Source organism: Streptosporangium sp. NPDC051022 (genome assembly GCF_040683035.1).
In the GTDB taxonomy this organism is placed as follows: domain Bacteria; phylum Actinomycetota; class Actinomycetes; order Streptosporangiales; family Streptosporangiaceae; genus Streptosporangium.
Genome location: NZ_JBFBCF010000040.1, coordinates 1 through 57,671, shown reverse-complemented (window position 1 = coordinate 57,671; position 57,671 = coordinate 1). Strand labels below are relative to the sequence as shown.

The window sequence follows — 57,671 nt, the reverse complement described above, 5'->3', positions numbered from 1 at the left end:
GCCCGGTCCGAGGTGGCCAGTGTGACCGGCTGGGAGGCCAGCCAGTCCGTGGCCGCGTCCGGTCCGAGGAAGGCCTCGGCGATGTGCACCATGTTCAGCGCGGCCAGCGCACCCGGGTGGATCACGGCCGGCGGCAGGTTCCGCAGCTGGGTGATGACCAGGCGGGAGTCTGCGGCGAAGACTGCTTCGGCCGCCTCCAGCGCTCGGCCGGTCCCGTAGCGGCCGCTCTCCGGGGTGTAGGCGTCGAGAATCAGGCCGCCTGCCAGGCCGCCGTCCCGTAGCTGCTGGGCCCACTGCCCGACTGCTGCCGCCGTTTCACCGTGCCCGCCGTCCGGGGCGTGCAGTCGGAGGCGAAGGTGGTCGGTCTCGTTTGGGCCGCGGTAGCGGACAAACCAGCACGGCGGCTGGTCGAGACAGGCGAGCAGCCGGGGCACGTGGTCGGTGATGATCTCGGTGAACAGTTCCGGGTGGGAGGGGATCTTCACGTTCAGCCAGCGGCCGGCCGCGACACCGGGCAGGGTGCCGTGGGAGCGGGTGTCGATCCTCGGCAGCGGCCCTGTCAGCGGCGACAGGGCACCCACCCCCAAGCGTGCGAGCGGGACGGCGATCTCGTGTGCGTGCCCGTCCAGCCAGCCGAAGTCCTCGGAGGCGCCGGTCTCGGCGAGGAACGCCTGCCCGGCGCGCTGGAGGTGGGCGGTGAGGATGGCCGCGTGAGTCGGCTCGTCCAAGGCGAGCCGCAAGGTACGGTCGTCGTCGCGTAGTTCCACCATGTCGGGGCACTGCCAGCGGCGCCGCCACCCCTGCAAGTCCGGTAGATCGGCGAGAGTGAGGAGCCAGCGGGCCGGGGCCAGAATGGTACGGCCGTAGCGGACTCGGGGCAGGTAGGGCAGAGCGCGGGCGTGCGGGCCCCAGTCGAAGCCGGTCCAGGACGCAGAGAAGGCTCGGGTGAGGTGAGCCAGGAATCGGGCGATCGGCGGGGTCTGCTTGTCCAAGGCCAGCGCGTGAAACACCTGCGGCTCAACGACGCGGCGCCGCGACATGCTGACCAGATACAGGCGCTCGCGGGTCGCGGTGACCGCGAGGTCGTCCACCGAGATGATCTGCGCCTCCTCACTCGCGGGTCGATGCTCGCCGAGCGCAATGACATGCGGCAGGTAGGCGGGGACGCGGGTGACGTTCTCGGAGTGCGCAAACAGCGGAGGGAAGGACAACTGCGCGGGCAAGGCCCCCTCGATGAGGGAGGGCATCTCCCGGTAGATCTCGGCGAGGTCGGCACCCGTGGCGGCGACGGAGAACCGCGAGGTCAAGGTCCCTGCCGCGCGGGCTGGGGCCACCATGAGGGTGTAGCCGCCCGACCGCAGCGCGTCGAGGCCGGCGGCGTGAACGCGGGCGGAGACCTCGACGTGCGGCGCGATGTACCGGGTGTCGAAGCGCTGATCCGCGGCCAAGGCGTCGATCGCCTCATCGGTCAGGACGATCTCCCGGCTGCCGTCGGCCAGCGCCCGCCAGGCCAGCGCGAGCAGCCGCTCGTCGCGCTGGTTCGGTCCTCGGGAGGGCGGGGGCATCATGCTGCCGGGGTACTCGGCCGGGTAGCCGAGCCCCGTGGCCGGGTCGAGGAGTTCGGTCAGCGCAACCAGCGAGCCGGTGCTGTAGCGCTCCCAGAACGCCGCGTGGTAGTTCCGCCAGACGGCGTCCCCGGTCGGCTGGCGGGTCAGCCGTAGCAGGGCGCCGACGGCTCGTTCCAGGTCCTCAAAGAGGCAGGCGGGCAGCCGGGCGTCACAGTCGAGGACCAGGTCCAGGGCCAGCGGCGTACGTCCGGCCGTCGCAAGGTGCCGCATCCGGCCCCGGATCGCCTCGCGATCACCCGCCAGGTCGGTACCTGGGTCGGCGTGGTTGTGCCGATGCAGATCGGTCCGGATCGCGTCGAGGCTTCGGATGACCGGTGCGATGGCCGGAACGGTATCGGCGTCGACGGCGTGGAGCCGGTCGAGGAGGTGCGTGAGCGGGTCGGTGACAGTCAGCGGTGCACGGAGACCCGTGATCAGGAAGCCCTGCCGGATGAGTTCGGTCAGCAGGCCGACAACCTTGGCCCGGTCGGCGTTGGCGGTCGCGGCGAGCTTGTCGGCCAAGCCGGCAAAGCGCACCGGGGCGGCTGCGGCGACCTGGACGAAGCGGATCACACCGGTGAGCCGGATACTCACCCTGTTCGGGCCGCCCTGGGGGATCTGGAGGCGACCGCCGCGCTGGGCTGCGAGGTTGTTGAACACCACATCGAGGCGGTTCAGCAGGTCGGGATCGGCCTCTAAGTCGTCAATGACGGAGGACAGCCACTCGGTGTCGACACGGGCGATGGGCCGATGCCCGGTGCCCCACCGCACGTGCGGGGCAGGGCCGATGGAGACGGGGGCGACCCCGGCGAACAGACCGAACGGGGTGGGCCGTCCGGTGGCTCGCAGAAGATAGCGGGCGGCGGAGACAGCGACCCGGCGGAGCTGCTTGGGCTTCACAGTCTGATCAGCCGCGATGGCGTCGATACGCTCGGCCAGGCCGGTACTGGCCTCCCGGATCGCGTCGGCGAACCCCGCATCGGCCCAGACCTCCTTCAGCCAGGCACGGCACGAGGCCACATCGGCCAGATCCGGCCACCGGTCGGGAAGGGCGGTCAGCGGCGCGACAGTGGCCCGCAGGAGGGCCGTACCGGAGTGCCGGTAGAGCGAGCCGGCGTTCATCCATTCCTCCACTGTTGAGAATCGGAAGGCGGATGCCGGGGCTGGGAACGCGAAGTCCCCGGCCCCGACACGGCGTTGAGGATCAGACGGCGCTGGCGCAGGACGAGGCGCAGGTTGGGGCGCATCCATCCGAGGTGCCGCACGCCTTCGGCATGCGATCGCCGCCGACCTCGGTGGTGACCGTCACGTCCAGCTCGAACGGGTCGGTGTCCAGCACGTCCGTCGTGAGCATGAAAGTGTCCGCCATGTCAGTACTCCTTCCATCGGTACAGGTTCGGTGCCACCTCCCCGACCTCGGGGAGGAGTTGAAGGGCGCGGCCGATTTCCGGCTCGGCCAGCGCGGAGCGAGGGACAGGCCGACGGCTCGGTATCCAGCGGGTCGGTCCAGATGGTCAGATCCCTTCAGCCGCGTACAGATGGGGTCCTCCGCCGAGGCTGAGCGTCGTGCGGACCTCGTGCGCCGACAGGGCCGACTGCACCGCCAGCCGCGGCTGGGCGTGGCGGCCAGCTGGAGGGGCGGACCACCAGATGCGCTCTCCGCCTGTCAACGCGACCAGGCCAGGTCCGACCGGCACCGCGATGCGTCCTGAGTCCAGCAGCAGCGGAGTCGTCTGCACATCGTGGACGCGGAGTGCGACTTAAGGCGTAGGGCAAGGCCGAAAGCTCGGTCGATCTTGGATGCGTCGATCATCGCCGGAAGACCTCGGACGGTCGGAGACGGGGACTGCACTGATCATCAGAAGCAGCGCCGTGTCATGTCTATGTCACGGAGGGTGTCATCTGCCGGGAGTTTGATGTCCGCACCGGACACGCTCCGGTCGCCGATGTGACATGTCGCCACGCATAGGTGACATCTGCCGCGAAGCCCTTTCACGCCTTGACACAAGCGGCTTACGCTGCGAGCGACCGCACCCGCGCGAGGAGGGCTCAACCCCGTGCATTACGAGGAAACCCTTCTGAAGCAGCTCGTACGCGCACGTGGCCTCCTGCTTCCCCGCGCGTTCCTCAACGCTTACGGCAAGTGCGCCGCCGGGCTCGGCCTGCACGGAATGACCTTGGACGTACGCCAATACCGTCGCTGGCTGAAAGGCGACATCAAGGGGTATCCGATGCCGGACGCCTGCCGCGTCTTGGAGGAGATGTTCGATCGGCCCGTGCACGAGCTATTCACGATGGTCCCCGCCATAGCGGCCGACCCCCTGCAAGGCGAGGTGATCCACCTGTCACCCGCCCCCAGCGTCATGTGGACGACGCCTGACCTAACCGCCACCGGCACAGGTCCGGGGCCTGCGCTTTCCCTGCACGAGTTGATGATGGCTGCTGCCGAAGATTCCAGACACTCCGCCCAAGCGGCGGACGCCGTAATCGGACGGTCAACCCTCGAAGCGCTGCAAGACGACGTCGTCCGTGCCGCCCGCACGTTCCACAACCGGCCGCCCACCGTGATGTTTCCGGAGAGCAAGAACTTGCGTGATCAGGTGGAACACCGGCTTGGACAGACCCGGCAGCCTGGGCAGATCACCGAGTTGACCTACCTCAATGCTTTGCTGTGCCTGCTGCTGGCGGAGATATGCATGGACCTGGGAGAGCACGACTTCGCCCGGGACCACGCCCGCGCCGCCTGGTCACACGCCAACAACATCGGCCACATCGGCCTGGCCGTGTGGGCACGCGGTGTCCAAGCGACCGCCTCCTATTGGAACGACTCTCCACGGGAAGCACTCATCGCGGTCAACCGCGGCCGCGAGCACAACCCCACCGGCCTGGTCGCTGCCAGGCTGCACAGCATCACCGCCCGAGCCTGGTCGCATCTGGGCAACACCGAAGAAACCCTTCGAGCGGTGCACGCCGCTCAAGACGCGCGAGCGGCCGGCTCAGCTTCCCACGACGACCTGGCTGTCGTCGGCGGCCTGTTCGACTGGGGGCCGGCCCGGGAGGAGCGTTGTGCCTCCACCGCCCTCCTGGAGGTGGCGCAGCGCCGCCATGAAGACCTGGACGCTGCGACGCTGCGACGCTTTGTGGACCTGGCAGTGAAGCATGCCGAGCGGGCGCTGCAACTGGAACTCGCCGCCCCGGCCGACAATCGGTCACCGATCCTGCGGACGACCATTCTGCTGGACATGGCCGCAGCCCGAGTACTGCTCGGCGATGTGAGCGGAGCCCACGAAACAGTTCAGCCGGTGCTGGAGCTGGCGCCGGAGCTACGCACGTTCTCCGTGCGTTACCGGCTGCGCACGCTACGGGCGCCACTTGGCCGGCTCGGCACCCAGGCGGCCCAGGACCTCATCGAAGCGGTCACCGTATTCGGCGAGGCCTCGACCGCCAAGCGCCTGCCTCCCATCTCCTAGTGGTCGGCGGCAGCCTGTTTCTCCCAGGCGGCGAGGATCTTTGCTTCCCGTTCCGGAGAGATGCCCAATTCCGCAGAACGGGAGGAGGCCACCGTGGCGCCGGCCTGAAGCCACTGCCAGGTGTCGGCGACGGTCTCCTTGAGCGGGCGGCAGGTCAGACCGGCGGCGTGAGCGCGGGAGGCGTCCACTTGCCAGGTGCCTTCGTAGTCGCGCCAGATCGGCAGCTCCGTCCACTCGCGGACGCCGTACCGGCGAAGGAAGGTGTGGTCCACCCACACCAGGTCGGCGGTGCTGCCGGTCACCGTTCGGCATGCGGTAAGGAGCTCGCCGAACGTCGCGTGGCCGATCGGCGCGGCCACGTTGTAGGAGCCGATCAGATGCTGCGCAGCGCAAGTCAACGCGAAGGAAGCGACATCACGCACATCGATCGGCTGGATTTTCCAGGTGGCCGCGCCCGGGGCCAGCACTCGGCCTCCGGTGCGAAGGCGCGACAGCCACCATGGCAGACGGCCCACGTACTCGTGCGGGCCAAGGATGACGCTCGGCCGCAGGATGGTGGCGCGCTCGCCGAAGACTGCGGTGACGGCCCGTTCACAGCCGACTTTCAGCCGGCCGTACTCGTCCGGGCCGCTTTCGCCTGGCGGCCCTTCGGAGGTGTACTCCCGCAGAGGGGAGGCGTCCGTCAGTGGGGTGGTGGGCCACCCCTTGTAGACGTTCACCGTGCTGATGAACACGTACCAGCCGGCGTTAGCCAGGGCTCGGGTGCTGTTCTCCACCATGGCGATGGTCATGCCGCTGGGATCGATCACCGCATCCCACGGGCCCGCATCGGTGAGCGCCATCAGGTCCCGGCTGTTGGTGCGGTCTCCGCGGATCGTGGTGGCGCCCTGTATGTCGTTGCCGGACTGGCCGCGGTTGAACGTCGTCACGTCGTGGCCGTGTGTCAGAGCCTGCTCGGTGATGATGCGGCCCAGGAACTTCGTCCCGCCGAGGATGAGAAGTCGCATGGCCCTGATCCTGGCTCACATGCGGACCGGAGACGAGTCCCGGTAGGTGTCAAGACAAGTGCGACAGGGGCATCGCTGGTCTGATCGCTGGGTGGCCTCCTCCGCGGGTTGGTTGATGTATGCGCCCTCGGGGATCTTGAGGAGCCAGGGTGCGCGGGTGAACCGCCGGGGGTTGGCGGCGCGGAACCGCTCGATCGTTTCGGCCCGTTTGTCTTGGATCGCGGCGGCCGTGCCCATGTGGACGGTGAACGGAGTGTGCAGCCCGATCCCGGCGTGGTAGTGCTCGTGGTTGTAGTGGGTGAAGAAGCAGTGGCAGAACGTCTCGGCCTCGGGCAGAGAGTCGAACCGTTACCGGCGTGCCGCGCCGGAGCTCGAACGGGTGATTCCCGGACTGGCGGAGCTGCTCACCCCCGACGACGAGACGGTACTGGGCTGCCGTTTCAACGAGGCCCTCTGTCACGCGGCCCTCGGCCGTTACGATCGGGCGCTTGATCTGATGACCGCCCTGCGCGGAGACATGGACCGGGTGCTGGGGGCGACGGCGGTGCTCACGATGGAGCTGCGACGGCAGATCGGCGAGGTTCACATCGCAAGAGGCGACGTCGACACCGCCGAACGTGTCCTGGCGGATCTTCTGCCGGACATGCGTGCCGAGTTCGGCTCCGACCACCCCGAGGTTCAGGAGCTTGGTGCGCTGCTTGTCAACCTCAGGCAGTAATCGGTTCGTTCGGCCTCGCGCGTGCGGGACGGAGGCGCGCTGGATCAGTGGGGCGGGAGGCCGTAGCATCCACGTGTGCAGAACGATGTTCTACGGGCCGGGCCGCTCTCCCGCAATCTTCTGGCCGTCTTCTGGATCTGTTCCGTGGTTCATCTGGCGCTGGTGGCCGCCGACACCGGCCTGACGGCTTCCGTGACCAAGGCGCTGCTCATGCCGCTGCTCGCGGCCTGGGTGCTGGCGCAGGGGGGACCGCGCCTCGTGGCGGCGGCGCTCCTGCTCTCCTGCGGCGGTGACGTGGCCCTGGAGATCGACGGGTTCTTCATCGCCGGCATGGCACTGTTCGCCGGGGCACACGTCTGTTACGTGACCTATTTCCTCCGGGAGGGGGCGCTCGGCGGGTTGCGGCGCCGTCCGGTGGTCCCGGCGGTCTACGCCGTCGTCTGGGCGGGCCTGGTGTTCCTGCTCTGGCCCGGTCTCGGTGACCTGCGCCTTCCGGTGGCGGGCTACTCGCTGCTGCTGACCGCCACCGCGGTGACCGCCGCCGGCCTCGGCCCGCGCATCGGGGCCGGGGGTGCCCTGTTCCTGCTGTCCGACACACTGATCGCGTTCGACCTGGCGGGCCTTCCCCTGCCCCCGATGAACGGCCTCGTGGTCATGGCCACCTACATCGCGGCCCAGTACCTCCTGGCCTCGGGCATCGTCGATCGTCTCCGCGCCTCCGGGTAGGAGCTCAGTCGTCCTCGGAGTCCTCGGACCGCTCGGTCTGTTCGGCCGGCAGCGCCACCTGCTCGGCCCGCTGGCGGGCGACGCCGATCATCTCCAGGGCGCGCTGCATCGGGAGATACTCCAGAAGCGCGCCCGCGTCGCCGCTGATCATCTCCGGCACCTTCATCTCCTTGAGCTCGTTCAGGAACATCCGCATGGCGACGGTGTCGCGGCCGAGGAGCTCGATCTGCCGCTCCAGCACCGCGACGTCCAGCAGCCGGATCTCCTTGTCCGTGGCGTTCTGGATCTTCTGGATCCTCGCCTCGATCAGCTTGTTCTTCGCCTGCTCGCTCAACTCCTTGCCGCGCATCTGCTCGGCGAAGATCCGCTGGCGCGCCAGGTCGAGCTCGGGGTTCTCGGACTCGAACTCGCCCAGCGTTGTGCTCGCCGCCTCGACCCCCCACTCGTCCAGGGCCTGGCAGACCTGTGAGGCGAGCTCCATGCGGGTGCTGTCGTACATGGTGAGGAACTCGTCGATGGTCGAGGCGGCGGCGATCGCGTTGAAGTACGTCTCGACCGCGCCGCCCAGCACCCGCTCGACGAATCGCTGCACCGGGCCCGGGTTGATGACCAGCCCGCCCAGCCCGGACCCGGACGTCGCGGTGTCGCCGAACCGGCTGACCAGTTTCGGGGCCGCCCTGTCCGGGATCTGCAGGGTCTGCGACATCTCCACCTGCAGCCGGTGCCCCTGGATGTTGACGACGATCTGCCCGAGGGCCGCGTCGAAGTTGCCGGACTGCGAGACGTCCTTCTTCGTCCACTCCAGGATCAGCAGGCGCGTCGGAATGAGCACGACCCGCACGAACCAGGGGTTGAGCGCATAGACGGAGCCCTCGCCGAGGGTCTCCTCCTGCACCCCCCTGCGCCCGCCGTTGGCCAGGAACACCCAGGGCAGCCGGAAGCTCCGGTGGTCGGGCACCAGCGGCCCGACACCCTCCTCCCCCCGGCCGGGCTCCCTGCCGTCCAGGGTGATCACCACGCCGGTGTGGCCGACCGGGATGGCGATCTCCTTGAGATGGTCCGCGGTGAGGCCGTCGGGCGAGCCGCCGACCGTGTCGACGGTGGTCACCTCGAAGAGCAGGGGGTTGATGTCGTACGACGTCCCGCCCGCGAGGATCGCCATCTGCTTGCCCTGCTCGCCGCCGTTGAGCAGGAAGGCGTCGCCGTCCTGGAAGTTGTCGCACTCCACGTGGCGGCTGAAGGGCTGGTCCGGCGGGCGGACCCCTCCGGACCTGGCGACGACCAGTCCGATCGTGCCGGTCGGCACGTGGGTGCGGGGGGCGAACTCGACCGTGAAGAGCGAGGTGTTGATGTAATAGGAGTTGTCGCCTCGCAGGATCGCCAGCTGCCTGCCCTGCTCGCCGCCGTTGAGCAGGAAGGCGCCGCCGTCCTGGAAGCTGTCGCACTCCACGTACTTGCCGAGCGTGCGGCTCGGGCTCCGCTTGGCGCCCTCCTGCGCGGTGACGAGCCCGATCATTCCGGCGGGCACGTCGACCCTCGGTACCACCTCCACCCGGTAGAGCCAGGGGGGAAGCCAGTAGTTCTGGCCGGGCATGAGGCTGCGCGCCTGCAGGCCCCGCGTGTCGTACGGCGTGATCCTCCGGAAACGCCCGTCCTGGTTGACGCGTCCGTAACGCCGCTCGACGATGCCCACGTGGTCCGGCGGCACCATCTGGTATCCCAGCCACCGCCCTCCCATCCCCAGCCGGCCTACGGCGATCGCACCGCCGACCGCGCCGGCGAGCAGCAGAACCACCACCGTGAACACGATCATCGCTTTCCCTTCCAGTTCCGAAGTCGCAGGTGGACGGCCAGCACGGTCTCCGTCCACTGGTCGTACCAGTTCAGGTGCCGTTCGCTCTGGGGGTTGCGTAGCGTCGGGAAGAAGCCGGGACCGCCCTCCGACCGCCCGGCGAACTCGTCGTATCTCGGGACGGCTCCGCCGCGTCCCGTGACGGCCCCGCTCCGGGCGGTCCGCCAGCCGTACTTCGCCGACAGGGCGAGGAAGTCCGCGTACCGGCCGTTTCCCGCGTCCGCCAGCTTCAGCTGCGCGCGGAAGCCGTACCGGCCGTCCGAGAAGTCCGCCCAGGCGACGTCTATCTCGGTGAGCAGCGCGCCGCGCAGATGTCTGCCGTCGGTCCGGCGCATCCACCCCTTCTCCTGCCGGTTCGCCGCGTCGAGCAGCAGCGACGTGGTCAGCAGGTCGGCGTGCTGGATCTCGCCCTCGGCGAGGAGGGCCCTGAGCGTGCCCAGCGACGCGACGGCCCGGGGCCGTACGGCGGGCACCGCGGGCCGGACGGCCGGGGCCGGCAGCACCGGCCGCCCGCCGCCTCCCGCACCGGTCAGGGAGGTCTCGTACAGGCGCCGCAGCAGGGCGAGTTCGGCTGGGCCCGGCAGGACGCCGCTCCGCGCGTCGAAGTACCAGCTGCCCGCCAGCAGGTAGTGCCGTTCCCCGCGCAGCAGGATCGGGAAGAACTCACGGTTGTGCCGGTGACCTTCGAGGATCTCCCGCGTCACGTCGTCGGAGTCCTGGGCGTCCGGGGACATCAGCACGATGACCGCCAGTGCCTCCCTGAGCTGCTGGCGGATCTTCCATATGTAGTCGTCGCCCCACACCAGGTTCCCGATGGACCAGGCGGGCAGTCCCTCGCGGGAGAGCAGGCCGACCAGCCACTCCCCGTAGCCGGTGTCGGCGCGGGCGTAACAGACGACGAGAGAGGGCCGCTCCACCTGGAGGAGCGGTCTGGGCGGAGCCGGGCGGGCTCCGGCCAGGATCTCCTCGGGAACCACGCGGACGTCTTCCGGGGGCGCCGCCGCCGGGGGTTCGCCCCGCAGGACGCGGGCCAGCTCCGCCACCCTGTCGTCGTAGGCCTGCCCGTCCAGCCCGCGGAAGTCCATCCACACCCGGGTCGCGGCGAAGGGCGGGATCTCCGTCTCGCCGTACAGGACGGGGACGAGTCGCAGCCCGCGTTCGGCGGAGGCCCGCAGGAGCGCGGCGTACTCCTGGAGTATCCGGGGTTCGCCCATCGCGGCGGGGCTGAGGAGCAGGACGCCGTTGGCGGAGTCGCGGATCGCCTGCTCGATCCTGAGCAGGACGAGGTCACCCGGCAGCAGGCTCAATTCGAGGAGGAAGAACCGGACCCCGTTGTCCCTGAGCCGTCCGGCCAGCCGTCTGGCCCGCTCGCCGTCCTCGTGCGCGTAGGAGATGAACACGTCGTTCAACCGTGACCTCCTCGCCGGAAAGCACGCGATCTCACCGCCGGTCATCAGGGTAGGACTGGAGTGTCACAACTAAATGTAGTATTCGGGAAATTTCTCTCAGTAACTTCGAATGTCAGGCGGGTGTCGTTCCCGCAGCGTGTGCGCCGTCCGGGAAAGCCGGTCGCCGCGGCGCTGCCGGGCGGAACCGATCACTGGAAACCGGATGAAAAGCCCTTTTGTGGGGATCTCTATCGAACGCTGCCGTTCGCCGGGGCGTTTCGGCGGGCCGACGTTCTCTCTCCGCCTTTCGGTTCCGATTTCGACGGTTTCTACGGCGGTGCGGTCGTCGTCGTGTCAGTTGGTGTGGGTGTTGGGCAGGTGGTCTCCCACGTGGCCGACCCAGATCTTGCCGGTGCCGCCGCCGGAGTCGTCGTGGAAGTGGATCCTGGGGGCGGGACAGCCGCCCTTGCGGATCTTGATGTGCGCCTCCATCATCACCTTCCCCGAAGGATGCACCTCCTCGGGAACGGCGAAGGTCCGCCTCGTGCTGTACTTGCCGTTGGTGTTCACCGTCCTCGACTCGCTCATGGCGACCATGCCCGCGGGGATCGTGAGCGCGGCGGGACTCCGGCACCACTCGAAGAAGCCGCCCGCGAACTCGCCGGACGACCTGGCCTGTGCGAACGCGTCCAGCGCCCGCAGGGCGTCCCAGGCCTTCGAGGCCCACACCCTGGCGAGCGTGGGATAGGTGAGGTCGAGCTTCGACGCCTCGGCGTCGGTGTCGCCGATCTCCACCCGGGAGAGCGTCTCCCTGGCCATGTTGAGGGCGTCCATCAGGCTGGTGGGCTCGAAGACGGGCTCCTGCGGCGACAGCCCGAACGCGGGCTGGCCCGCCCTGGCCAGCCTGCCCTCCAGCCAGCGGACCCGTTCCTGGAGCTTGCGGGCGCACCCGGCGGCCTCGGCGTACTCCTGCTGGAGGATCTCGTACTCGGTGTGGAGCCGGTCCATCTCACCGGCCAGCCGGTCGCTCTCGTCCTCCGCCTCCGCCAGCAGCTGGTCGCCGCCCTGCCGGACGACGAGGTCGCGCAGCCCGTCGACGTGCGCGCCGAGAGTGCGCAGCTGACGCAGGATCTCCCCGCTCCCCTTCCCCGGACCGGGACCGCTCTCCGCCGACGACACCGCCAGGCCGAAGGCCGCGTCGAGCTCCCCCCGCAGCTCGTCGACCACGACGGCGGCGACCAGGCGGGCGAGATCGTCGACGTCCAGGCCCGTGCTCAGGCCTGTGTCCGGGACGGCCCGTTCGCCGTCGGCGGGCCGGGGCTCGGCGGACGCGACGGCCGCCTCCGGCCCGCCGGGCGCCGCGATCTCGGCGGGGCCGCCGTCGGGCCGCCCGGCGGGGGCGGCGACCGCGTCGGGGCGGGCGGTCATCGCCATCATCCAGCGGCGCAACCCCTCCCGCCCCGAACCGGCAGGGATCGGCGCGGGCACCGGTGCCATGGCCTTGACGAGGTCGCCCGAACGGGCCTTGCCCACCAGGATCCTGGAGACGACCCGGTAGGCGCGCTGCACGTCCTCGGGGAGGGTGCGCCGGGCGGTCTCCCCGACGATGCCGTCCGCCGCCAGATCGAGGGCCCGCATGCCCTGTTTGCGGATCATCGCCCCGCCCATCGGGCGATGCCGGTAGGGATAACTCTCGTTGCCCGGATCGAACGGCGCCACGTACGTGCGGATCCCCCCGCCGAACACGCTGAGATCGGAGCCCATCGTCTCGTTGAAACGCCGCTGGGCGTGCAGGTCGGCGAAGCGCACGACCACCCCGGCCCCGGCGGTCATGCCCGCCAGGTAGTCGGCCCTGCTCCTGGCCGCCTGCGGATCCTGCGGGTCGACCGCGACCACGGCCACCGGGACGTGACGCCTGCGTTCGGAGAGCGTGGAGACCAGCCGGTGCACGTCGTCCTCGTCGATCTCGTCGGCGCCGTCGGTGAGGTGCACGGCCCCGTCGGTGATCCGCGCCGTGCGCAGGTACGCCTGCACGAACCCGGGGGCGTGTCCCGCGCGGGTGTCGCCGTCCTCCTCGACCGTGACGACCACCCAGCCGCTCAGCCCGCCGACCCGCTCGGCGTAGGTCACCCGGGTGCGGAGCAGACCGTTCCCGCGCTCCTCCTCCACGACGTACCGCCCGCAGTCGCTCGCGCGCTCCACGCGGACCCGGACCCCGCCCGCCTCGAACTCCTGCGCCGCCCGGCCGGCCTCGGGGACGGGAAGCCCCTTGGTGACGAGCCACTCCCCGAAGGTACGGCGCAGCCGAGGGGAGATCGGCGCGGTCTTGTCCCGGAGGACCGCCTGGTACAGGCGACTTACGTTCGAGGGCATGCGTACGTCATCCAGACTTTGTGAGGGCGCCGCTCGCCGCTGGGACGAGCGGTGCCGGAAACGACCGGGCTGAGCGTCCGGCGAGCGCGCACGACTCGGGGGGAGGCGCGGTTCGCCGATGGTGGTGCCGAGAGCGGGAAAGGTCATCAGATCACGAACGCGCGGGTGTCGGCAGGTAATCATGCGATTGCCTGCCGGAGGCAAAGACCTACCGCCCTACGGCCGTCGTACCGCGTGCCACGGGGCGCCACGGTGGCCGGTGGTACGGAAGAACCCGCCGTACCGCCGGCAAGGGCCGTCATGCCCCGGCCGTTTTCGCCGAGGTGGAGATCCGCATCCACACCGCCACCCGGCCCTTCTCCACCTGGCGGACGCCCCAGCTCTCGGTGACCTCGTCGACCAGCCACAGCCCGCGCCCGCCCGTCTCCAACGCCGTCTCCTCCTCCTGGTGGCGGCGCATCACCGGAACGCCCGGCGGCACACGGGACGCGGACGGGCCGTCGTCGATCACCTCGACGCACACCAGGCACGGCCCCAGATGGGTGACCTCCACGGTCACCACACCACCCTCTCCGCCCGAGGCGGTGTGCACCACGGCGTTGGTGACGACCTCGCTCACCGCCAGCACCACGTCGTCGACATCGACGTGCCCCGATGCCGTGAGCAAATCCGCCACGTACCGCCGAGCCGCCGCCACCGAGCACTCCCGGCCCGGCAGGTCGACGACGCCCAGCGTCACAGCCATCACCGCGCCACCTGCCGAATGCGGTGCGGGACCTCCGCGTCCAGCGCGGGCGCCTGCTGCTCCCGGCCACGTCCCCAGGAGAACACCCACCCCCGATCGCGCTTCGCCGCCGTGACCCGCAGCGGTCCGGACGCACACCGCACCACCACGTACGGCTCCGCCCCGCACGGAAGCTCCACCGAGACCTCCAGCCCCAGCTCCCGCAGATCCCAGGCCAGACGCACCAGATGAATGAACCGATGCTCTTGATCGCCTCCTGTTCCTCGCTCACACGCGGCAGTTCTGAAGTTGCCCATGGGGCGCACCTCCACCGTGCGGTCATGAACCCACCGGACGAGTCACATCGTTCCGGCGGATTCGTGTTATAGGTTTATTTCGAGTCGTTTTGTGGATTTCGCGCTCAACGCCGACGTTTCCCCGGCGAGATGGCGCCGTATCGCTGTCACCCCCGCGACCTGGTCATTAGCATCAAGGTCGGTGGTCCCAAAGGCGCCGTTGCGGGTTGTCGCAACGTAGGTGCGGCAACGATTCGGGGGGATGCGCGGACATGACAACCGGCCAGGATCTACGTTCCCTGCGAGAGAGCCAAGGCGTCAGCCTTGTCACGCTTTCCCGTGAAATACGTATTTCAAAGGGTCATCTCAGCCGTGTGGAACGTGGTGAACGCCCTGTCACCCCTGCTCTGGTGCTGGCCTACCGGCGAATTCTTGGTGTGTCCGTTGCCGCAACTTCCGGAAACGAGAATGCGCCCTTCTCGGCGGGTACCGTTGACAGTGTGAAGCGAAGAGAGTTGCTTAGCTCAATCGCGGCGGCATCCGTGGGCGCCGCGGCTTTGGAGCCGCTTGCTCGCTTGCTCGATGGTTTGCCGGGCTCATCACCGAGCAGCGTCGGGCTGTCCGAGGTCAAGGCCGTCGAGAGCGCCACTCAGCTCTACATGGACATGGATCTCGCGGGCCACAGCGCCACGGCCACCGCGATGGCGCGCGGGGTGCTCTCGTGGTCGGTGAGTTTGCTTGATCGCAAGATGTCGTCCACCACACGTGAGCGGCTCTTTCCCGCGGTCGGTTTACTCGCGGATCGCCTGGGATGGGCGACATACGATTCAGGCGCATCGGAACGGGCGATTCAGTTACTGACGTTCGCGCTGGACAGTTCGGCCCAGGGCGCCGATCGTGACCTACGGGCGCACGTCATGCTTGATCTGTCCACGGTGGTCACCGACATGGGCCGGCCATCCGACGGGGTCGAAATCCTGCGGATGGCGTTGGGTGACGAACGAATCAGTTCCGCCGAGCAGGCCAACCTGCATGCCGTCGCGGCCAGGCACTGTGCCACAGCGGGCCAACATGAGGCAGGATTACGGCACATTGTCCGGGCAGAGGAAGCTTTGTCGCGAAACAGTAAGGCCATAGCTCCAGACTGGGCACGCCGTATTACCGTTTCCGCCGGCCATCATGACAGCGCACTGGGAATCGCGCTCTTCGCGCTCGGTGAGGATGAACGGGCGAGAGAACGACTGACGGCCGCGGTACGGAAACTGGATACCGGACGTACGCGCACGGGATTACGGTGTCTGACTCGGCTCGCCGTTCTCGACATCCGTGCCGGGGCGTACGACCAAGGAGAGGTGAAAGCGCTCCAAGCAGCCGCGAAAGCCACCGACATTCAGTCGACACGTGTCTCCGCCGACCTGCGCATGGTGATCGACACTGCTCGTCGACATGGGATGCCCGATCTCGCAGCCGAGTTGACGACCGTCCTCAGGAAGGACCAGGGCACCGATCCGGAAGCGGTGACGTCTCCGGCGGGAGAATCGCTTCCCGACGACCGCCGGACCCAGGCGCCAAGGTTGTGAAGCGGCCAAGGTAGGAGTCGGCGATCCGCCTCGCCATTGCACGTACGAGAAGGCGACCCGGCCATTGCCGAAGATCCTCCGGCATGGAGTGGTTCGGGTCGACTGCTTGGCGGGAGGGAAGATCGCGTTCACAATCAGGCCATGAGCGATCGGGGCATGAGCGATGGTCGGCCGTACGTCGGTGCCAGGACGCCGCGCCGGGAGGACTCCCGGCTGCTGGCGGGACGAGGGAGGTTCGTCGGGGACGTCAGCCTGCCGGGCATGGTCCACGCGGTGGTCGTGCGCAGCCCCGTCGCGCACGCGAGGGTGAAGCGGTGCGAGACCGTGGCGGTGCGGGCGGCTCCCGGGGTGCTGGACGTCGTCACCGCCGACGAGGCGGCCGGGGTCAGGCTGCCCTGCGTGGCGCTGGCGCCGGGGCAGCCGTCGCCCTCCTATCCGGTGCTGGAGGAGACGGTCCGTTACGCGGGCCAGCCGCTCGCCGTCGTCGTCGCGCTGACCGCCGAGGCGGCGGTGGACGCGGCCGGTCTCCTCGACGTCGCCTTCGACGAGCTCCCCGCCGTGGTCGGAGCGGACAACGCCCTGCTGGACGGCGCCCCGCTGCTGTACCCGGAGTGGGGCACCAACCTGGTCACGGACTTCGTGCTCGGCGACGCCGACTGCGAGGAGACGATCGCCGGGGCGGAGCACGTCGTGGAGATGACCTTCCGGATCGGCCGGGCGGCGCCGAACCCCATGGAGCCCAGGGGGATCGTGGCGTCCTGGGACGGCGGGCTGCTGACGATCTGGGCCTCGACCCAGGCCCCGCACCACGTGCGCGACCACGCGGCGCAGGCCCTCGGGCTCGCCCAGCACCGGATACGCGTCATCGGGTGCGACGTCGGGGGAGGGTTCGGCGCCAAGGAGCACCTCTACCCCGACGAGACGCTGGTCTGCCTGGCCGCGATCCGCTCCGGCAGGCCGGTGCGGTGGATCGAGCCGCGCGCCGACCACCTCGCCGCCACCCTGTCCGCCCGCGACGCCGTCCACCGGGGACGGCTGGCGTTCGACGCGGACGGCCGCTTCCTGGCCCTGCACTGCGACATCCTCGGCGACCTGGGCGCGCACCCGTCCAACGTCGGCATCTCCCCGATCGCGGTGACGGCGACCACGCTGCCGGGGCCGTACCGCTTCGAACGGGCCGGGGCGCGGGTGCGCGCCGCAGTCACCACGACCACCCCGACCGGCTCCTACCGGGGGTTCGGCCAGCCCGAGGCGACCTGGACCCGCGAGCGGCTGGTCGACGAGGCGGCGCGCCGCCTCGGGCTGGACCCGGTCGAGATACGGCTGCGCAACATGATCCGCCCGGAGGAGCTGCCCTGCGCCACACGCACCTGGCAGTCCTACGACTCGGGCGACTACCCCGGAGCCCTGCGCGCGCTGCGCGACCTGGTACGGCTCCGCCCCTCCCACGACGGGCGCAGGCGGGGCGTCGGCTTCTCCTGCCACGTGGAGAGCACCGGCATGGGGCCGTCGGAGCAGATGAAGGCCGCGGGCATCCAGGCCGGCGGGTTCGAGAGCTCGGTCGTGCGCATGGAGCCCGACGCCTCTGTCGTCGTCCACGCCGGTGTCGCGGGAATCGGGCAGGGCATCGAGACGGCGCTCGCCCAGCTCGCCGCCGACCGGGTCGGGGTGCCGATCGACCGGGTCCAGGTGGTGCTCGGCGACACCGCGGCCACGCCGTACTCACCGGTCGGCTCCATCGCGAGCCGCTCGCTCACGGTCGGCGGCGCGGCGCTGATCCAGGCCGCGGCCAGGCTCCGCGACAGGATCGTCGCCATCGCCGCCCACCAGCTGGAGGTGGCGCCCGAGGACCTGGAGGCCGACGGCGACTCGGTACGGGTGAAGGGCGACCCGGCCGCGCGGCGGACCCTGGAGGAGATCGCCGCCTCCGCCTGGCGCGGCTGGGACCTGCCCGAGGGGATGACGCCGGGCCTGGAGGAACGGGCCACCCACGACCCCGCCGCCTACACCTACGCCTACGGCGCCCACGCGGCGGCGGTGGCCGTCGACGTCGAGACCGGCGCCGTGGAGGTCGAGGGCTACTGGGTGGTCGGCGACTCCGGGGTCCTGGTGAACCCGGCGATCGTGGAGGGCCAGATCAGGGGCGCGGTGGCCCAGGGAATCGGCATGGCGCTGACCGAGGAGGTCGTCCACTCCCCGGACGGGCAGCCCCTGGCCGAGTATCTCCCGCCGACCACCCGGGAGGTCCCGCCCATCGAGGTCGTCATGCTCCAGACCCCCTCACCGGTCACCCCCGGAGGCATGAAGGGAGCCGGCGAGGCGGGTGCCATCGGACCGCCCGCGGCCATCGGCAACGCGATCGCCGCGGCCCTGCCCGAGATCGCCGCCCGGCTCACCGCCACCCCCATGACCCCCGAGACCGTGTGGTCCCTGCTCGACGGGACCCGCGACCTTCGGTGAGCACGGCCCTCGCGGCCGGTCGTGCGCCCGCGCCGCGGGACCGTCGCTGACAGGGGGAGGAGACGGCACGCCGGGCCGTTCCGGCCGGTCGCGTCGGGGAGCGGTGCGGGGCCCGGCGCGGGTCAGCGGAAGGCGGAGTGGCCGGTGAGGGCGCGGCCGAGGGTCAGGGCGTGGATCTCGGCGGTGCCCTCGTAGGTGGCCACGGTCTCCAGGTTCACCATGTGCCGCATCACCGGGTACTCCAGGGTGATGCCGTTGGCGCCGTGCACGCCGCGCGCGGTGGCCGCCACCCGCTGGGCCGCGCGCACGTTGGCGAGCTTGCCGAAGCTGACCTGGGTGTGGTGGAGCGCCCCCTCGTCCTTCAGCCGCCCGATCCGCATGGCGGTCAGGTTCGCCTGGTTGACGTCGATCAGCATGTCGGCGAGCTTGCCCTGGGTGAGCTGGAAGGCCCCGATCGGCCTGCCGAACTGCGTCCGGGTCCGCGAGTAGTCCAGCGCGGCCTCGAAGCAGCTCCTGGCCGCCCCCACCACACCCCAGACGATGCCGAACCGGGCCTCCGACAGGCAGGTCAGCGGCCCCTTGATGCCCTCGGCGAGGGGGAGCACGGCGTCGTGCGGGAGCCGTACGCCGTCGAGGACGAGCTCGGAGGTGATCGAGGCGCGCAGCGAGACCTTGCCGTGGATCACGTTGGCGGAGAAGCCCGGGGTGCCGGTGGGCACGAGGAAACCGCGGATGCCGTCCTCGGTCCCGGCCCACACCACGGCCACGTCGGCGACGGAGCCGTTGGTGATCCACATCTTGGTGCCGTCAAGGACCCAGTCGCCCCCGTCCCGGCGGGCGCGGGTGCGCATCGAGCCCGGGTCGCTGCCCGAGTCGGGCTCGGTCAGGCCGAAGCAGCCGATCGCCTCACCGGCCGCCATGCGCGGCAGCCACTCCCGCTTCTGCTCCTCGGAACCGAAGTGGTGGATCGCGGTCATCGCCAGCGAGCCCTGGACGGACACCAGGCTGCGCAGCCCGCTGTCCACGGCCTCCAGCTCCCGGCAGGCCAGGCCGTAGCTCACCGCGCTCGTGCCCGCGCAGCTGTGGCCGTCCAGGTGCATGCCCAGCACGCCCAGCGCGCCCAGCCCCTTGGCCACGGCGCGCGGGTCGGGGATGGTGCCCGCCTCGAACCAGCCCGCGACGTGCGGCAGGAGCTCGGTGCGGGCGTAGTCGCGCACGGTGTCGCGGATCGCGCGCTCCTCGTCGCCGAGGTCGCGGTCGACGTCGAGGAAGTCGTGGGGGTTGGGGGTCAAGGATGCCTCACTTGTTCTCTTCCAGCATGGATGCCCCGTCCTTCAGGGCGGGGAGGACGTCAACGGGGGACGTGGTGGACCGCTTGGCGGACGACGCCCTTCTGCTCCAGACCGGCGGCGTGGTCGTCGGGGACGCCCAGCTCGGCCAGGAGCTCGAAGGTGTGCTGGCCGAGCAGCGGCGGGGGCGCGATGTCGCGGCCGGCGGGGACGCTCTCCAGGGTGAACCCGGTGCGGACGAGTTCGAGGGGGCCCGCGGTCGGATGCGCGACCTGGAGAGTCGCGCCCTCGGTCGCCCTGAGCGCCTCCAGGACGCCCCGGATCTTCCCGGACGGCACCCCCGCGGCGCCCAGTACCGCGAGCCACTCCTCGACGGGACGGGCGGCGAAGACCGTCTCCAACTCGGCGAGCAGAGCCTCGCGGTGGCGGACCCGGTCGGCGTTGGTCAGGAAACGGGCGTCGGCGGCCAGTTCCCGGCGGCCGATCGCCTCGCACAGCGCGCGGAACAGCCGGTCGTTGCCCGCGGCGACCACGAACCGGCCGTCGGCCGCCCGGAAGGTCTGGTACGGCACGACCGTCGGGTGCGCGTTGCCGTAGCTCACCGCCTCCTCACCGGAGACCAGCGCGCTCTGCGCGATGTTGACCAGGCCGGACAGGGCGGAGCCCATGAGCGAGACCTCGACCCGCTCACCCCGCCCCGCGTCCGGACCGTTCGCCCGGCGGTGCAGCGCGCCCAGGATCGCGACGGCCGCGTTCAGCCCGGCCAGTACGTCGGTGATCGCGACGCCCACCTTGCTCGGGGTCTCGCCGGTGATGTGCATGTAGCCGCTCTCGGCCTGGATCGTCGCGTCGAAGCCGGGACGGTCCTCGCCGGGGAACCCGATGATCGAGCAGTGGACGACCTTCGGGTTGCGGCGCCGTACGGCCTCGTGGCCGAGCCCCAGGCGTTCGGCGACCCCGGGACGGAAGTTCTCGATCACCACGTCCGCGTCCGCGCACAGCCGCTGGGCGATCTCCCTCCCCGCGGGGTGCTTGACGTCGAGCGCGATGCTCCGCTTGCCGCGGTTCACGGCGAGGTAGTAGGCCGCCTCACCGCCCGCGTACGGCGGGCCCCACGCCCTGGTGTCGTCACCGTGCCCGGGATGCTCCACCTTGACCACGTCGGCGCCGAGCTCGGCGAGGATCATGGTGGCGTACGGCCCGGCCAGCACCCGGGAGAAGTCGGCGACCCTGATCCCGCTGAGCGGTCCCGGCACCGCCCGCTCCGCCGGGCCGGGAGCCCTCCACCCCTCAGGTCCCGGCACCGCCCGCTCCACCGGGTCAGGGGTCCTTCGCTCCTCGGGCCCCGGCGCCGGCTGGGCCACGGGCTGTTCGGCGGCCCGCTCCTCGGGCGCCCTCATGAACCGAACCGCCGGACCGCGTCCACCGCGTCGAGCCAGCGCCGGTAGCCGTCGTCGCCGACCTCACGCGGAGAGAAGACCCGGCCGTCGCCGTGGATCTCGGAGATGTCGGCGAGACTCCACACGCCGCCCGCCAGACCGGCCAGGAAGGCGGCGCCGAGACCGGTGGTCTCGGTCGTCTCGGGCCGCACCACCGGCCTGCCCAGCAGGTCCGCCTGGATCTGGCAGAGCAGGTCGTTGCCCGCCGCCCCGCCGTCGACCGCCAGGTGGGAGACGGGGATGCCCGCCGCGCCCGCGACCGCCTCGACGACGTCGCGGATCTGGTAGGCGATGCCGTCCAGGACGGCGCGGGCGAGATGGGCGGCGGTCGTGCCCCTCGTGATGCCCAGCAGCGCGCCCCTGGCCCGGGGGTCCCAGTGCGGGGTGCCGATGCCGGTGAGCGCGGGTACGAAGACCAGGCCCTCGCTGCCGGTCACCGAGGCGGCCAGCCGCTCGCTGTCGGCGGAGTCGCCGATCACGCCCAGTCCGTCGCGCAGCCACTGCACCGCGGCGCCGGTGACGAAGACCGACCCCTCCAGGGCGTACTGCACCGGCGCGCCGTCCAGTTGCCAGGCCACGGTCGACAGCAGCGCGGTGCCGCCCCGGGCGATCCGGTCACCGGTGCTGACCAGCAGGAAGCTGCCGGTGCCGTAGGTGCACTTCATGGTGCCCGGGGTGAAGGCCGCGTGGCCGAACAGCGCGGCCTGCTGGTCACCGGCGATGCCGCAGATCGGCACGTCCAGCCCCAGGAAGCGCTCGGGGACGGTACGGCCCACGACGGCGCTCGACGGGACGATCTCCGGCAGCGCCCTCTCGGGCACGCCGAACAGCTCGGTCAGCTCCGCCGACCACCCGGCCGAGGCCAGGTCGAACAGCAGGGTCCGCGAGGCGTTCGACGGGTCGGTCGCGTGCAGCCGCCCGTCGGTGAGCCTGGCCAGCAGGTAGGAGTCGACGGTGCCGACCGCGACGCGACCGGCCCGCACCCCCTCCCACGTGCCCGGATCGTTGGCGCGCAGCCAGGACAGCTTGGTCGCCGAGAAGTACGGGTCGAGCGGGAGTCCGGTCAGCTCGCGGATCCTCGGCTCGTGCTCCCTCAGCCGGTCGCACTCCCCGGCCGAACGGCGGTCCTGCCAGACGATCGCCCGCGTCGCGGGACGCAGGGTCGCGCGGTCCCACAGCACGACGGTCTCGCGCTGGTTGGTCAGCCCGACGCAGGAGACGGGCGCCGCGCCGTCCTCGGCCGCCGCGGCGAGCGCCGCGGCGCAGGCGCCCAGCACGGCGGTCCAGATCTCGTCGGGGTCGTGCTCGACGAGGCCGGGGGAGGGGAAGTGCTGCGGGAACTCGCGGTGGCCCCGGGCGAGTACACGCCCGTCCTCGGCGACCACCAGCGAGGTGACGCCGGTGGTCCCGGCGTCGATGGCCAGAACGGTCATGCGGCACCGCTCCACTGGTCGGCGAGGTCGGCCAGCAGCGGGACCAGCTCGGCGTCGTCCGAGGTGGCCAGCGCGGAACGCGCCACCTCGGCCGCGCGCACGTAGCCCTCCGCCTGCTCCGCCGCCCAGCCCTCCGTACGGCCCAGCGCCCCGGCCAGCAGCCCGGCCACGTGGGACGCGGCGCCCGCACCCCCGTCGGCCGTCTCAAGCCCGGCCCTGCTGCGGCGGCGCAGTACGTCGTCCACGGTCATCGCGGCCTCGTGCCGCGCGGCGTAGACGACCTCGACGGCCAGCAGCGAGGGTGCTCCCGGCACCGGACGCAGCAGCGCCGGGTCCCGGTGGCCCATGGCCAGCAGCAACGGGTAGTCGGCGCCGTAGCGGCGCGCCAGCCGTTCGATGGAGGCCACCGGGAGTCCCGCCGCGACGGCCGCGGAGTCCCGGCGGGCCCAGGCCTGGGCGAAGCCGCTCGCGCCGACCAGCCCGAGGTGCTCGGTCGCCGAGGCCCGGGGCGAGGGCAGCCCGGCGACGACGGCGTCCACCGCGTCGCGCGCCATCACCCGGTAGGTGGTGAGCTTGCCGCCCGCCACGACCACGCAGCCGGGGGCGACCTCCCGCACCACGTGCTCCCGGCTGATCGCCTGCGTCTTCTGCCGGTCCGGCTGGTCGACCAGCGGGCGCAGGCCCGCGTAGACGCCGAGCACGTCGTCGGGCGTGAGCGGCTCGCGCAGCCAGTGGTTGGCCTGGTCGAGCAGGTAGCGCACGTCGGCGCCGGTGGGCAGCACCGGGCCCGGGCCGTTCTCCCAGGGCGTGTCGGTCGTGCCCAGCAGGACCACGTCGCCGGTGGGGATGACGAACAGCACCGAGTTCGGCGTGCGCGCGATCAGGGCGCTGTCCATCGGCAGCCGCTCGCGGGGCAGCACCAGGTGCACGCCCTTGGAGGCCCGCACCCGGACGGGATCCGTGCCGAGCATCTTCTGGGTGAGGCCCGACCAGGGGCCCGTGGCCAGCACCACCCGGCGGGCGCGGACGGTGAACCGCTCCCCGCTGAGGGTGTCGACGCAGGTGGCGACGGTGTGGCCGGAGCGGGTCGCCAGCCCGGTGACGCGGACCCGGCTGAGCACGGTGGCGCCCTCGCGCGCCGCCGTACGGGCCAGGGCCAGCACCAGCCTGGCGTCGTCGACGTGGCCGTCGTCGTAGGACAGCGCGCCGACCGCGGCGTCCGCGCGCAGCTGGGGGGCCTGCCTGAGCAGGGCCCTGCGGGTGAGGTGGCGGTGGCGGCGGAAGCCGTGCCGGTCGCCGAGCCCGGCGAGGGCGTCGTAGAGGGTCAGCCCGGCGCCGACGTATCCGCGCTCCCACACCCGGTGGGTCAGCGGATACAGGAACGACATCCGCTGCACCAGGTGCGGCGCCAGGTCCTGCAGCAGCCCGCGCTCGTGCAGCGCCTCGCGGACCAGCCCGAACTCCAGCTGTTCCAGGTAGCGCACGCCGCCGTGGAGCAGGCGGCTGGAGTTGCTCGACGTGCCCGAGGCGATGTCGCCCCCCTCCAGCAGGGCGGTGGTCAGCCCGCGCGAGGCCGCGTCGAGCGCCGCTCCCGCGCCGGTCGCGCCGCCGCCGACCACCAGGACGTCGATGAGGTCGCGGGTCAGCTCGGCCAGGTCGTCGTCGCGGCGCAGCGGGTCGAGAACGGATCCGGCGCCGAAGGGCAGCCCGGCCGCGAACGGCTCCAGGCCGCCGGGAGCCTCCTCACGGACCCGGGCACGGGGTGTGTCGCGGGTCTCGCCGCCGGTTCCTTCATGAGCCGAGTCGGCTCCTTCGGGAACCTCGCCGATCCCTCCGTGAGCCGTGTCGTGGGTCTCGCCGGAGGCTCCGTCGTGGGCGGATGTCATCTGTCGCTCCCTCACCAGCGCCTGCACACTTCCTCGGCCCAGCCGTACAGGTTGTCGATCTCCACGACGGTGCCGTCGTCGGCGATCACGGTGCCCCGGTAGTGACCGAACGCCTGATCCTCCCGGCTGTGCAGGTAGAGCCTGGTGACGTCGGCCGAGCGGACGTGCTCGGGGACGAACTCCAGGTCGACCCGCTCACCGATGATCTTCCAGGGGGCCATCCAGTCGGAGGTGTCGTAGCGCCACACCAGCTCTTCGCTGATCTTGTGCAGCCGCCCGTCGAGGAACAGGCCGTTCTCCACGCTTCCGGTGCCGTCGGTCCACTTGCCGCCGATCTGGATGCCGACCTCGCGCCCGCCGGACCGCCCGGCCGCCGCGCCCCAGTTCCACAGGACCTTGCCCGGCCAGCGCCCGCGCCCGTGGTCCAGGGTGGCGAGGGTGTCGTCCGCCGACAGCCTGATGCGGCGCCCGTTGACGACCAGCGTGCCCTCGGCGGGCCGCCCGAGGTCCTTGACGGTGTACTGGAAACGGCGTGACGACCAGGGCACGACCACCGCCAGGCTGTCGCGGCCGTCGACGCGGTGGACCAGCAGGTCGGCGTCGAACTCCGGCGACTTCAGCCGGAGCCTGGTGCCGTCCGCGGTCTCGTCGACGGCGATCCTGAGCGTTCCCCGGCCGATCCTGACGCTGCCCTCACCGCTGCGCTCGGAGAAGGAGGTGCCCCGGCTCGGCACGATGAGGCTGCGGCTGGAGACGTCCCTGCGGGTGGTCCGGTCGAGGTACCACGCGGCCTCGCTGGCCAGGTAGTCGAGGCTGGAGGCGCTGAAGGCGAAGACGTGCTCCGGGCTGGTCAGGCACCAGTACTCCCAGCGCATCGTCCGGCCCCAGCCCCGGATGTTCGTCCGGTGCAGCGGGGTACGGCTCCAGCCGACGGCGGCCGGGTTCAGGCGCCCGTCGGGCAGGCAGAGGTCGACCCGGCTGGTGATCTCACGCTCGGCGACCCGGCGGGAGGTGTCCTTGGCCAGCGGGTTCCCCGCGGTGCCGGAGGCCGGCGCGGTCCCCTGCGCGCCCGGGTCCGGCGCGGTCCCCTTCGCGCCCGGGTCCGGCGTGTTTCCCGTGATGTCCCCGCTCATCGGCCCAGCCCCACGCTGACGTACTTGTACTCCACAAAGTCCTCCACTCCGTGATGGCCGCCCTCGCGGCCGTACCCGCTGCCCTTGATCCCGCCGAACGGTCCCTGGGGCGGGGCGAGCGGGGCTCCGTTGACCGAGACGATGCCGAACTGCAGTTCCTCGCAGACGCGCACGACCCGGCTCAGATCACGCGTCCACAGGTAGGCGGCTAGGCCGTACGGCGTGGCGTTGGCCCTGGCCAGCACGGCCTCGACACCCTCGTCCCCCTCGGCCTCACCACCGTCACCGCTGCCCGGCCCGAAGGTCAGGACCGGGGCGACCGGCCCGAAGGTCTCCTCCCGGCACACGAGCATGTCGTCGGTGACGCCGGTCAGCACCGCGGGCGGGCAGAACCTGCCCGGCCCCTCCCGCCGGGTCGTCGCCAGCCGGGCACCGTGCGCGAGCGCGTCGTCGATGTGCCGCCTGACCTTGGCGACCGCGCGGTCGTCGATCAGCGGGCCCATCGTGACGCCGGGTTCGGCGCCGCCGCCCACGGTGACCGCCTCGGCCAGCTTGACCAGCTCGTCGACGAACTCGGCGGCGACGGACTCGTGCACGTAGATCCGGTTGGGGGACGTGCAGGCCTGGCCGGCGTTCATGAACTTGCTCCTGGCCACGCCCGCCGCCGCGGCGGCCACGTCGGCGTCGGGGAAGACCAGCACCGGCGCGTGGCCGCCCAGCTCGACGCTGAGGCGCTTGACGTCGTCGGCGCTCTGCCGGATCAGCTCCTTGCCGACCGCCGTCGAACCGGTGAAGGAGATCTTCCGCACCCGGGGGTCGGCCATGACCGCCTCGGCGAACCTCCTGGGCCTGGCTGTGGTGACCAGGTTGAAGACCCCCGGCGGGAAGCCCGCCTCGGTCAGGCACTCGGCGACCGCGATCGCCGACATGGGGGTGAGCTCGGAGGGCTTGAGCACCACCGTGCAGCCTGCGGCCAGCGCGGGGCCCAGCTTGCGGGTGATCATCGAGACCGGGAAGTTCCACGGGGTGATCGCCGCCACGACGCCCACCGGCTCCGGCAGCAGCCAGATGCGGGTGTCGGTCCCGGTCGAGGGGATGGTCTCGCCGTACACGCGGCGTGTCTCCTCGGCGGACCAGAGGAGGTGGTCGGCTCCCGCGACCACCTCGCCCGTCGCCTCGGCCAGCGGTTTGCCCTGCTCGGCCGTCATGATCGCACCGATCGCCGCCGCCCGCTCGGCCAGCAGCGCGGCGGCCCGGCGCATGATCGCGGCGCGTTCGTGCGCGGGCATGGCCCGCCAGCCGGGCAGGGCCGCCGAGGCCGCGTCGACGGCCTCCACGGTCAGGTCCCCGCCGCACTCGGCGACCTCGGCGATCGTCTCGCCGGTCGCCGGGTCGGTCACCGCGAAGCGCTCCGCCGTCTCCCGCCAGCGCCCTCCGACGAGGGCCTTTCCTGTCTTCATGGTTCACCGTCCATTGCCTGGATCAACGCGTTCATCGCGGCCATCTCGTGGGCGTGCTGCAACTCGCTCGCGCGGGCGATGTCCCCCTCGGCCAGCGCGTCCCTTATCGCCACGTGCTCGGCGTGGGACTGCGGCAGCCGCCACGGCACCAGCCGGAAGCCGCGCTGCGCCGTCTCCGTCCTCGACCACAGGCCGACGAGCATGCGGTGCACGAGACGCGACTGCTCGGTGTCGCACAGCAGCGAGTGGAACCGGCGGTTGAGCGCGGCGAAGGCGGCCACGTCGCCCGCCGCGATGGCCACCGCCGAGCCCGCCAGCACTTCGTCCACCGCCCGCAGCCGGGGACCGCTGAGCGGGGCCTGGTGGAGCTGCAGGGCCAGGGAGGTCAGCGCGGCGCGGATGCCGTACAGCTCCCGCACGTTCTGCACCGTGAAGTCGGCGACGACCGCGCCGATGTGCGGGCGCTCGACCAGCCACTCCTCGGAGACGAGCTGCTTGATGGCCTCGCGCACCGGGGTGTCGCTGATGCCGACGGCCTGGGCGACCACCCTCGTGAGGATCTTCGCGCCCGGGGGCGTCTGGCCCGACATGATCATCTGCTTGATGTGGTCGGCCGCGAGCTCCGCCTTGGTGCGGAACGGCTGGGGCCGGTCAGCCGGGGGGAACGTTTCCGTCATCGCTATCGAGACCCCTTTAGACCCGGTGGACGGTCAGCGGCTCGATCGCCGCGTGGTCCAGCTCTACACCCAGACCGGGGAGGTCGGGAACGGTGACGAACCCGGTGGAGTCGGGGAGGAGCGGCTTGGTGAGCATGACGTGGAAGACCTCGGGAATGATCACTGGGGGATCGTACGGGTATTCCAGCCAGTCACAGTTGGAAAGCGCGGCACACAGCTGCAGGTTGCCCGCCACGCCGAGCCCGGTCGCCCAGGCGTGCGGGATGACCCGGCGGTGCCTGGCCGCGGCCATGGCACCGAAGTCGCGCAGCGCCGCGATCTCCTCGCTCTCGTTGGCGTCGGGCTGGTAGATGGTGAAGCAGTCGTCCTCCAGCATCCGCACCAGCTGGCCGATGCCCCGGTTGTGCTCGCCGCCTGCGATCGGGATCGGCGAGAGCGCGGTGAGCTCGCGCAGCGCGCGGTAGTCGTGACGGGGGAGCGGCTCCTCCAGCCACGCGACGCCGAGGTCGGCCAGCTCCCTGGCGGTCGTCAGGGCCCGGTCGAAGTCCCACAGCATGCGGGTGCCGTCGGGACGGTAGCGCCAGCGCGCCGCCGCCTGGTTGGCGTCGACCATGATGGCGACGTCGGGCCCGACGGCCTCGCGGACCGCCGCCACCTGGGCGACGTCCTCGGCGATCGTGTCGGCGTGCACGCGCAGCTTCAGGCCGGTGAAGCCCTCCTCGACCACGCGCAGCGCGTCCTCGGCCCGCTGCTCGGGCGAGCGCACCTCGCCGAAGCTGGCGTAGGCGCGGACCGCGCGCGAGTGCCCGCCCCACAGCTGGTACAGCGGGCGCCCGCAGGCCTTGCCGACGGCGTCCCACACGGCCACGCCGACCACCCAGGGGCGGGGGAAGACGTACTCGGCCACGTAGCGCAGGTGGTTGGCGATGTGCCCGGTGGCGAACAGGTCCATCCCGACCAGCCTCGGCCGGATCCATCCCCTGATGGTCTCCAGCAGCAGCGGCCCGGTCGAGTGCCCCATGTCGCCGCCCGCGACGCCGACCACGCCCTCGTCGGTCTCGACCTCGACGATCACGGCGGACATGCTGCGGTGGGCGCCCTCGGGAGCCCACGAGGGGACGAACGGGCGGGGGTAGGGCAGCTCGATGAGGCGTGCCCGGACATCTCGGATTCTCATCCCTTGGTCGCTCCGTCCGCGAGGCCCTTGACGAGGTATTTCTGTACGGCGAGCGCGAAGATCACCACGGGCAGCACGGTCAGCACGCCGACGGCCGCCAGCGGGCCCCACAGTCCGCCGTGCTCGGTGTCGGCCGCGATGCCCGCGATGGCCACCGGGATCGTGACGGCCTTGTCGTTGGTGAGGATCAGCGCGAACAGCAGCTCCTCCCAGGCCAGGATGATGCAGTAGATCATCGTGGAGATCAGGCCGGGCAGGCTGCAGGGCACGATGATCCGGAAGAAGGCGCCGAACCGGCTGCAGCCGTCGATCATGGCGGCCTCCTCCAGTTCCGGCGGCAGGCTGCGGAAGAAGGCCCGCATCAGCCACACCACGTACGGCACCAGGAAGGTCACGTAGGCGAGGATCACGGTGATGTACTGGTCGGTCAGGCCGAGCCTGCGCGCCACCAGGAACATGGGCACGACCAGCGCGATCGGCGGCACCGCGCGGGAGGCCAGGATGAGCCCGGCGACGACCCCGGCGCCGCGCATCCGCATCCGGGACAGCGCGTATCCGGCCATGGCGCCCGCGACCATCGAGATGATCGCCGATCCGCCCGCCACGATCACCGTGTTCAGCATGCGCGGCAGGATCCGCGCCTGGTTGAAGTAGCTGGTGTAGTTGTCGAAGGTCAGCTCGCTGAACCAGCGCGGCGGCACGGTGAAGATGTCGCGCGGCAGCTTGAAGGAGATGCCGACCATGTAGATGACGGGGAAGAGGAAGACGAGGGTGGCCAGGACGGCGCCGCCGATCGCCGCGGCGCGGCCCAGACGGCCGGTGCTCACCATCGGTTCTCCAGACGACGGCTGAGGCGGAACAGGAAGTAGGTGATGATCATGGTGATCAGCAGGACGAGGGTCGCCATCGAGGACGCCGAGCCGAACTCGAGGCCGCGGAATCCCTTCTCGTAGATGTAGAGGTTGACCACGTCGGTGGCCTGCCCGGGACCGCCCTTGGTCGCGGCCAGCGCGATGTCGAACATCTTGACCGCGCCCAGCCAGCGGACGATGAAGGCCGCGGCGACCACCGGCACCAGCAGGGGGATCGTGACGTGCCGAAGGATCTGCAGGCGGCCGGCGCCGTCGGAACGGGCCGCCTCGTAGACGTCGGACGGCAGCGCCATGATGCCCGCCGAGGCGATGAGGACCACGAACGGGGTCCAGCGCCAGGTGTCGATGAGGATGAGGCTGACCATGGCGAGTGTCGGGTCGCCGATCCACTCGACCGGGCCGATTCCCACCAGGCCGAGGGTGTAGTTGACCACGCCCCACAGCGGGTCGAGCAGCATCCGCCAGACGCCTCCGGCGACCACCGGCGCGACCACCATCGGGATGAGGAACAGCGCCCGCAGCAGCCCGCGCCCGCGCCACTCCACGTTGAGCAGGAAGGCCAGGCCGAAGCCCAGGACCATCTGCAGCGGCAGCGCGATCACCAGGTAGACGGCGGTGACCTTGAGCGACTGCAGGAACCCCGGATCGGCGAGCACGACCTGGTAGTTGTGCCAGCCGACCCAGCCGGCCGGCTGGAAGGTCGCCAGGTCGAAGTCGGAGAAGCTCACCCAGAGCGTGTAGACGATCGGGTACAGCAGCATGCCCGCCAGCAGCACCAGCGCCGGGGTCATGAAGATCCACGCGGTCCCCGGCTCGCCCAGCCGGATGCGGCGTGGCCGGGGGGAACCGCCCGTCCCCCGGGCGGGGGCGGAGGCCGCCCCCGCCCGGGATGATCGGGTGCGAAGCGCACTCACCGCGGGTAGCCCTTGGACTTCAGCAGGGCGGAGATGTCGACGGCCGCCTGGTGGACGGCGTCCTTGGAGGTGGCCTGCCCGGATATCGCCCGGCTGGTCTGCAGGGCGAGGATCTGCTGGACGGCGTCGGACTCGGGGAGCCTGGGCCGCCACATCTGGCCCTTGGCGATCGCCTCGTAGCCCTGGCTGATCGCCGTGTAGACCGGCTTCAGCCACGGGGCCGGCGGGGTGCCCTGCAGCGTGGAGTTACGCGCCGGGAACGTGCCGAGGTTGGCGCCGACCCACTGCTCGCCCTCCTTGGAGGTCACCCACTGCAGGAACGTCCACGCGGCGGCCTGGTGGGCCGACTTCTTGGCGATACCCGCCGACCAGATGCCGCGGTGCGCGCCGGGACCGGCGCTTCCGGCGGGCAGGGTGGTGATCCCGACCTGGTCCTCCGACAGGGTGGTCGTCGTCTTGTCGATGGCGGTGCCCTTGTAGACGCTGCCCCACATGAACATCGTGGCGACCTTGCCCTGGCGGAACGCCTCCAGCGGCTCGTTGAACTGGTAGGTGCTCGCACCCGGAGGGGCGTACTTCAGCAGGTCGACCTGGGTCTGCAGCGCCTTGACCCCGGCCTCGTCGTCGAAGCTCACCTTGAGGTCGTCGTCGAGCAGTTTGCCGCCGTTGGAGTTGAGCACGGTCTGCCAGATCGTCGGGGTCAGCGGGTCCTTCGTGAAGTAGGTCCCGATCGCCCAGGCGTCGGTCTTGCCGTCGCCGTCGGTGTCCTGCACCAGCTTGGGCGCGTCGGCGAAGTACTGCTCCCAGGTCGTCTCCGGCGTCGGCTCGGCGACCTTGGCCTTCTTGTACAGCGACCGGTTGTAGAACATCAGCAGCAGGTTGGAGCGGACCGGCACGCCGTACTGGTGGCCGTCCCACTCGCCGGCGGCGAGCGGGGAGGGGTTGAAGTCGTCCCAGGCGTAGTTCGCGTCGGCGAACTTCGCCAGGTCGGTCTTGAGGTCGACCAGCCCGCCGGTCTTGGCCAGCTGCGGGAACCACGGGTCGTCGCCGAGGACCACGTCGTAGGTCGCGGTCGGGCTGGTCAGCTCCAGCATCGACTTGGCGAGCTGGTCGTTGTACGGCACGCCGTCCACGGTGACCTTGATGTTCGGATACTTCTTGGTGAACTCGGGGACCAGCTGGTCCTGCCACTGTTTGGCGAACGCGTCGTTGGCGATGACTCGGATCGAGACGGGGCTCTCGGCCGTGCCGAGACCGCCGCCGTCGGCGGCGGGGGCCTCGGTGGACGACGAGCCGCAGCCCGCCAGCGTCAGACCGAACGCGGTGACGGTGACGACCGCGCCAAGCCGGAGGAATCGGCGCATGGCAGGTTCTCCTCTCAGGGAAAAGGTCAAGGAAGAAGGGGAAAAGGGGGAGGGGGCTCAGGCGGTGGGGTCGATCGCGAGCTTGACGATGTCCCGCCCGTCGAGAGGGGAGCCTGAACCGAGAGCGACGAGGGACTCGCCCACCCGCTCCAGAGGCATCCGGTGGCTGACCACACGGTCGTACGGCCAGCCGCCGCGCTCCAGGATCAGCAGCGCCTGGTGATACCGGCGCAGCATGTCGGGGCCGGCGCCGTAGACGCCGGCGATGGTGATGTCACGCTTCAGCAGGTCGCTGAAGGGGTTGAAGGGAACCGTTCCCCGATCGGTGAAGTTGCCCAGTTCGGCGAGCACGCCGCCGTCGGCGACGAGGCCGATGGCCTCCATGAAGGCGTGCGGTGAACCGCTGGCGCCGATCACGCAGTCGGCCCCGGGCGCGCCGAGGGCGTCGAACACCGCGCCGCGCCGTTCGGTCACGTCGGTCAGCTCCTGGATGCTCACGGTGGCGTCGGCGCCGAGCGCGGCCGCGAGCTCCAGGCGCGCGTCCGGCGCTCCCACGGCGACGATCCGGTGCGCGCCGGCGGCGCGGGCCGCGACCACGGCCATCAGCCCGATCGCGCCGACCCCCTGCACGACCACGGTCGAGCCGACGCGGACCGAGCCGCGTTCGACGCCGTGCAGCGCCACCGACATCGGCTCCTGCAGGACGGCCACCTCGGCGGGCAGGTCGGTGCGGTAGAACACCGTGCCGGCGTTGGCGGCGTGCAGGTGGTCGGCGAAGCCGCCGGTGAGGTGCGGCGGGTTCGTCACGGGTGACTTGAATCCGTAGGAGGGCCGCCGGTCCGGGCAGTTGGCGGGACGGCGGCGCACCTGGCACTGGTAACAGCGCCCGCAGCTCAGCGCGGGAAAGACGCCGACGCGGTCACCGACGGCGACGGGACGTCCCGCGTGGTCGGCGGTCACGCCCTCGCCCAGGGCCGCCAGCGTGCCGACGATCTCGTGGCCCAGCAGCGCGGGGAAGGTGATGCTGGCCAGACGTCCCTGGTAGATGTGCGCGTCGGTGCCGCAGACGCCGCACAGTTCCAGCTTCAGGACGAACTCGTCCGGCCCCGGGTCCGGAACGGCGTAGGGCCGGATCTCCACCGCTCCCGCGGCGTCCACGACGATCGCTGCCCGCGCCGTTGTGCTCATCCGGTTCCTCCATATTCTGGATTCTAGATTCTATAGAATATGGAGGGAACCTTAAGAGCCTCTCAAGAGGTGGTCAAGGACTCGGCCGGGTCCGTTACCGGGATGTTTCCTACACATGTTCTCGGCGATCGGGGCGGACGGCGGCAGGCCGAGCGCGCCGCCGGAGACCCGCGGTCCACCCGGGCGAACGGAGAATCCGCAGGTCGTACGGCCCGCACACGCTCCGCACGGCACACCGTCCGTTCCCGGGAGGACCGGCACGGAAGAGTCCGGGACGCCGGGAGAGACGCGGGCGGAGCGGAAGGGACGGATCCTCGTGAACAAGCCCACACACCTGATCGAGTACGAGACCATGCTGCTGGAGCGGCATCACCCTCCCGTCTTCCCACGCGCCGGGCACGAGGGCTGCCGCCTGGACCGCAGCGCGTACACCCTGCTGAGCCGCATCCAGCTGGAGGGCCCGATGTCCATCGGGCAGCTCAGCGAGGCGTTCGGCCTGGACGCCTCCACCCTCAACCGGCAGACCTCCGCCATGACACGCGCGGGGCTGGTCGAACGCATCCCCGACCCCGAGGGGGGAGCCGCGCGCAAGTTCCGCATCACCCCGGAAGGCGAGCACCGCCTCACCGACGAGCGCGCCGCGAACATCCGCGGCCTGGAGAGGGTCCTGGCCGGCTGGACGCCCGAGGAGGTCGCCGTCTTCGCCGCCTGTCTGCGACGCTTCAACACCGACATCGAACGGCTCGCCGGGCAGCCCTGGCCGCGCCCCGGCCACCCGGTGACCTCACCGGCCTGACCGGGGCCGGTGAGTGCGGCCAGGGCGGCCGACCGGGCGTCCGGCCTCGAACCTCCCGCCTCACCCGCCGCGGCGCCGGGCGGCGCGGCGCGGTGACACGCCCGTCAGGCGGCGATGATCTCGGTGGCGAGGGTCGCGACGCCCCGCAGCGGCGCCGCCTGGTCGTCGGTGAGGCCGTGCTGCTTCTGGAGGTCCGCGACGTCGTGGTGGCTGACCCGGGTCCGGCCCGACTCGTCCTGCCAGATGAGGATCTTCATGGGCAGGTCGATGGCGAGCAGCGGTACGGCGATCATGAGCGGGGTGCCCGTCGCCGGATTGCCGAAGATCACGACCTTGGTGGGCCGCATGCTCAGCCCGGCCTCGGCGGCGGCCACGTCGTGCTCGACGACGGTGAAGAGCGTCAGCCCCTTGGCGGCGATCAGGTTCTTCAGCCGTGTCAGCGTCTCGGCGACGGAGTCGTCCGACTCATGGGTGATGATCTTCATAGCGGTACCTCGCCTTGGCGAACGGCGCGCCGCGAGGGGAGCAGCGACATGGACGGTGCCATGGTTCATCCCCCTCCGGCCACCCCGGTATCCCTTCCCGCCGCGAGTCCCGGGGATTCCGGGCTCGGGAGGGTGGTCTGTCTCCCGTCGGGGGAGGCGGAGGTGGACCCCCGGAGCCGGCCGGAGCCGTCCGGTTGCCGGACGGTCGCCCAGCCCGCGGGCCACGAATGCCCGATATCCGGCCGCGACACCCGGACGTTGTGAAGCCAGGCGTCCTCTTCGAAGATCGCGCCCTCGAACCGGGCGGTTCCCCCGAAGGCCGCACCGCCGAATCCGGCACCGCCCTTGAACGCCGCGCCCTCGAATCCGGTGTCCTTTTCGAAGGTCGCATTGGTGAACCTGGCGACCTCCTTGAAGGTCGTTTCGCCGAACCAGACCTCCCCTTTGAAGGTCGTCTCGCTGAACCAGGCGACCTTTTCGAAGGTCGCGCCGCCGAACCCGGCGCCTCCTTCGAAGGTCGCGCTGTCGAACCCGGCGTCCTTCTCGAAGGTCGCGCCGCTGAATCCGGCGTCCCCTTCGAAGGCCGCGTCACCGAATCCGGCGACCTCCTTGAAGGTCGCGCGACTGAATCCGGCGTCCTTCTCGAAGGTGGCGCCGCCGTACCTGGCGTCCTTTCCGAAGGTCGCGTACTCGAATCTGGCGTTCCCCCTGAAGGTCGCGCTGTCATATCCGGCGTCCTTTTCGAAGATCGCGCGGCTGAACCAGGCGCCGTCCTTGAATGTCGCCCCGCCGAGCCCGGCGTCCTTTTCGAAGGTCGTGTCCTCGAACCTGGCCTCTTTCTCGAAGTTCGCATCCTCGAAACCGGCGCCCCCCTTGAACCTCGCGTCCTTGAACCTGGCCTCCCCTTTGAAGGTCGCGTTCTCGAACCTGACGTCGTCTTCGAAGGTCGCGTCACCGAAGTCGGCGTCTCCCTCGAAGGTCACCCCGACGAATCGGGCGTCGGTCAGCCGGCAGCCGGCGAAGTCGAGATCGATGAGAGTGGCGCCGGTCAGGTCGATGCGCATGCCTCCCCAGAACCTGGAGCCGGCGAGAACGGTGTCGCGCTGCCGGGAGGCGTGGTCGCCGCGCAGGTGCTCGGCCAGGATTCGCTGGGCGGTGAGCCGTACCTGCCGTTCCCCCTCCGGGTCGCCACCCCGTGGCCCGTTCTCGGCGGGGGCGGGTGAGGCGGCTGAGATCTCCCGCCCTCGGAGGGCGCGCAGGGACCGGTGGCGCCGGTGGGCGTCGCGCAGGGCGTCGGTTCGCCGCCTGGCAGGGTCGGCCGGAGACGGCGGGGTGGGCGGGGTGTAGGGCATGCGAAGGTAGGCGCACACGACGTTGACGATGGTCTGGCGGTGGTCGGGATTGTCCTGGGCGAGGCGCTCCATCGCGTACAGCCCGGTCAGGCGGACGGTGGCACCGGCGTGGCCGAGCTGTTCGCCGGCCTTGGTGTACAGGTCGGTGATCCGGCGTTCGGCGGCGTCCTGGCGGTTGTGCTCGGCGACCTGCTCGGCCAGCCGGGTGTTGCGTTCGGCGATCTGCTCGGTCAGCCGGGTGCCGCGCTCGGTGAGGTAGGCCGTCACGTGGGCGGCGTGTTCCTGGTGACGCTGCCTGCGGAAGGCGAGCATGAGAGTGATGGCCGCGCCGATGCCGGCGCCCAGTGCGAGGGCGGTCTGGATCGCGCCCTGGCGGGCGACGGCCTCCTCGGCGGCTTTCGGCAACGGAGGCAGGCCGCTAAGCAGCCACCAGGCCGTCGCGGAGGCCGCACTGCCGACCAGCAGCGTGATCGGGACGATCCACCAGGCCGCCGCCCTGGGGGTACGCAGCGCCGGTGGTGCCACCGGATCCGTCGCCGCGACCGGAACCGCCGCGACCGGAACCGCTACGGCCGGAGGGGGATCCGGCGGGGCGGGGACGGGAGGATCGGCGGCCCGGCGGGGTAATCGTGGGAGGCGCACCCTTCCATCCCAGCCGATCCCGCGGTCCGGCGCCGCGCACCTGCCCATCTTGTGATGGTTACAGAGAGGAAGCCGTTATACGCGGGCTGTCTTTCCGGTGGCCGTACGGCGGGGACGGGTGGGGAGCCGCCCGTTTCCGATCCGCGCGGCGGCCGGAGTACGGCCCGGCAGGGCCGTACTCCGGCCGACCCGTTACGGGTAGGGGATCAGAGCCGACCTGTTATGAGTAGGGGACCAGGCCGGCATCGACCTTCTGCCAGGCGGCCTTCAGGTCGGCGAACACGGCGGGTTCGCGCCGGGCGAGGTTGGACATCTCCCGCTGGTCGGTGGCGAGGTCGAAGAGCGACTCGACGGCGGTTCCGCCGTTGAGGACCGAGTGGTACTTGTAGTCGCCGCGGCGCAGCGCGCCCTGTCCCCGCATCCGCCAGAACAGATCGCGCCGGGGGACGTTTCCGCCGTTCAGCAGGTATGAGGCGAAGGAGACACCGTCGGTGGGATAGGCCGGGTCGGGCGCGGCGCCCGCGAGTTCCAGCAGGGTGGGGAACCAGTCGTAGGTGACCATCGGCACGCCGGTGACCTGGCGCCGGCCGATGACGCCCGGCCAGCGGACGATCTGCGGCACCCGGATCCCGCCCTCGTACAGGTTGGCCTTGCCTCCGTTGAACGGCCACAGGTAGGAGAAGCGCTCGCCGCCGTTGTCGGAGGCGAAGACGACCAGCGTGTCGCGTTCCTGGCCGGAGCGGCGCAGTGCCTCGAGGACGGAGCCGACGCCGCGGTCCAGGCTGGTGACCATCTCCGCGAACACCTTCAGGGAACCGCCGTCCCGGTGGGTGAAGACGTTGATCGGGGCCTCCCCGGCGGCGACGCGGGCGTTCAGCCGGTCGCTCTCGGCCTTGTCGCCGGGGCCCTCCCAGGGCCAGTGCGGGGTGGTGTAGTTGAGGTTCAGCAGCCAGGGCCTGCGGTGCGGGCGCTCGATGAAGCCGACGGCGCGGCCGGTCAGCAGGTCGGTGTAGTAGCCGATCTTCTCCACCGGCACCTCGGCCTCGTACAGGTCGGGCTTTCCGGAGTCGACGCTCACGTGGGAGAAGTAGTCGACGCCCCCGGCGAAGTTGCCGAAGAACTCCTGCCAGCCGCTCCGGATCGGGCTGAAGTCGGGCAGGAAGCCGCAGTGCCACTTGCCGTACATCGCGGTCTCGTAGCCCGCGCCGCCGAGCAGCGAGGCGAGTGTCGGGTGCTCCGGGGGGATGCCGTCCTTACGGCCGTCGAGGATGGGCTCGGCGTTTCCACCGGACAGCCGTCCCGGGTAGCGGCCGGTGTAGAGGCTGAAGCGGGTCGGTGAGCACACCGCGGACCCCGAGTAGGCGTCGGTGAAACGCAGGCCCTGACGTGCCAGTTCGTCCAGGTGGGGAGTGGGCCGGCCGGTCGCCCCGTAGCAGGACAGATCCGCCCAGCCGAGGTCGTCGGCCAGGATGAACAGGATGTTCGGGCGCCGTGCCGGTCTGGTGTTGAGGGGGGAGAAGTCCGTCTCGGCCCGCGTGCTCGCCTCGGCCGTACCGGGGAGAAGGCCGCCGACGGCGACCGCGCCCGCGCCGACGGCGAGACCGCCGAATCCGCGCCGGGAGACACCGGGGTCGTGTGGGGCCTTTTCCTGCTCGCTCAATGCGACCCGCCTTTTCCTATCTTAAATTCGATACTAAATTAGATATGATCTGATGTCGCGTTCGTCCTGCGGGTGAGGTGATCTTTGACAGGGGAGATTTTAGGGTTTCCCTATATGTATAGAGGGTTTTAGGGCGAACGGCCACCCCCCGGCCATCGCGGCGGACCCCTGATCATCCGCGACGGCCGGGCCGCACCGGGAAACCGGGGGTCAGCGCAGCGTGGCCGCCAGGTGTTTGGCCAGGCCCTCCGAGGCGGCCTTCACCATCTCCAGGACCTCGGCGAAGTCCTCGCGATCACCGTAGAAGGGGTCGGGCACCTCGGCGTCCTGCGGTGCCGCCGGGTCGAACGAGCGCATCAGCCGTACGTCGGCCCCCGCCGGGGCCAGGCGGCGCAGGGCCCGCAGGTTCTCGGTGTCCATCGCCAGCACCAGGTCGACCTCGTCGAACCACGCGGGCAGAAACCGCCTGGCCCGGTGCGCCGAGCCGTCGTAGCCGTGCTCGGCCAGTGTCGCCGAGGCTCGCTCGTCCATCGGATGGCCCTGGTGCCAGCCGCCGGTGCCCGCGCTGTCGACCGAGACGAGATCCCCGAGCCCGTGGTCGCCGAGGGTCTTCCTCAGCACGACCTCGGCCATGGGGGAGCGGCAGATGTTTCCCAGGCACACCACACACACGCGATAGCTCATGGCCCCCAGCATGCCGCCTGCCCGTCCGTGCCCGAGCCCGCGGGCCCCTCGGCCTCAAGGGGGCCACCGGGTCAGGGCAGGAGCAGGGTCTTGCCGAGTACGGCGCGGCCCTCGACGGCCGCGTGCGCGTCGGCCGCCCTCTCGAGCGGGAAGGTCCGGCCGATGACCGGCCGGATCAGCCCCTTGGCGGCCTGGGCGAGGGCCTCGACGGTCAGCAGCCGGACGTCGGCCGGGGAGGTGAACAACTGGCGGCCGGTGATCAGGGTGATTCGCCGCTCGAACACCTCGGCGATCGTCGCCGGGGTGAAGGAGCCGCTCGCCGCCCCGAATATCGCGAATCGGCTGCCGGGGGCGGTCAGTTCGAAGGCGGTGCGGCCGACGGTCCCGCCGACGCCGTCCAGCACGACCTGGACGCCCGCGCCGCCCACGATGGCGCGCACCTGCTCGCCCCAGCCGGGGGTGGAGTAGTCGACGGTCGCGTGTGCGCCCAGCTCCTCGGCCAGCCGCAGTTTGGCGGCGGAGCTCGCCGCCGCGATGACCTTCGCGCCCGCGTTCACGGCGAGCTGGACGAGCAGGGTTCCGACACCGCCCGCCGCCGCCTCGACCAGCACCCACTCGCCCTCCTTGGGGGAGGTGGCCCGGGTGACCGCCAGGGCGGTGCAGCCGTCGGCGAGCAGGGCCACGGCCTCGGGCAGGCCGAGTTCCTCCGGCACCGGGATCAGGCCGTCCGCGTCGACCGCGATCCGTTCGGCGTAGCCGCCCGATCCGCCGGTCGCCGTGACGAACCGCTGTCCGGCGAGAGCAGGGTCGGCGTCCCGCCCCACCTCGACGACGGTTCCCGCGACGCCGTTGCCGGGAACGACGGGCAGCGTGGGCAGCGGGACCGGCGAGTTACCCGACCTGATCTGCGTCTCCACGAAGAGGACGCCGATCGCGGCCACGTCGAGCAGCACCTGCCCCGCGCCGGGCCGGGGGTTGGGAGCCTCGCCCGGGGCCAGCACGCCTGGTTCTCCGAACTCTCTGAGCCACACGACCCGCATGGTCACCGTCCGTTCAGCCGGATCGCCGCCCGCCTCCCGGACGGCCGCTATGGGAGATACTACTCAGTAAAACCTACTCAAATAATAGGTTTTATGTGACTTCGCCGGCCCCGGCGTCCCGCTCCTGCCCGGCCGTACGGCGAGGCCCCGGTCGGCCGCCGGAAAGCCGCATGTTCGAAGGCCCTTCGTTGGGGGAGCAGAGGGCTGTCGTGTACGAGAACCGGGGTAGGGGGAGAGACATGGCTGAATTTCTGACCGACATCAAGGAGATCCGAGCCAGGGCGCGGCAGGAGATCGACAAGGGACCGATCACCTCCGCCTACGGCGCCGACCTCCAGCGCGTGGTCCAGGTGTGCAACGAGGCGTTGGCGACCGAGCTGGTGTGCGTGCTCCGGTACAAACGCCACTACTACACCGCCACCGGAATCTACGCCGAGCCCGTGGCGGCGGAGTTCCTCGAGCACGCGGCCGACGAGCAGGAACACGCCGACCGGCTCGCCCGGCGCATCGTGCAGCTCGGTGGCGCGCCCGATTTCAACCCCGACACGCTGACGGCCCGCTCGCACGCCGAGTACGACGCCAGCCTCGACCTGGTTGAGATGATCAAGGAGGATCTGGTCGCGGAGCGGGTGGCCATCGCCTCCTACACCGAGATCGTCCAGTGGCTGGGCGACCACGACGTGACCACCAGGCGGGTCTTCGAGGACCTGCTCGCCCAGGAGGAGGACCACGCGAACGACCTCAAGGGGCTGCTGGAGAGGCTTCCCGAGGCGCTGAAGCGCTGAGACGACGCCAAGGCGCCGCCGCGGTCCGTCCGGCCGGCCTCCCCCTGCGGGAGGACCCGAAACGTCTATGATTCGGGCCGGGCGGGGGAGGGCGTGTGACGGTACGGCTGGCGCCGGTGCTGGAGATCCGCCGGATCGACGGCTTCCGCGCGTGGCCGGTGGCCGAGGCCCGCGACCGGACCGGGGTCGCGCTGTCCGGTCGCCTGACCCCGGGCGAGATCGGCGCGGTCCTCGCCTCGCTGGCAGACGGGGCCGCCCACGGTTTCCTCTCCAGGTCGCGGGGGGACCGGGTGGCCGCCGCCGCGATCGGGGCCGTGCTGGAGCGGGAGTCTTTGATGCTGCCGGGCGGGATCGAGGTGAGCGACCCGGGTACCGGCAGGACGGTGGTTCCCGGCGAATCCTGCGACCTCGAGTTCTGGCGCGACTGGTCGAAGGCGCTGACCGGGGAGGAGGTGTGGATGGGGTTCGCCCCCTCGCCCTGGCTGGAGCGCCGGGGCGAACGGCTGCGCGTGTGGTGCGACGGCGGCTGCGGCGAGAACGTCGCCGCCGACGACTTCGTCGAGTTTCCCGCCGCGCTTTTTCCCGCGCTCCTGCACGCGGTCCACGAGGACCTGAGAGGTTTCCTGCGGGCGGCGGGGGAGTGGGCGGACGCCGTGGAGCCCTCCCTGGCCAGGGCCCTGGTGCTCAGGCTGGACCGGGCGCTTCGGGTCTCCGGCCCGCTGGAGATCGGGTGACGGTCCCGGAACCGTCGGCGGTCCCGATCGGGCGGCCGGTTGGACAACGGCACAACGGAACCGGTCCGGTTCGTCGAGACGGCCGAAGAAGCGGCGCGGACTGGCGCCTAGCGTTCGGACATGCCCCGCCTCGCCCCCAGCGACCTCTACCGCATCGCGGTACCGGGAGACCCCCGGCTGCGCCCCGACGGGAGCGCCGTCGCCTATGTGGTCACCACCGCCGATCGGGAAACCGACGGCAACCGCTCAGAGATCTGGCTCGCCGCCCCGGGCGCCGAGCCGCGGCGCCTGACGGGCGGCCCGCGCGACTCCTCCCCGCGCTGGTCCCCCGACGGGCGCAGGCTCGCCTTCCTGCGTCCCGTGGACGGCACGCCGCAGATCCACCTGCTGCCGATGGACGGCGGCGAACCCCGCCCCCTCACCACCGCGAAACTGGGCGCCGGAGCGGCGGTCTGGTCCCCCGACGGGACGAGGATCGCCTACGCCGCGCCGTGCGGAGACCTCGACCCGAACGCCCCGGTCGTGGCCGACCGCCTGGACTACAAGGCCGACGGCACGGGCCTGCTGCGCGGCCTGACGATGCACCTGTTCGTGGTGGACACCGAGACGGGGGAGACCACGCAGGTCACCTCCGGCGACTTCCACGCCGGTGAGCCGTCCTGGGCCCCCGACGGGCGGCTGACCTTCGTCTCGACCATGGAGCCCGACCGCGACCTGGTCATCGGTGGCACGGTCTACTCGGTCGACGTCTCCGGCGGCAAGCCGGAGCCGCTCACCGGCCCCGGCGTGATCTGCGCCGGAGCCTGGTGGCTGGACGGGCGGCTGCTGGTCGCCGGATTCGCCGGCGCCCCCGTCGGTCACACCCGCCTGTTCGGGCTGGGCGCGGACGGGCTCGAGGAGATCGTGACCGGGCTGGACCGCAACGTGATGGTGGGCGCGCCGGGCTACCCGGGCGCGACGCCCCAGCTGGCGGGGAACGAACTGATCTTCTGCGCCCGCGACGGCGGTTTCACCCACCTCTACCGGGCCTCCGGAGAGAAGATCGTCGGAGGGGACCAGGTGGTCGCGGGCGTCAGCGCCGCGGCGGGCCGGATCGCCTACGTCGCGTCCACGCCGTACAGCGCGGGAGAGGTCTATCTCCTGGACTTCCCGGCGGACCGGTCCGAGGCCCCGGCGGCAGGGGCGGTCCCGGCGGCGATGAGGCTGTCGGCGTACGCGCTGGACGACGTCGAGCTGTTCGTTCCGCGCAGCCGTACCTTCACCGCCCCCGACGGCACGCCGATCGAGGGGTTCGTGCTGCGCGACGAGACGCTCACCGGGCCGGGACCGCTCCTGCTCGACGTCCACGGCGGCCCGCACAACACGTGGGCGCCGGTCTTCGACGGCGTGCACCTCTACCACCAGGTGCTCGCGGCCAAGGGCTGGACCGTGCTCACCCTCAACCCCCGGGGCAGCGACGGGTACGGCGAGGCCTTCTACACCGCCGCCCTCGGCGCCTGGGGGATCGCCGACACCGGCGACTTCCTGAGCCCGATCGACGAGCTGGTCGCCGAGGGCGTCGCCGACCCGGAACGGCTCGGCCTGACCGGCTACAGCTACGGTGGCTACATCTCCTGCTGGCTGCCGACCAGGACCGACCGGTTCAAGGCCGCGATCCCCGGCGGCTGCGTCAGCGACCTGCACAGCATGTCCGGCACCTCCGACGCCGGATATTTCCTGAAGGTGCATGAGTGCGGGGGCGATGTCGCGGCCCAGTCGCCCATGGGCGCCGTCGACCGGGTGACCACGCCGACCCTCCTCCTGCACGGGGACGCCGACGACCGGTGCCCCGTCGGCCAGGCGGAGCAGTGGTTCGCCGCGCTGCGCGAACAAGGGGTGCCGGTCAGGCTCGTCCGCTACCCCGGTGGCTCCCACCTGTTCATCCTCAACGGCCGTCCGTCTCACCGGCTGGACTACAACGAAAGGATCGTCGCGTGGCTGGAGCAGTGGATCCCGCTCGCTGGCACGACCGGCTCGCAGAGCTGATCGCCGAGTACGAGGTTCCCGGCGCGAACCTGGCCTTCTTCCACGAGGGAGAGGTTCACGAGTTCGCCGCCGGAGTGCTCAACGTGGACACCGGGGTCGAGGTGACCACCGACTCGCTCTTCCAGATCGGGTCGATCACCAAGGTGTGGACCGCGACCCAGATCATGCTCCTCGTCGAGCAGGGCGCGCTGACCCTGGACACCCCGGTCTCCGAGGTCCTGCCCGAGTTCAAGGTCGCCGACGCCGAGGTGACCAAGACGGTCACGATCAGGCACCTGCTCTCGCACACCTCCGGCATCGACGGCGACCTTTTCCTCGACACCGGCCGCGGTGACGACTGCGTCGAGAAGTACGTCGAGGCCTGCGCGGACCTCGCGCAGAACCACCCCCTCGGCGCCACGCAGTCCTACTGCAACTCGGGCTTCATCGTCGCCGGGCGCGTCATCGAGCGCCTCACCGGCAAGGTCTGGGACGCCGCGCTGCGCGAGCAGATCATCGAGCCGCTCGGCCTGACCCACACCTGGACCCTGCCCGAGGACGTGCTGCGCTTCCGCGCCGCCCTGGGCCACCTCGACGGCAAGCCCGCCCCCGTTTCGAGCCTCATGCGTTCCTGCGGCCCGGCCGGGCTGATCTCCGCCCGCCCGGCCGACGTCGTCGCCTTCGGCCGCGCCCACCTGTCCGCCGGGCTGCTGTCCGACCCGCGGGCGATGTGGGAGCCGCAGGTGGACATCCCCAACCCCTACACCCTCGGCAAGCAGTGGGGGATCGGCTGGATCCTCGACGAGTGGCAGGGCCACAGGGTCATCTCCCACGGGGGCAACACCATCGGCCAGGCCGCCATGCTCTGGGCGATCCCCGACACCGGGACGGTGGTGTGCTCGCTGACCAACGGTGGCCACACCGCCGCCTTCCACCACGCCCTGGCGACCGAGCTGTTCGCCGAGCTGATCGGCGTGAGCGTGCCGCCCGTGCTGGGACCGCCCGCCGAGCCGGTCGAGGTCGACGTCGAGCGCTACGCCGGCGTGTACGAGCGGGCGGGCAACAGGATGACGCTGACCGTCCGCGACGGGCGCCTGTCACTGCTCAACGAGGCCACCGGAGCCCTTGCCGGCATACATCCGCCCATCGAGTTCGATCTCGTCGCGGTGAACGACACCACCTTCGTCGGCCGCCCCGAGGGGGAGCCCCAGTGGATGTCGGCCGTCTTCTACGAGCTGCCCGACGGCTCGCCGTACGTCCACCTCGGCGTCCGCGCCACCCCGAAGATCGCTTGAGGAGCCAGAATGCTTGAAGATCTGCAGAAGCGTCTCGACGAGGTCGCCCAGAAGCACGACGTGCCCGGCGCCTCGCTGGCGATCTGGGCCGACGGGCGGCTGTTCGAGGTCGCCACCGGCGTGCTCAACAGGAACACCGGAGTCGAGACCACGACCGACAGCGTCTTCCAGGTCGGTTCGACCACCAAGGTCTGGACCGCCGCGCTGGTGATGCAGCTCGTGGACGAGGGCCTGGTCGACCTGGACAGGCCCGTCCGCGACTACCTTCCGGAGTTCGCCGTCGCCGACGGCTCGGAGAAGGTCGTCACCGTCAGGCACCTGCTCACCCACTCCGGCGGCTTCGACGGCGACCTGTTCGAGGACACCGGGCGCGGCGACGACTGCCTGGACAAGTACATCGACTTCCTGCACGGCGCGGGGCACGTCCACGAGCCCGGCGCGCTGTTCTCCTACTGCAACGCCGGATACTGCGTGCTCGGCGCGCTGGTCGCCCGGCTGCGCGGCACCACCTGGGAGCAGGCCATGCGCGAGCGCCTGCTCGGCCCGCTCGGCGCCACGCACTGGGCGCTCCTGCCCGAGGAGGCCATTGTGTTCCGGGCGGCGGCCGGGCACCTCGGCCCGGAGAACGCCGTCAACCTCTCGTGGGCGATGCCGCGCTCCAACGCCCCCGCGGGCTCGACCATGTGCCTGGCCCTGCGCGAGCTGGTCCGCTTCGGCCGCATGTTCATGGCCGGCGGCGTGGCGGAGGACGGCACCCGGCTGCTGTCGGAGGAGTCGGTCGCGGCCATGCGGACCAAGCAGATCGACGTGCCCGTGGTTCCCGGGCTGCTCGCCGACCGCTGGGGCCTGGGCTTCGAGCTGTTCGACTGGGGCGGCGAGGTCATCGGGCACGACGGCGGCACGATCGGGCAGAGCACGTTCTGGCGGGTCGTGCCGGGGGCGGACTTCGCGATCGCGATGAGCGCCAACGGCGGTTCCGTCCTCGGCCTGATCTCCGAGCTGGCGCTGCCGCTGATCCGCGAGGTCACCGGCCTGGCCGTGCCGGAGCTCCCCGTTCCGCCCCAGACGCCGCAGGTGGTGGACCCCGCGCCCTACACCGGAAGGTACGAGGGGCCGATGTACGTCTGGGAGGTGACCGAGGGCCACGGCGGCCTGGACGTCACCATGATCCCCGGCGAGTTCATGGAGAAGAACGGCCAGACGCGGAGCACCAGCCTTTTCGTGCACTACGCCGACCACTCCTTCATCGCCGCGGAGCCGAAGGGCGGCATGCACGAGACGATCACCTTCGTGGTCGGGGACGGGCGTGCCACCCACATGCACAGCGGAGCGAGGACGCTGCGCCGTGGCTGACGTGCACGGCGCACTGCGCGAGGTCTTCGACGACGCGGACGTGGAGGGCTTCGTCCACGTCCGCGACGTCGACGGCGACGACGAGATCGGCCTCGGCTCCGACGAGCCCGTCGTGCTCGCCTCGGTGTTCAAGCTCCCGATTCTGCTGGAGTACGCCAGGCAGGCCGCGGAGGGGACGCTGGAGCGCACCGAGCGGCTGACCGTGACCGCGGCCGACAAGGACGGCGGCATCGGCACCTCGGGGTGCGCGGACGACGTCTCGCTCACCCTGCGCGACCTGGCCCACTTCATGATGACCATGAGCGACAACGCGGCCACGGACGTGCTGCTGCGCCGGGTCGGGCTCGACAACGTGCACGCCACGCTGCGCCGGCTCGGCCTGGAGGGCATCCACCTGATCGGCGGCTGCGCCGAGCTGTTCGAGAGCGTGGTGTCCGAGCTGGGCCTGCCCGACGGGTTCGACGAGCAGGCGCTCGCCGCGATCGACGAGGATCGGATCAGGGCGCTGGCGATCCGCGACCCCGCGCGGACGACCTCGGGCACACCCCGCGAGATCACGACCCTGCTGGCGAAGATCTGGCGGGACGAGGCCGCCTCCCCGGAGGCCTGCGCCGAGGCTCGCAGGGTCATGGGCAACCAGATCTGGCCGCACCGCCTCTCCTCGGCCTTCGGCGACGAGGTGAAGATCTCCGGCAAGACCGGCACGCTCTGGGGCGTCCGCAACGAGGCGGGCGTCCTGGAGTATCCGGACGGACGGCGCTACGCGGCCGCGGTCTTCCTGCGGACCTCTTCGCTCGGCTTCCGGCTGCCCCAGGCGGACGCGGCGATCGGCCGCGCGGCTCGTGTGGCGATAGATCACCTGCGCGCCTGATGTCCCTTTATGTCCACTATCGTGAGCAGATGAGTAATCGGCCGCGTGCCAGCCTGCAGCGCATCCTGGAAGACCTCGGGAGCACTGTGCTGGACGTGGCCGCCTCTCCCGGTGAGCTCGACGCCGAGGTCACCGGGGTTCACATCTACGACCCCCTCGACGAGCTGCTGCTTCCCGAGGGAAGCCTCCTGCTCGCCGTGGGGGTCGACCGCGCCGAGCAGATATGCGCCCTGCTCGACGGGGCGGGCCTGGTGGCGGGCATCGTCGTCAAGCAGCCCGTGGACGTCGACGAGCTCGTCCGCGCCAAGGTGCTGGAGACCGGCGTCGCGGTACTGGGCCTGACCCGCGCCGCCTCCTGGGCACAGGTGGCGGCGCTGCTGCGTTCCCTGCTCGCCGAGGGCGACCTCGCCGAACCCGGGCAGGCCCCGCCCGACGACCTGTTCTCCCTGGCCAACGCCGTGTGCGCGCTGCTGGACGCCCCCGTGACCATCGAGGACCGCTCCTCACGGGTGCTGGCCTACTCCGGGCGGCAGGACGAGGCGGACCCGGGCCGCGTGGAGACGGTGCTCGGTCGCCAGGTGCCGATGCGGTACCGGCGGATGCTGGAGGAGCGCGGCTTCTTCCGGCAGCTCTACCAGAGCCACGAGCCCATCTACATGGAGCTGGACGACGTCAGCATCCCCCGCGCGGCGGTGGCCGTGCGCTCCGGCGACGAGATCCTCGGCTCCATCTGGGCCGCGGTGCGAGAACCGCTGAGCGACCAGCGGCAGCGCGCGCTCGCCGACGCCGCCAAGATCGTCGCGCTGCAGCTGCTGCGGCAGCGGGCCGGGGCGGACACCCGGCGCAGGCTCCGCGCCGACCTGCTGTCCACCGTGCTGGCCGGTGGCCAGGACGCCGCCGAGGCCGCGGGCCGGCTCGGCGTCGCCAGCGAACGGCTGTGCGTGCTCGCCGCCCAGCTCAGCGACGGCTCCGGCGGCTCGATCGGCGACGCCGCGCGCAGGGAGAGCGACAGGCAGCGCTTCTGCGACGCGCTGGCGCTGCACGTCGGGGCCATCCACCCCAAGGCCGCGGCCGCGCTGGTCGGCTCGGTGGCCTACGCCGTACTGCCGCTGCACGCGGGCAACGGCGGCAAGGAGGAGACGCGGGCCGTGCGGGTCGCGGAGAGCTTCCTGGCCCGCGTCGGTCCCCGGCACGCCGCCAACATCGGTGTGGGACGCCTGGCGAACAACCTGACGGAGGTGGCCAGGTCCCGGGCGGACGCCGACCGGGCCCTGCGCGTACTGCGCGCCCGCGGGTCCTCCGGCGCCGTCGCCGGCTACACCGGCGTGCACTTCGAGGCGCTGCTGCTGCAGCTGTCCGACCTGGCCGAGGCGGAGGAGCAGGCGCCGACCGGCCCCTACGAGCGGCTCCTGGCCTACGACGCCGAGCACGGCAGCGAGCTGGTGCCCACCCTGCGGGCCTATCTCGACGCCTTCGGCGACGTCAACGCCGCGGCGGCACGGGTCCACGTGCACGCCAACACCTTCCGCTACCGGCTGAAGCGGCTCACCGAGATCGGCGAGCTGGACCTGACCGACCCCGAAGCCAGGCTGACCGTGATGCTCCAGATGCGGATCTTCGGTAGATAGCACGACGGGTGGCCTGCTTTTTGTGGGCGAGCACGAAGAAGGAACACCATGAACAGGCGAATGTGGGGCATCACCCCCACCTTCCTGGAGCTTCCATGAAAAAAGTAGGCCCGGTGGCCGCTCTCGTTACCCTGAGCCTGCTCGCGGCCGCCTGCGGCGGCGCGGCGAGCAGCCCGTCGGGGAAGCCCGCGGAGGGCGGCACCTTCTCCTTCGCGCTCAGCGCCGACCCCGGGGTGCTCGACCCGGCCATGGGGATCCTCGGGGTCACCAACAGCGTGCTGTCGCTGGCCTACGACACGCTCGTCTACAACTCCCCCGAGGGGAAGATCATGCCGGGGCTGGCCGAGAAGTGGGACGTCAAGCCCGCCTCGGTGACCTTCACCCTGCGCAAGGACGTCACCTGCTCGGACGGCTCCAAGCTCACCGCCGCCGACGTGGCCGAGAACGTCAACCACATCGCCGACCCGGCCACCAAGTCACCCGTCTACGGCGTGCTCGTCCCCGCCGGGATGAAGGCCGAGGCGGACGACGCGGCGGGGACGGTGACGCTCTCCACCCCCGAGCCGTTCAGCTTCATCCTGGAGAGCACTCCGCTGATGTTCATCGTCTGCGGCAAGGCGGTCAAGGACCGTTCGCTGATCGCCCGCGCCACCTCGGGCTCCGGGCCGTACACGCTCACCGAGGCCGTGCCCAGCGACCACTACACCTTCCAGCTCCGCAAGGACTACGTCTGGGGACCGAACGGCGCCACGACCAAGGAGCCGGGCATGCCGGCCAAGGTCGTGCTGAAGGTCGTGCCGAACGAGCAGACCGCCGCCAACATGCTGGTCTCCGGCGACCTCAACAGCGCGATCATCTACGGCGCCGACCGCAAGCGCCTGGAGGCGACGCCGGGAATGGGCAAGCTCGTCGTGTCGGCGGGCAACGGGCAGTTCTTCTACCACCAGGGTGACGACCGCCCCGCCAAGGATCCCGCGGTGCGCAAGGCCCTCACCCAGGCGATCAACCTCTCCGAGCTGGCCGGGATCGCCTCCAGCGGCACGGGACGCCAGGTCACCGGGCTGGTCGGGGACCCCAAGCCCTGCCAGGGCGACAGCGTCACCGGTCACGTCCCGGCCTTCGATCCGGCCGCCGCGGCCACCGCGCTCGACGCCGCGGGCTGGAAGGCCGGCGCCGACGGCGTCCGCGTCAAGGACGGCAAGAAGCTGTCCCTGCGCCTGCTGTACATCACCACCAGGGGGGCGGGCATCCAGGCCGCCAACGAATACCTCGCCCAGGCGTGGAAGAAGATCGGCGCTGAGGTCACGCTGAACGGCGTCATCGACACCAAACTGGCGGAGTCGCTCAACGTCACCCAGGACTGGGACGTCGTCTGGCTGCCGATCGGCGTCACCCTTCCCACCCAGCTCGTCGGCTTCCTGTCCGGGCCCGCGGCGCCCAAGGGCGCCAACTTCGCCCACCTGGCCAACGCCCGCTACCAGAAGCTGGTCTCCGAGGCCGTGCTCAAGCCCGGTGCGGAGAGCTGCAAGACCTGGCTCGAGTCGGAGTCCGCGCTGTTCGACAACTCCGACCTGGTGCCGGTCGTGGACACCACCGTGCTCGTCGCGCAGAAGGGCACCAAGTTCGACATGATGGCGGGCCTGTTCGTACCGACCTCCATCCGGATGACCGAGGCGGGCTAGTGGCCGGAATCCCTCGCCTACAGGGACGCCGCCCGCTCGCGGGCGGCGCGCCCCGGGGCCGCACGCGGGGGGCGTTCGCGCTGCGGCACCTCGTCCGCTTCGTGATCTCGCTGGCCGTACTGCTCGTCGCGTCGTTCGCGATGATCCACCTCATCCCGGGCGATCCGGTGCGCGCCTCGCTCGGCCAGGCGGCCCCGATCGAGCTGATCGAGGCCCGGCGCGCGGCACTCGGGCTGGACCAGCCGATCCTCACCCAGCTGGCCACCTACGTCCGTCACGTGCTGACCGGCGACTTCGGCACCTCCTTCCTCAGCGGGGAACCGGTCGGTGAGATCATCGCCGCCCGGCTGCCCAACACCCTCACCCTGGCGCTGCTCGCGACCGCCGTGGCCCTGCTCGTCGCGGTGCCGCTGGGCATGTGGGCGGGGGTGCGCACCGAGAACGGCCGCAACCGCGGCACCGAGGCGACCTTCACCTCGGTCACCGGTACGGCCGTCGCGGTGCCGGAGTTCCTCTACGCCATCGCCCTGGTCTCCGTCTTCGCCATCGGGCTCGCCTGGTTCCCGCCCGCGGGCAAGGGCGGCCCCGAGTCCTACGTGCTGCCCGTCCTCGCCCTGGCCATCGCCCCCATCGCGATGATCTCCCGCATCTCCCGGGTGGAGACGCTGCGCGAGCTGGGCCGCGACTACGTACGGCTGGCACGTGCCAAGCGGCTGCCCGCCTCCCGCATCTACCTACGGCACGTCCTGCCCAACACCCTCACCGCCACCCTCACCGTGGGCGGCCTGCTGCTCACCGGCCTGATCGCGGGAAGCGTGCTCGTCGAGTTCGTCTTCGCCTGGCCCGGCCTCGGCATGCGGATCGTGGAGTCGATCACCCAGAAGGACTACCCCGTCGCCCAGGGCGTGATCCTCGTCTACGGCGCGATCGTGCTCGTGGTGAACTTCCTCGTCGATGTGCTGCTCGGCGTGCTCGACCCGACCTCCGCCCTGAAGGAGACCTGATGCGGCACCTGCTGCGGACGCCGGCCGGGCTCGCCGGGACCATACTGGTCGCGTTCATGGTGGTCCTGGCGATCATCGGCCCCCCGATCTGGGGCGCCGAGGCCGAGCGCATCAACCCGGCGGTCATCCTCCAGGGCGTCTCGGACGCACACCCGCTCGGCACCGACAACCTGGGGCGCGACATCCTGGCCCGGGTGCTGGTCGCCGGACGGCTCTCGCTCACCCTGGCCCTGCTGGCCACGCTCATCGGCGCCGTCGCGGGAACCGTGCTCGGCGCCCTCCCCTCGGTGCTGCCCCGCAGGGGCGCGCGGCTGGTCACCGGCGCGGTCAACGCGCTGGTCGCCTTCCCCGGCCTGCTGCTGGCCATGTTCACCGCGGTGATCTCCGGGCTCGGCGCGAAGGGGGCCGTGCTGGGCATCGGCGCCGCCATCGCGCCCGGCTTCGCGCGGCTCACCCAGACGCTCGCCGCCTCCGTCGCCGGGGCCGACTACGTGGCGGCCGCCCGGATGCTCGGCGTCTCCCGAGGGCGGATCATGGCGCGCCACGTCCTGCCCAACATCGCCGAGCCGCTGATCCTCAACCTCACCCAGGCGCTGGGCGGCGCGCTGCTAGGCCTCGCCGGGATGTCCTTCCTCGGCCTGGGCGTCCAGCCGCCGGCGTTCGACTGGGGACGGCTGCTGTTCGACGGTTTCAGCCGCATCTACGACACCCCGGCCGTCGCCCTGGGGCCCGCCGTCGCGATCGCGCTGGCGGGCATCGGGTTCAACCTGCTGGGGGACGCGCTGGCGCGGGCGGCCTCGCGCAGTGCCGTACCGGCTGGCAGGCCGGTCTCCGGAGCCGCCGCGGAACCGGGGATGGCCGGGGAGCCCGATCCGGAGGCGGTCCTGGAGGTGCGCGACCTCACCGTCACCTTCCCCGGCGGCGTGACCCCGGTCCGCGGCCTGTCGCTGACCGTCGCCCCCGGGGAGATCGTCGGGCTGGTCGGGGAGTCGGGCAGCGGCAAGAGCCTGACAGCCTCCGCCGTCGGGGGCCTGGTGCCCTACCCGGGCGAGGTGACGGCGAGCAGGCTGCGGCTGTGCGGCGCCGACCTCGACGAGCTCACGGAACAGCAGCGCCGAAAGCTGCTCGGCACCTCGCTGGCGATGGTCTTCCAGGACCCGATGGCCTCCCTCAACCCCGCGCTGCGGATCGGTGGCCAGCTCGCCGAGGTGGCGACCGTGCACCAGGGGGCGAGCCGTGAGAAGGCCTGGGAGAGGGCCGTCGACCGCCTCGACCACGTGCGCATCCCCGAACCCGCGCGGCGGGCCCGCCAGCACTCCCACGAGCTGTCCGGCGGCATGCGCCAGCGCGTGGTGATCGCGATGGGCCTGATGGGCGCGCCGCGGCTCATCATCGCCGACGAGCCGACGACCGCGCTCGACGTGACGGTGCAGCGGCAGATCCTCCGCCTGCTGCGTGAGGTGACGGCCGAGACCGGCGCCGCGACCCTGTTCATCTCCCACGACATCGCCGTGGTCGGCGAGCTGTGCGACCGGGTCGTCGTCATGTACGCGGGCAGGGTCGTCGAGGAACTTCCCGTCGACCGGCTCACCACCGGCGCCGCGCACCCCTACACCCGCGCGCTCGTCGCCTCGCTGCCCGACATGGACACCGACAGGTCCCTGCCGCTCGCGAGCATCCCGGGACGTCAGCCGGCCCCCGCCGAGGTCGGCCAGGGATGCGCCTTCGCCGACCGCTGCGAACTGGCGAGCGACCGCTGCGCCGAGCTTCCCCCCCTGATCCCGTACGGCAAGGCGCACCAGGTCGCCTGCTGGGAGGCCCAATGATCATCAAGAACCTGACGGTGCGGTTCGGCGCGTTCACGGCGGTCGACGACGTCACGCTGGAGATCCCGCCCGGGGCGATCGTCGGGCTGGTGGGGGAGTCGGGCTCCGGAAAGTCGACCCTGGCCAAGGCGGTGACCGGGCTGGTGCCGTACACCGGGGAGATCGCGGGGGCCGACCCCAAACGCATCCAGATGGTCTTCCAGAACCCCTACGCCTCCCTCGACCCCAGGATGACCGTGGGCGCCTCGGTCGGCGAGGGGCTGCGCCTGCCGCGCGCCGCCCGTGAGGCGGAGGTCGAGCGGCTGCTGTCACTGGTCTCGCTGCCCGCAGCCCTGGCCGGGCGCTATCCCCGCGAGCTGTCCGGCGGCATGCGCCAGCGGGTGGCGATCGCCAGGGCGCTGGGCGCGCGGCCCGAGCTGCTGGTCGCCGACGAGATCACCTCCGCGCTGGACGTCTCGGTGCAGGGCGCGGTGCTCAACCTGGTGCGCTCCCTGCGCGAGGAGCTCGGCCTGTCCATGCTGTTCATCTCGCACAACCTCGCCGTGGTCCGCTACGTCTCCGACGTCGTGGCGGTGATGCACCAGGGCCGGCTGGTGGAGACGGGGCCGACGGAGGAGGTCGTCGACACCCCCCGCCATGACTACACCCGGTCACTGCTGGAGGCGATCCCCCGCCTCGGCCGGATCTCCTAGTGGTGCTTTGCCGGGTGGCCAGGGCGCCCGTGCCCGGCCGGTGACGGCCGTCACGGGCGCCTTCGGCCGACCGTGACGCGACAGACGGGGCTGGATCCGGGATCTGCCCGACGAGCACCCCGTTGTTCCTCCTGTGACGATCTGCCCCGGGGAGACCCCAAGGGCTCTGGTCCGCTTCCGGCCTACTTCCGGCCCACGGATGATCCACCCGGGTTCGAGCCGGTCGACGTCTTCGACGGGGCGGGGACTGCCGCAGCAGCACCGTCGCGCCGCGGCCTGGGAGCACCACACCCAAGATCTGGCCGCGGGCCGCTCGTAGGCGGCTCCCGCTCTCGCGCCGGAATCATTCCTTATCCGGGGCTTCCGGGGGCTTCGAGAGGCCCACCGCAAGACCTTTTTCTCGGAAGTTAATGCCATATCGCGGTCCGACTCTCGACCCGGGGGGCCTGATGACGCATCCTCGTGTGAAGAGTAAGGTTGCCCTGTCCTAAATTAGGTAAGCCTTTGTAAGTCTTCCCGGGAGTCGCGGTGTTCGCCAGCTACCTCATCGGACTGCGAGAGGGCCTCGAAGCGACCCTCGTCGTCTCCGTCCTGGTCGCCTTTCTCGTCAAGAGCGACCGCAGGGACAGGCTTCCCCAGGTCTGGGCGGGCGTCGGCGTGGCCGTGGCACTCTCCATCGGGTTCGGCGCGCTGCTCACCTTCACCGCGACACGCCTCAACCACGGCCAGCAGGAGATGTTCGACGCCGTCACCTCACTGCTGGCCACCGTGTTCGTCACCTGGATGATCTTCTGGATGCGCGGCGCGGCCCGCTCCCTCTCCGGTGAACTGCGGGCCAAGCTGACCGACGCCATCCAGATGGGCTCGGCGGCCGTGGTGGTCATGGCCTTCCTTGCCGTGGCGCGCGAGGGCCTGGAGACCGCCCTGCTGTTCTTCGCCTCCGTCCAGGGCGCCACCACGACCGCGAGCCCGCTGATCGGCATCAGCCTGGGCGTCCTCACCTCGATCGCGATCGGCTGGGGCCTGTACCGCAGCGCGCTGCGCATCAACCTCACCAAGTTCTTCACCTGGACCGGCCTGCTGCTGATCCTGGTCGCCGCCGGCATCTTCAAGTACGGCGTGCACGACCTGCAGGAGGCCAACATCCTGCCGGGACTGTCCACCTACGCCTTCGACATCACCTCCGTGATGCCCGCCGACTCCTGGTACGGCGTGCTGATGTCCGGGATGTTCAACATCACCCCGCAGCCCAGCGTGCTGGAGACCGCGGCGTGGCTCCTGTACGCCGTCCCCACGCTCATCCTCTTCCTGCGTCCGCAGCGTAAGCGTCCCGCAGCCTCTCCCACCCTCCCCGCGACCGATCCGCGTCCCGCGGCCTGAACAGGAACATCATGCGTACATCCATCGCCATCGCCGTAGGATTCCTCGCCCTCGCCGGGCTGACCGCCTGCTCCGGCGGCGCGGACACCCCCGCCGCGTCCCCCGGCGCTGCCAAGAGCAGCGCGGGCGGCCCGATCACCGTGGCCGCCAGCGACACCGAGTGCAAGGTCGCCACCACCGAGGTCGCCGCCGGCACCTCGACCTTCACCATCACCAACGGCGGCAGCAAGGTGACGGAGTTCTACGTCTACGCCGCGGGCGACCGGGTGATGGGCGAGGTGGAGAACATCGTGCCAGGCCTGACCCGCGAGGTGATCGTCGAGCTGCCCGCGGGCGTCTACGAGACCGTCTGCAAGCCGGGTATGACCGGCAAGGGCATCCGGGGCCCGCTGAAGGTGACCGGCGAGCACAAGCCGCTCAGCGACGACGCCAAGCTGGCCGCGGCGACCGAGGGCTACAAGCGATACATCAAGAGCCAGAGCGACACCCTGCTGACCAAGACCCAGGAGTTCGTCGACGCGGTCAAGGCCGGGGACATCGACAAGGCCAAGGCCCTCTATCCGGTCGCGCGGACCTACTGGGAGCGCATCGAGCCGGTCGCGGAGATCTTCGGCGACCTGGACCCGGCGATCGACGCCCGCGAGAACGACCTGGCCGAGGGCGAGGAGTGGACCGGCTTCCACAAGATCGAGAAGGACCTCTGGGTCACCAAGGACGTCAGCAAGGACGGCCCGATCGCCGACAAGCTGATGACCGACATCAAGACGATCGTCGACAAGGCCAACGGCGCGGAGATCTCCCCGGTGCTGCTCGGCAACGGCGCCAAGGGCCTGCTCGACGAGGTCGCCTCCGGGAAGATCACCGGTGAGGAGGACCGCTACTCCCACACCGACCTGTGGGACTTCGACGCCAACCTGCAGGGCTCGAAGGCCGCGGTCCAGGCGCTCAGGCCCGTCCTGGAGGAGCGCGCCCCCGACCTGGTCAAGACCCTCGACGAGAAGTTCGCCGCCACCGAGGCCGAGCTCGGCTCGCACCGTAAGGGCGACGGATGGAAGCTGCACACCGAACTGTCCAAGGACGAGTTGAAGAAGCTGTCAGACTCCATCAACGCCTTGGCCGAGCCGATCAGCAAGATCGCCGCGGTTGTTGCCAAATAGCAGACGGGCCGGGCAGGCGTTCGCGGCACGCGAGCCGTACTGAGGAGAGCGAATGAGTGAGCGGATCAGCCGCAGGAGGCTTTTCGGGCTGGGCGTCGCGGGCGCGGCGGCGGCGGGCGCGGGAGTGATCGCGGTGCGCTCGGGCGACGGGGGCGCCGGGCCCACCTCCGCGCACGTCGGCCCGGCCTCCGGCGCCGTTCCCTTCTACGGCGAGCACCAGGCCGGCATCGTCACCCCGGCCCAGGACCGGCTGCACTTCGTCTCCTTCGACGTCACCACCGACAAGAAGGCGGAGCTCGCCGACCTGCTGCAGGAGTGGACCGCCGCCGCTGCCCGGATGACCCAGGGCAAGGAGGCGGGCACCTTCGGCGCCGTCGGCGGAGTCCCGGAGGCCCCGCCGGACGACACGGGAGAGGCCCTCGGGCTGCCCGCGGCCGGGCTGACCCTGACGGTCGGTTTCGGCGGCTCGCTGTTCGACGACAGGTTCGGCCTGGCGAGCAGGAAACCGGCGGCCCTGGCCGCGCTGCCGAAGTTCCCCGGGGACGCCCTGCTGCCGGAGATCTCCGGCGGTGACATCTGCGTCCAGGCCTGCGCGCACGACCCGCAGGTCGCCGTGCACGCCATCCGCAACCTGGCCCGCATCGGCTTCGGGCGGGTCTCGGTCCGGTGGTCCCAGCTCGGCTTCGGCCGTACCTCCTCCACCTCTCGCGCCCAGGCGACGCCCCGCAACCTGATGGGGTTCAAGGACGGCACCAACAACCTCAAGCTGGAGGACGAGGCGCTGCTCGGGGAGCAGCTCTGGGTGGCCCCGTCCGACGGCCAGGAGTGGATGGCGGGCGGCAGCTGCCTGGTCACCCGGAAGATCCGGATGATGATCGAGACCTGGGACCGGGCCCCGCTGGTCGAGCAGGAGCAGATCTTCGGCCGCGACAAGGGCGAGGGCGCCCCGCTGGGCAAGAAGGCCGAGTTCGACCCGATCGACTTCGCCGCCAAGGACACGACCGGCGAAACCGTCGTCAAGGCCGGCGCCCACGTACGGCTCGCCCACCCCAGCAGCAACGGGGGCGCCCACCTGCTGCGCCGGGGCTACAACTACGTCGACGGCTCCGACGGCCTGGGCCGCCTGGACGCGGGCCTGTTCTTCATGGCCTACCAGCGCGACCCGCGCCGCCAGTTCGTCCCGATCCAGCTCTCCCTGGCGAAGAACGACCTGCTCAACGAGTACATCAAGCATGTCTCGAGCGGGTTGTTCGCCTGCCCCGGCGGGGTCCGTGACGCCGGTGACTACTGGGGCAGGGCCCTGCTCACCTGACCGTCCGGCGAGAGGCCGGAAAAGCGGACGCGGAACCCCCGGTGCCTCGGGGATTCCGCGTCCTTCGGTTGTACGGCCCGCGGCCGTCCGGCCGGCCGTGGCCGTCCGACCGGCCTGGGGGGGCTTCCGCTGGATTTTTCGGCCTGCCGTGGCCGGTCTAGAGGGCGATCCATTCGGTGGAGACGGTGACCTCGCGCAGGAGGTCGGGGATGGGGTCGACGCCGATGCCGGGGCCGGTGGGCACGGTCAGGTGGCC

At 71.1% G+C, this 57,671-nt stretch carries 46 protein-coding genes (1 of these 46 running past the window's edge); 20 read left to right on the top strand and 26 right to left on the bottom strand.

From position 1 onward, the window contains the following. From AB0N02_RS40995 to AB0N02_RS40985, 3 genes are all read right to left on the bottom strand, one after another. Positions 1–2,729, bottom strand: the 5' portion of a protein-coding gene (locus tag AB0N02_RS40995; RefSeq protein ID WP_363958755.1) for a lantibiotic dehydratase. The gene continues 283 nt to the left of window position 1, outside the view; 2,729 of the gene's 3,012 nt are visible here — the first part of the coding sequence; it begins with the start codon at positions 2,727–2,729; the stop codon falls past the left edge of the window. 82 nt (positions 2,730–2,811) lie between these two features. Beyond that, positions 2,812–2,976 carry an FxLD family lanthipeptide gene (gene fxlA / locus AB0N02_RS40990; RefSeq protein ID WP_363958752.1) on the bottom strand — a complete coding sequence of 55 codons (165 nt, stop codon included), beginning with the start codon at positions 2,974–2,976 and terminating at the stop codon, positions 2,812–2,814. A 145-nt stretch (positions 2,977–3,121) separates the two neighbouring features. Continuing rightward, complete coding sequence (locus tag AB0N02_RS40985; RefSeq protein WP_363958749.1) at positions 3,122–3,346, bottom strand: hypothetical protein; 225 nt, start codon at positions 3,344–3,346, stop codon at positions 3,122–3,124. 318 nt (positions 3,347–3,664) lie between these two features. Between AB0N02_RS40985 and AB0N02_RS40980 the strand changes: the two genes are divergently transcribed. Next, positions 3,665–5,077 (top strand): hypothetical protein, encoded by a 1,413-nt coding sequence (locus AB0N02_RS40980; protein ID WP_363958747.1) that lies wholly within the window; start codon positions 3,665–3,667, stop codon positions 5,075–5,077. On the opposite strand, the gene AB0N02_RS40975 is transcribed toward AB0N02_RS40980, so the two are convergent. Beyond that, complete coding sequence (locus AB0N02_RS40975; protein ID WP_363958744.1) at positions 5,074–6,084, bottom strand: NAD-dependent epimerase/dehydratase family protein; 1,011 nt, start codon at positions 6,082–6,084, stop codon at positions 5,074–5,076. The two genes, AB0N02_RS40980 and AB0N02_RS40975, sit on opposite strands and share 4 nt — an antisense overlap. A 298-nt stretch (positions 6,085–6,382) precedes the next feature. Here AB0N02_RS40975 and AB0N02_RS40970 point away from each other — a divergent pair, with 298 nt between their 5' ends. Both AB0N02_RS40970 and AB0N02_RS40965 read left to right on the top strand, forming a co-directional pair. Next, positions 6,383–6,802, top strand: coding sequence for a tetratricopeptide repeat protein (locus AB0N02_RS40970; RefSeq protein ID WP_363958741.1), 420 nt, complete (start codon positions 6,383–6,385; stop codon positions 6,800–6,802). Positions 6,803–6,877: 75 nt separating this feature from the next. Further along, on the top strand, positions 6,878–7,528 hold the full coding sequence (locus AB0N02_RS40965; protein ID WP_363958738.1) for a lysoplasmalogenase: 651 nt from the start codon (positions 6,878–6,880) through the stop codon (positions 7,526–7,528). A 4-nt stretch (positions 7,529–7,532) separates the two neighbouring features. On the opposite strand, the gene AB0N02_RS40960 is transcribed toward AB0N02_RS40965, so the two are convergent. The 5 genes from AB0N02_RS40960 to AB0N02_RS40940 all read right to left on the bottom strand — a co-directional run bounded on the left by AB0N02_RS40960 (position 7,533) and on the right by AB0N02_RS40940 (position 14,110). Further along, positions 7,533–9,341: an SPFH domain-containing protein gene (locus AB0N02_RS40960; RefSeq protein WP_363958735.1), complete on the bottom strand. Its 1,809-nt coding sequence runs from the start codon at positions 9,339–9,341 to the stop codon at positions 7,533–7,535. Then, positions 9,338–10,780, bottom strand: a complete 1,443-nt coding sequence (locus AB0N02_RS40955; RefSeq protein WP_363958792.1) for a TIR domain-containing protein — start codon at positions 10,778–10,780, stop codon at positions 9,338–9,340. The genes AB0N02_RS40960 and AB0N02_RS40955 overlap by 4 nt, the downstream gene beginning before the upstream one ends. A gap of 342 nt (positions 10,781–11,122) precedes the next feature. Beyond that, positions 11,123–13,141: a hypothetical protein gene (locus AB0N02_RS40950; RefSeq protein WP_363958732.1), complete on the bottom strand. Its 2,019-nt coding sequence runs from the start codon at positions 13,139–13,141 to the stop codon at positions 11,123–11,125. 298 nt (positions 13,142–13,439) lie between these two features. Then, complete coding sequence (locus AB0N02_RS40945; protein WP_363958729.1) at positions 13,440–13,886, bottom strand: ATP-binding protein; 447 nt, start codon at positions 13,884–13,886, stop codon at positions 13,440–13,442. Next, a complete protein-coding gene (locus tag AB0N02_RS40940) occupies positions 13,886–14,110 on the bottom strand; it encodes a hypothetical protein (RefSeq protein WP_363958727.1) in 225 nt (74 codons plus the stop codon). Before AB0N02_RS40940 ends, AB0N02_RS40945 begins: the two co-directional genes overlap by 1 nt. A gap of 323 nt (positions 14,111–14,433) precedes the next feature. Here AB0N02_RS40940 and AB0N02_RS40935 point away from each other — a divergent pair, with 323 nt between their 5' ends. Then, positions 14,434–15,741, top strand: coding sequence for a helix-turn-helix transcriptional regulator (locus AB0N02_RS40935; protein WP_363958724.1), 1,308 nt, complete (start codon positions 14,434–14,436; stop codon positions 15,739–15,741). 141 nt (positions 15,742–15,882) lie between these two features. After that, entirely contained in the window at positions 15,883–18,201 is a 2,319-nt protein-coding gene (locus tag AB0N02_RS40930; protein ID WP_363958721.1) for a xanthine dehydrogenase family protein molybdopterin-binding subunit, read from the top strand. A 122-nt stretch (positions 18,202–18,323) separates the two neighbouring features. Here AB0N02_RS40930 and AB0N02_RS40925 read toward each other — a convergent pair whose 3' ends face one another. The 12 genes from AB0N02_RS40925 to AB0N02_RS40870 all read right to left on the bottom strand — a co-directional run bounded on the left by AB0N02_RS40925 (position 18,324) and on the right by AB0N02_RS40870 (position 33,033). Next, positions 18,324–19,493: an acyl-CoA dehydrogenase family protein gene (locus AB0N02_RS40925; protein WP_363958718.1), complete on the bottom strand. Its 1,170-nt coding sequence runs from the start codon at positions 19,491–19,493 to the stop codon at positions 18,324–18,326. A 59-nt stretch (positions 19,494–19,552) separates the two neighbouring features. After that, entirely contained in the window at positions 19,553–20,746 is a 1,194-nt protein-coding gene (locus AB0N02_RS40920) for a CoA transferase (protein WP_363958789.1), read from the bottom strand. Between the two features lie 140 nt (positions 20,747–20,886). After that, positions 20,887–22,362 (bottom strand): glycerol kinase, encoded by a 1,476-nt coding sequence (locus tag AB0N02_RS40915; protein ID WP_363958715.1) that lies wholly within the window; start codon positions 22,360–22,362, stop codon positions 20,887–20,889. Then, positions 22,359–24,248: a glycerol-3-phosphate dehydrogenase/oxidase gene (locus AB0N02_RS40910; protein ID WP_363958712.1), complete on the bottom strand. Its 1,890-nt coding sequence runs from the start codon at positions 24,246–24,248 to the stop codon at positions 22,359–22,361. The genes AB0N02_RS40915 and AB0N02_RS40910 overlap by 4 nt, the downstream gene beginning before the upstream one ends. An 11-nt stretch (positions 24,249–24,259) precedes the next feature. Beyond that, entirely contained in the window at positions 24,260–25,381 is a 1,122-nt protein-coding gene (locus tag AB0N02_RS40905; RefSeq protein WP_363958709.1) for a DUF2804 domain-containing protein, read from the bottom strand. After that, a complete protein-coding gene (locus AB0N02_RS40900; RefSeq protein WP_363958706.1) occupies positions 25,378–26,841 on the bottom strand; it encodes an NAD-dependent succinate-semialdehyde dehydrogenase in 1,464 nt (487 codons plus the stop codon). The genes AB0N02_RS40905 and AB0N02_RS40900 overlap by 4 nt, the downstream gene beginning before the upstream one ends. Further along, on the bottom strand, positions 26,838–27,518 hold the full coding sequence (locus tag AB0N02_RS40895; protein ID WP_363958703.1) for a GntR family transcriptional regulator: 681 nt from the start codon (positions 27,516–27,518) through the stop codon (positions 26,838–26,840). The genes AB0N02_RS40900 and AB0N02_RS40895 overlap by 4 nt, the downstream gene beginning before the upstream one ends. Positions 27,519–27,534: 16 nt before the next feature. Further along, positions 27,535–28,695 (bottom strand): mandelate racemase/muconate lactonizing enzyme family protein, encoded by a 1,161-nt coding sequence (locus AB0N02_RS40890; protein ID WP_363958700.1) that lies wholly within the window; start codon positions 28,693–28,695, stop codon positions 27,535–27,537. Next, complete coding sequence (locus AB0N02_RS40885) at positions 28,692–29,525, bottom strand: carbohydrate ABC transporter permease (RefSeq protein ID WP_363958698.1); 834 nt, start codon at positions 29,523–29,525, stop codon at positions 28,692–28,694. The genes AB0N02_RS40890 and AB0N02_RS40885 overlap by 4 nt, the downstream gene beginning before the upstream one ends. Then, entirely contained in the window at positions 29,519–30,481 is a 963-nt protein-coding gene (locus AB0N02_RS40880; RefSeq protein ID WP_363958695.1) for a sugar ABC transporter permease, read from the bottom strand. Before AB0N02_RS40880 ends, AB0N02_RS40885 begins: the two co-directional genes overlap by 7 nt. Beyond that, positions 30,478–31,845 (bottom strand): sugar ABC transporter substrate-binding protein, encoded by a 1,368-nt coding sequence (locus tag AB0N02_RS40875; RefSeq protein ID WP_363958692.1) that lies wholly within the window; start codon positions 31,843–31,845, stop codon positions 30,478–30,480. Before AB0N02_RS40875 ends, AB0N02_RS40880 begins: the two co-directional genes overlap by 4 nt. Positions 31,846–31,902: 57 nt before the next feature. Further along, the gene (locus tag AB0N02_RS40870) at positions 31,903–33,033 is read right to left on the bottom strand and encodes an alcohol dehydrogenase catalytic domain-containing protein (protein WP_363958690.1); all 1,131 of its coding nucleotides are present in this window, start codon (positions 33,031–33,033) and stop codon (positions 31,903–31,905) included. Between the two features lie 316 nt (positions 33,034–33,349). Here AB0N02_RS40870 and AB0N02_RS40865 point away from each other — a divergent pair, with 316 nt between their 5' ends. After that, positions 33,350–33,829: a MarR family transcriptional regulator gene (locus AB0N02_RS40865; protein WP_363958687.1), complete on the top strand. Its 480-nt coding sequence runs from the start codon at positions 33,350–33,352 to the stop codon at positions 33,827–33,829. Between the two features lie 104 nt (positions 33,830–33,933). Here the strand turns inward: AB0N02_RS40865 and AB0N02_RS40860 are convergent, their stop codons facing one another. The 5 genes from AB0N02_RS40860 to AB0N02_RS40840 all read right to left on the bottom strand — a co-directional run bounded on the left by AB0N02_RS40860 (position 33,934) and on the right by AB0N02_RS40840 (position 39,692). Next, positions 33,934–34,314, bottom strand: a complete 381-nt coding sequence (locus AB0N02_RS40860; protein ID WP_363958684.1) for a DUF302 domain-containing protein — start codon at positions 34,312–34,314, stop codon at positions 33,934–33,936. Positions 34,315–34,379: 65 nt separating this feature from the next. Then, positions 34,380–36,191, bottom strand: coding sequence for a pentapeptide repeat-containing protein (locus AB0N02_RS40855; protein ID WP_363958682.1), 1,812 nt, complete (start codon positions 36,189–36,191; stop codon positions 34,380–34,382). Between the two features lie 337 nt (positions 36,192–36,528). After that, positions 36,529–37,968: a sulfatase-like hydrolase/transferase gene (locus AB0N02_RS40850; protein ID WP_363958679.1), complete on the bottom strand. Its 1,440-nt coding sequence runs from the start codon at positions 37,966–37,968 to the stop codon at positions 36,529–36,531. A gap of 210 nt (positions 37,969–38,178) precedes the next feature. Continuing rightward, a complete protein-coding gene (locus AB0N02_RS40845; RefSeq protein WP_363958678.1) occupies positions 38,179–38,652 on the bottom strand; it encodes a low molecular weight protein-tyrosine-phosphatase in 474 nt (157 codons plus the stop codon). A 71-nt stretch (positions 38,653–38,723) separates the two neighbouring features. After that, positions 38,724–39,692, bottom strand: a complete 969-nt coding sequence (locus AB0N02_RS40840; protein WP_363958675.1) for a zinc-binding dehydrogenase — start codon at positions 39,690–39,692, stop codon at positions 38,724–38,726. Positions 39,693–39,931: 239 nt separating this feature from the next. Here AB0N02_RS40840 and AB0N02_RS40835 point away from each other — a divergent pair, with 239 nt between their 5' ends. The 14 genes from AB0N02_RS40835 to efeB all read left to right on the top strand — a co-directional run bounded on the left by AB0N02_RS40835 (position 39,932) and on the right by efeB (position 57,415). Continuing rightward, positions 39,932–40,477: a ferritin-like domain-containing protein gene (locus tag AB0N02_RS40835; RefSeq protein ID WP_363958672.1), complete on the top strand. Its 546-nt coding sequence runs from the start codon at positions 39,932–39,934 to the stop codon at positions 40,475–40,477. Between the two features lie 95 nt (positions 40,478–40,572). Beyond that, positions 40,573–41,211, top strand: a complete 639-nt coding sequence (locus AB0N02_RS40830) for a hypothetical protein (RefSeq protein WP_363958669.1) — start codon at positions 40,573–40,575, stop codon at positions 41,209–41,211. Positions 41,212–41,331: 120 nt separating this feature from the next. Continuing rightward, entirely contained in the window at positions 41,332–43,236 is a 1,905-nt protein-coding gene (locus tag AB0N02_RS40825) for a S9 family peptidase (RefSeq protein ID WP_363958667.1), read from the top strand. Further along, the gene (locus tag AB0N02_RS40820; protein WP_363958664.1) at positions 43,185–44,510 is read left to right on the top strand and encodes a serine hydrolase; all 1,326 of its coding nucleotides are present in this window, start codon (positions 43,185–43,187) and stop codon (positions 44,508–44,510) included. Before AB0N02_RS40825 ends, AB0N02_RS40820 begins: the two co-directional genes overlap by 52 nt. Positions 44,511–44,519: 9 nt before the next feature. Next, positions 44,520–45,863, top strand: a complete 1,344-nt coding sequence (locus AB0N02_RS40815; RefSeq protein ID WP_363958661.1) for a serine hydrolase — start codon at positions 44,520–44,522, stop codon at positions 45,861–45,863. Beyond that, positions 45,856–46,734: a serine hydrolase gene (locus AB0N02_RS40810; RefSeq protein ID WP_363958658.1), complete on the top strand. Its 879-nt coding sequence runs from the start codon at positions 45,856–45,858 to the stop codon at positions 46,732–46,734. Before AB0N02_RS40815 ends, AB0N02_RS40810 begins: the two co-directional genes overlap by 8 nt. Before the next feature lie 29 nt (positions 46,735–46,763). Then, positions 46,764–48,362 (top strand): helix-turn-helix domain-containing protein, encoded by a 1,599-nt coding sequence (locus AB0N02_RS40805; RefSeq protein ID WP_363958655.1) that lies wholly within the window; start codon positions 46,764–46,766, stop codon positions 48,360–48,362. Positions 48,363–48,475: 113 nt separating this feature from the next. Continuing rightward, positions 48,476–50,044, top strand: a complete 1,569-nt coding sequence (locus AB0N02_RS40800; RefSeq protein WP_363958652.1) for an ABC transporter substrate-binding protein — start codon at positions 48,476–48,478, stop codon at positions 50,042–50,044. After that, positions 50,044–51,048, top strand: coding sequence for an ABC transporter permease (locus AB0N02_RS40795; protein WP_363958650.1), 1,005 nt, complete (start codon positions 50,044–50,046; stop codon positions 51,046–51,048). Before AB0N02_RS40800 ends, AB0N02_RS40795 begins: the two co-directional genes overlap by 1 nt. Next, positions 51,048–52,874, top strand: a complete 1,827-nt coding sequence (locus tag AB0N02_RS40790) for a dipeptide/oligopeptide/nickel ABC transporter permease/ATP-binding protein (protein WP_363958647.1) — start codon at positions 51,048–51,050, stop codon at positions 52,872–52,874. Before AB0N02_RS40795 ends, AB0N02_RS40790 begins: the two co-directional genes overlap by 1 nt. Then, complete coding sequence (locus tag AB0N02_RS40785; protein ID WP_363958644.1) at positions 52,871–53,566, top strand: ATP-binding cassette domain-containing protein; 696 nt, start codon at positions 52,871–52,873, stop codon at positions 53,564–53,566. Before AB0N02_RS40790 ends, AB0N02_RS40785 begins: the two co-directional genes overlap by 4 nt. 528 nt (positions 53,567–54,094) lie before the next feature. After that, positions 54,095–54,946, top strand: coding sequence for an iron uptake transporter permease EfeU (gene efeU / locus AB0N02_RS40780; protein ID WP_363958641.1), 852 nt, complete (start codon positions 54,095–54,097; stop codon positions 54,944–54,946). Between the two features lie 11 nt (positions 54,947–54,957). After that, complete coding sequence (gene efeO / locus AB0N02_RS40775; protein ID WP_363958638.1) at positions 54,958–56,103, top strand: iron uptake system protein EfeO; 1,146 nt, start codon at positions 54,958–54,960, stop codon at positions 56,101–56,103. Positions 56,104–56,155: 52 nt separating this feature from the next. Beyond that, the gene (gene efeB / locus AB0N02_RS40770) at positions 56,156–57,415 is read left to right on the top strand and encodes an iron uptake transporter deferrochelatase/peroxidase subunit (RefSeq protein ID WP_363958635.1); all 1,260 of its coding nucleotides are present in this window, start codon (positions 56,156–56,158) and stop codon (positions 57,413–57,415) included. Positions 57,416–57,671 lie beyond the last annotated feature (256 nt).

Excerpts from the sequence above, each read along its gene's own strand:
- AB0N02_RS40890 (WP_363958700.1), bottom strand. The coding sequence starts at position 28,695 with ATGAGAATCCGAGATGTCCGGGCACGCCTCATCGAGCTGCCCTACCCC.
- AB0N02_RS40935 (WP_363958724.1), top strand. The coding sequence starts at position 14,434 with ATGACAACCGGCCAGGATCTACGTTCCCTGCGAGAGAGCCAAGGCGTC.
- AB0N02_RS40930 (WP_363958721.1), top strand. The coding sequence starts at position 15,883 with ATGAGCGATCGGGGCATGAGCGATGGTCGGCCGTACGTCGGTGCCAGG.
- efeB (WP_363958635.1), top strand. The coding sequence starts at position 56,156 with ATGAGTGAGCGGATCAGCCGCAGGAGGCTTTTCGGGCTGGGCGTCGCG.
- AB0N02_RS40910 (WP_363958712.1), bottom strand. The coding sequence starts at position 24,248 with ATGACATCCGCCCACGACGGAGCCTCCGGCGAGACCCACGACACGGCT.
- efeO (WP_363958638.1), top strand. The coding sequence starts at position 54,958 with ATGCGTACATCCATCGCCATCGCCGTAGGATTCCTCGCCCTCGCCGGG.
- AB0N02_RS40915 (WP_363958715.1), bottom strand. The coding sequence starts at position 22,362 with ATGACCGTTCTGGCCATCGACGCCGGGACCACCGGCGTCACCTCGCTG.
- AB0N02_RS40785 (WP_363958644.1), top strand. The coding sequence starts at position 52,871 with ATGATCATCAAGAACCTGACGGTGCGGTTCGGCGCGTTCACGGCGGTC.
- AB0N02_RS40805 (WP_363958655.1), top strand. The coding sequence starts at position 46,764 with ATGAGTAATCGGCCGCGTGCCAGCCTGCAGCGCATCCTGGAAGACCTC.
- AB0N02_RS40895 (WP_363958703.1), bottom strand. The coding sequence starts at position 27,518 with ATGACGGAAACGTTCCCCCCGGCTGACCGGCCCCAGCCGTTCCGCACC.
- AB0N02_RS40945 (WP_363958729.1), bottom strand. The coding sequence starts at position 13,886 with ATGGCTGTGACGCTGGGCGTCGTCGACCTGCCGGGCCGGGAGTGCTCG.
- fxlA (WP_363958752.1), bottom strand. The coding sequence starts at position 2,976 with ATGGCGGACACTTTCATGCTCACGACGGACGTGCTGGACACCGACCCG.
- AB0N02_RS40870 (WP_363958690.1), bottom strand. The coding sequence starts at position 33,033 with ATGAGCACAACGGCGCGGGCAGCGATCGTCGTGGACGCCGCGGGAGCG.
- AB0N02_RS40950 (WP_363958732.1), bottom strand. The coding sequence starts at position 13,141 with ATGCCCTCGAACGTAAGTCGCCTGTACCAGGCGGTCCTCCGGGACAAG.
- AB0N02_RS40840 (WP_363958675.1), bottom strand. The coding sequence starts at position 39,692 with ATGCGGGTCGTGTGGCTCAGAGAGTTCGGAGAACCAGGCGTGCTGGCC.
- AB0N02_RS40815 (WP_363958661.1), top strand. The coding sequence starts at position 44,520 with ATGCTTGAAGATCTGCAGAAGCGTCTCGACGAGGTCGCCCAGAAGCAC.
- AB0N02_RS40835 (WP_363958672.1), top strand. The coding sequence starts at position 39,932 with ATGGCTGAATTTCTGACCGACATCAAGGAGATCCGAGCCAGGGCGCGG.
- AB0N02_RS40885 (WP_363958698.1), bottom strand. The coding sequence starts at position 29,525 with ATGGTGAGCACCGGCCGTCTGGGCCGCGCCGCGGCGATCGGCGGCGCC.
- AB0N02_RS40860 (WP_363958684.1), bottom strand. The coding sequence starts at position 34,314 with ATGAAGATCATCACCCATGAGTCGGACGACTCCGTCGCCGAGACGCTG.
- AB0N02_RS40825 (WP_363958667.1), top strand. The coding sequence starts at position 41,332 with ATGCCCCGCCTCGCCCCCAGCGACCTCTACCGCATCGCGGTACCGGGA.
- AB0N02_RS40845 (WP_363958678.1), bottom strand. The coding sequence starts at position 38,652 with ATGAGCTATCGCGTGTGTGTGGTGTGCCTGGGAAACATCTGCCGCTCC.
- AB0N02_RS40790 (WP_363958647.1), top strand. The coding sequence starts at position 51,048 with ATGCGGCACCTGCTGCGGACGCCGGCCGGGCTCGCCGGGACCATACTG.
- AB0N02_RS40875 (WP_363958692.1), bottom strand. The coding sequence starts at position 31,845 with ATGCGCCGATTCCTCCGGCTTGGCGCGGTCGTCACCGTCACCGCGTTC.
- AB0N02_RS40960 (WP_363958735.1), bottom strand. The coding sequence starts at position 9,341 with ATGATCGTGTTCACGGTGGTGGTTCTGCTGCTCGCCGGCGCGGTCGGC.
- AB0N02_RS40905 (WP_363958709.1), bottom strand. The coding sequence starts at position 25,381 with ATGAGCGGGGACATCACGGGAAACACGCCGGACCCGGGCGCGAAGGGG.
- AB0N02_RS40900 (WP_363958706.1), bottom strand. The coding sequence starts at position 26,841 with ATGAAGACAGGAAAGGCCCTCGTCGGAGGGCGCTGGCGGGAGACGGCG.
- AB0N02_RS40975 (WP_363958744.1), bottom strand. The coding sequence starts at position 6,084 with ATGCGACTTCTCATCCTCGGCGGGACGAAGTTCCTGGGCCGCATCATC.